Source organism: Weizmannia sp. FSL K6-3076 (assembly GCF_038007245.1).
In the GTDB taxonomy this organism is placed as follows: domain Bacteria; phylum Bacillota; class Bacilli; order Bacillales; family Bacillaceae_C; genus Weizmannia; species Weizmannia faecalis.
In genome coordinates, this window is record NZ_JBBOWU010000001.1 from 173015 (window position 1) to 230685 (window position 57671).

The window sequence follows — 57671 nt, forward strand, 5'->3', positions numbered from 1 at the left end:
GGGTCTCGGTCAAAATCCGGCCCGGCAAATGGCAGTCAGAGCCGGCATTCCGTATGAAGTGCCTGCCGTAACCGTGAATGAAGTATGCGGCTCTGGATTGAAAGCTGTGCTGCTTGCTGCCCAGATGATCCAGCTTGGTGAGGCGAAAATAATAGTTGCCGGCGGGGCGGAAAACATGTCGCGTGCGCCCTTTCTTGCAGAACAGGCACGCTGGGGCCATAAGCTTGGCAATATGGCGATGGCAGACAGCATGCTGCGCGACGGCCTGACGGATGCATTTGAAGGCATCCATATGGGTTTGACGGCGGAAAATGTGGCGACAAAATTCGGCATTTCCCGCGAGGAACAGGACCGTTTTGCGCTTCGATCCCAGCAAAAAGCCGCACAGGCACAAAAGACCGGCCGCTTCAAAGACGAAATTGTGCCGGTAAAAGTAAAACAGAGAAGAAGCGAGATGCTGTTTTCCGAGGATGAGCATGTCCGCCCCGATACGACGCTTGATGGGCTCGCGAAGCTGAAACCCGCTTTTCTCGAAAACGGTACTGTCACAGCAGGGAATGCTTCGGGGATCAATGACGGCGCAGCTGCTGTTGTTTTAATGGAAAAATCACTTGCGGATGAAAAAAAGATTCCTTATTTCGGGGTCATTAAAGGGTATGCAGAAGCAGGAGTGGACCCTTCCATCATGGGTTATGCCCCTTATTATGCAATTCAAAAGCTGCTTGAAAAGACTGGTGCATCCCTTGAAGAAGTGGATTTAATCGAGCTGAACGAAGCTTTTGCTTCCCAAAGCCTTGCCGTTATCAGGGATTTGGGGCTTGATCCGGAAAAAGTCAATGTTAACGGCGGGGCGATTGCACTGGGGCATCCGATCGGGGCATCCGGCGCAAGAATTCTCGTTTCACTTTTACATGAAATGGAAAAAAGAAATGTGCGCACCGGCCTTGCCTCGCTTTGTGTCGGCGGCGGCATCGGCATTTCGATGCTGGTCGGGCGCACCTGACACCACCGGGATTTTCCGGCTTTTTGGAAAAGTGAGGAAAAAATCTGTCAGACGCAAAACTTTTCCGCTGTTGCTCTTGCATGAAATGAAAAAAAGAAATGTGTGCACCGGCCTCGGTATTTCGAAGCTGGTTAGGCGCACGTGACATCGCCGGGATTTAGCAAGAACAGAAAAAGCCCTGCCTGATGCAGGGCTTTTTCTCTATTTTTTAGTCCGAATGAGATTTTCCCACCTGGTCAGGATAATGTAAGGACTTCATATTTGGATGCTAATTCTGCAAATTGTGCCATGCTGCTGATTTTTCCAGCTGTAAGTTTTTCGTTTAGCCCATAAAAGTCCACACAGGTTTTACAAGCAAGAACGTCCACGCCTTTTTCCTCCAATTCTTTCAATTGAAGGGAAACAAGCGAGCCTTCTGTTAACGTAAACACACCGCGGTTTACGCAAAAAACAGCGGCCGGCAGTTCTTCCTTTTGTTTCAGGATGGTAAAGAAGGTTTCCAACAATCCTTCCCCCAATTCTTGTTCTCCTTTTCCAAGCTGATCCGATGCAAGCAAAATAACTTTGTTTTTCAATGTCTCCACCTCAATGACTTTCTTTCTATTTTAGCAAATCCTGCCAGACTTTTCCCGTGCCAGATACGGCGGCTGCCACAAGCCCGGGGCGTTCAGTGCCGCGGTTTCTTTAACCATTTTTTTGGATGCCTAGCGGTTGAGGGTATATTTGAGCAAAAGCAGGTGAACAAGCTGATAGAATAACGCCAGGATGCAAAAGAGGATAGGGTACGCAATAGCAGAATACACAGGTTTCCAGCCATTGTAGTAAAACGTACCCGTCATGATGAACAAAAACTCAAAAACCATCGCCACGATCGTCCATCCTGCAATATAGAGGAACCGGGTGCGGAACCGGTTTGGAAAAAAGTTGATAAAGGTAATATTGATGGCCGGATAAATCCCAAACAAATAACAAAGGGCTTTCCAGTCGACTCCTTTTGTAAAGTATCCAAAAAGATCATACTTGAGATCCAGAAATAAATTGACGATTAATTCAAGGTACATGGCAAACAGGGTGGTGCACAGCATTTCAATGCCACTAAATTTTTTGGGCATGAGAAAAGCAAACAGATTCAGGACAATCATCAAAATGATAAGGAATACCATGCTTCAACACCCCGATTCCAGGATTGGCTTTTTCTTATCCTATCCTATTTTGGCCGGGAGATTACAAAAAATCGCACATTCCGGAAACCCGGTTAAAGGACGCTCGCCTTATTCTTTGTTATAATTTTACAAGAATAACGTAAACAAAGGGGGATGGCTCGGTTGGCGAAAAAAGTATTGGTATACAGCGAACTGTCTGGGGATTTGATTGAAAAGCTGAAGGAAACATTTGAAGTACGCTACATACCGGGGGGCAAGGATATTTCCGATCTTCTGCCTGACTTAGCGGAAGCGGACGGGCTGCTTGGTTCCTGGCTCCGGGCAGGAAAAGAATTGCTGGACCACGCACCGGCCTTGAAAATCATCAGCAATATAACGGTCGGATATGACAATCTCGATATCCCGTTGCTAACAGAGCGGGGGATTATGGCAACCAATACGCCGGGTGTGCTCGATGAAACAACAGCGGATACCATCTTTGGCTTGATGCTTGCAGCGGCGCGGCGATTTACGGAACTGGACCGGCTTGTCAAAAACGGAAATTGGAAAGCGCCTGTTTCCACTGAGCATTACGGCATTGATATTCACCATAAAACGCTTGGCATTATCGGAATGGGCAGAATCGGAAGCAAAATTGCGAAACGGGCCCATTTCGGTTTTGATATGGACATTTTATACCATAACCGTTCCCGCGACCCGGAAGCCGAGCAGCTGTATGATGCGGTATACTGTGAGCTTGATGAACTGCTGGAAAAATCGGATTTCATTTGCCTGATGGTGCCGCTTACCCCGGAAACGCACCGGTTAATCGGGGAACGGGAATTCAAAATGATGAAGAAAACGGCCGTTTTTGTCAATGGTTCAAGGGGTAAGACAGTAGATGAAGCGGCGCTTGTCAAAGCCCTTCAGGAAAAAATCATTTATGCGGCCGGCCTTGATGTATATGAACAGGAACCTGTTTCGCCGGATAACCCGCTTTTAAAAATGGATAATGTCGTCACCCTTCCGCACGTTGGCTCTGCTACACACGAAACACGCTATGCAATGGCAAAACTGGCGGTTGAAAATCTCACGAAAGGGCTGCTTGGAGAATGTCCGCCCAATTTGATTAACCGGGAAGTTTTTCGCAGCCGGGCGTAATCACGTACACTTGCTGAACGATTCCGATTCGGTCGGCATGTGCAGGAAAGTTTGAAGACACGGGCACGGGCAAAAAACCTGATGGCAATGGAACGTTTCTAATAAACATGATTGCTGTATTTTTACAATGGGCGTTCCCCGGCCGGGTTGCTTGCCGGGGAACGCCACTGTTTTTACGGCGGGAGCATCCGCTTTTTTTATTTTCCAAGGGGTATATCAATGAGTAAGCGGGGATGTAGACAAACCATTCGTTAATGTAATATAATGAGGAACAATTGTTCTTTTTTGGCAGATTTATTTTATAAAAATATCCAATGTTGGCCTGATTCGACCAAGAGAGATCCTTATAAGGAATGGAACCGTGTGTAAAACGGTTGTCAGTGTGAAAATCCCGCAAAATTTTGGTTGAAAGGTGAATCTGGAGTGGCTCTATGTTAAGAAAGGGAGCCAAATTTGTCTTGTATCTTAACATAGAAGCGCTCTACGTTAAGGAAGCAGCTGAAATTTTCCGTGTATCTTAACATAGAGAGGCTCTACGTTAAGGAAGCAAGTCAAATCTGCCGTGTATCTTAACATAGAGAGGCTCTACGTTAAGGAAGCAGCTGAAATCTGTCTTGTATCTTAACATAGAAGGGCTCTACGTTAAGGAAGCGAGCCAAACCTTCGCCGTATCTTAACATAGAGAGGCTCTACGTTAAGGAAGCAGGCGAAATCTGTCTTGTATCTTAACATAGAGTGGCTCTACGTTAAGGAAGCAGCTGAAATCCGCCGCGTATCTTAACATAGAAGCGCTCTAAGTTAAGGAAACAAGCGAAATTTTGGTTAAAAGTAAGCACAGACAGGTTATATATATATGAAGGAACAGGCCGATATTTTGCCAAAAATAAACGCGGACCGTGCTTAGTCTACGAATTCACCAAAAATTTGCCGGAAAATGAACGCAGAAGCATTTTATTCCGAAAACCCGGTGCAGTTCAAGTGCCGGATAATCGAGAATTCATTGATAAAGTCCTACGGTGTGATGTCAAGGGTTAAAAACAAGTGAATTGGAAATTTTGTTGGCTCTATGTCGTAAAAATGGCAATACTGAACTAAGCCTCCAGATAATTGGAATAATCTGGAAGTTTTCAAGTTCAGGCTATCGATGATGGTTACCTGGTTACCTCATCGCGTCACCTTCTTTTTCGGCGCATAAATTTGATCGTTGCGGAGCAGCGCATCGATCAGGCGCACCAGTTTTCTTGCCGTTAAGACGAGGGCGCGTTTGTGTGAGTGCTTATGCACCTCACGATATTTCTTTTGGTAAAAGGCGCGGTACTCAGGTTCGTGTCGCCGGACCAGATTGGCAGCCTCAACCAGGTAATACCGGAGATAACGATTGCCTGTACGCGCAAGCATTTTGTCATCAGCCTCAAAATCACCCGATTGGTGGCGGGGCCAGAACAATCCAGCAAATTTTGCGATCGCGGCTTGGTCGTCAAAGCGCTCAATGTCGCCGATTTCAGCGAGAATCCCAGCACAGCTCACCGGGCCTATTCCCGGAATGGTCTGGAGGGTATTCGGGATTCCATCAAGAACGCGGGCAATCGCCTTATCCAAATCCTTGATTTGGCGTTTAAGATGCCGGATGATCTCAATAGAACTGCCCAGGACCAAGTCAATCGAATCCTCCACACATTTAGAAAGCCGGTAAGAGGACCGGGCAGCTTTTTGGATGGATGCGGCCAAATCCTCGGGATCGCTAAAGCGGCCATGGCCTTTGGTCTGGAGATACATCGCTAAGTCCTCCAGAGGCATTTGGGCAATTTCATCGAGGCTATAGGCCTCAAGCAAAAATTCCGTTATGGCATGGCCGAAGACCGGTGTATCCACTTCAAGGTTAAAGGCACTGAATTTGAAAAACAGATGATTCAAAAATACCTGTTGTTCCCGGGTTAAACTTTGAATCAGGTGATAGCGCATCCGTGTTAACCGTTGAAGGGCAAGGTATTGTTCTGACTGAATCACGGATTTCGGCAATCTCCCGAAACGCAAGCGGTCCGCAATTACCCAGGCATCTTTGGGATCGGTCTTGTCCATCTCGGCATAAGCCTTTTTGAAATTTCTCACCAGCTTCGGATTCAGGGTAAACACCTTTGTACGACGCTGTTTCAGCTCGGGATCTTCATGGAAAAACATTGCCGGGTGCCAACTATACACAGATGTGGCCTCCATGGCGATCTGGATGGTGTCATCCGCCTCCGCATGTTGGAGGATGGCGTCTCTTAACTCAGAGGCACCGGGAAGATTGTTTGTCACCGTTTGGGTGGCCAACGTTTCCCCCATTCCATCCATCAGGCAGGCATCGAGGTTTTTGGAGCTCACGTCAATACCGACAAATAAGGGCATATGATTTCCTCCTCTCTGTATTGGGATCGATGGAATCGGACGCTTCGGGATATCCCCAGATGGCTTGCCGATCTGTCAGCCTCGCGTATGAGAACTCATCCGGGCCGTGGGCTGCCTGGAACTGCTCATTTCCAGCACGGAGATCCGGAGGAACGGCCTACGGGTTAGACGTTCAAGCAAGAACCTGGGGATGCAGACTTTTCGAGTAGTCAGGCTACAAGGAGGGGAAGCATTGACCCAAACGATCCTAAGACCATTATCCGGGAACATCGCGAAGCGTCCAAGTCCGAACTTGTATTCCGGGCGAGCCCGGAATACAAAATCTTATATTCACTTGTCAATGAGCAGCAGAATGAACTGGAAATTGACATCCACTTTGGATTTAAACTTATTATACGAGGAGAGATAAAATGATCCGGTTTGAACATGTATCGAAACAGTTTCCGAACGGGACCCTTGCTGTAAAGTCTCTGGATTTGGAAATAGAAAAAGGGGAATTTTTCGTTCTGATCGGCCCGAGCGGCTCGGGGAAGACGACAACATTAAAAATGATCAACCGCCTCATCGAACTGTCAAAAGGCTGGGTCCGAATCAACGGAAAGAAAATCAGCGATTATGACATTCATGAACTTCGCTGGGATATCGGATACGTGCTCCAACAAATTGCGCTTTTCCCGCATATGACCATCGCGGAAAACATTGCGGTTGTGCCGGAACTGAAAAACTGGGACAAAAAAAGAATCCGTACCCGTGTCGATGAACTGCTGGAAATGGTGGGCCTGGACCCGAAAGAATACCGGAACCGAAAACCCCATGAACTTTCCGGAGGGCAACAGCAAAGAGTGGGCGTTCTACGGGCTTTGGCTGCCGACCCGGAAATCATTTTGATGGATGAGCCATTCAGCGCGCTCGATCCGTTTAGCCGGGAAAAATTGCAGGATGATGTGCTTGAAATTCAACAGAGGCTGAAAAAGACAATCGTTTTTGTTACCCATGATATGCGGGAAGCATTGAAACTCGGGGACCGGATTTGTCTCATGAAAGACGGGGAAATCGTTCAGGTCGGGACGCCACATGCATTTTTAACCAACCCCGCGAACGATTTTGTACGCGAATTTGTCGGGAATAAACAGGTACCGGTCCGCCTGGAGGAACTCATGGTCCCGGTTACAGATGAACAGGCAATATTGCCCCAAACGAAAACCGTTTCTTTACAGGCTCCATTGGCAGAGGTATTCGAACAGCTGGCCTCGTTTGAACAGATTGCCGTTGAGGATGGCGGAAAAATGGTCGGGGTGATCAACCGCCCGCACGCCATGAAAGTCATGTCACAATACTTAAGGGATGGAGGCCGGATGCATGAGTAGTTTCATCACCACCTTTTCAAACCGGAGAGCCCAGCTTTTGGACGCCCTTTTACAACATATAGAGATTTCATTAATCGCGCTTTTTTTCTCATTATTGATCGCGATCCCGCTTGGTATTTATTTAACGCGGAAACAAAAAATCGCGGAAACCATTATTGGCATAACCGGCGTGCTGCAAACCATTCCTTCTTTGGCTTTGCTCGGCCTGTTAATCCCGCTTTTTGGCATAGGGACCGTCCCGGCCGTGATTGCGCTCGTCGCATATGCGCTGCTTCCGCTTTTGCGCAACACCTACACTGGCATTAAAGAAATCGACCCTTCATTATTGGAAGCAGCAAGGGCGATGGGAATGAACAGAAGAATACGGCTGATAAAAGTGGAGCTCCCTCTGGCCATGCCCGTAATCATGGCGGGGATCCGGACGGCTGCCATTTTGATTATCGGAACAGCGACGATTGCGGCGCTGATCGGGGCCGGCGGACTAGGTGACATTATCCTGCTTGGCATCGACCGGAATGATTATGCCCTTGTCATCCTCGGTGCCATTCCTGCCGCCTTGTTGGCCATTCTTTTCGATGTTTTGCTCAGGCAGCTTGAAAAAGTTTCTTTTAAGAAGATGATGGTGGCATCCGGCATTTTTATCTTGATGATCGTGTTGATCGTTGGTTCACTGGTTGCGCCAAACTTGCTTCATAAAGACGGGCAAAAAACGATTGTGATTGCCGGCAAGCTGGGGTCGGAACCGGAAATTCTGGACAATATGTACAAGTTGCTGATTGAAGAGAACACAGATTTAAAAGTGAAGTTAAAAACAGGGTTGGGCGATACAACCTTTGTTTTCAATGCGTTGCAGTCAAAGGATATCGATCTTTATCCGGAATTTTCCGGGACAGCCATCGTCAACATGCTGAAAGAGAACCCTGTCAGCACAGACGGCAAGGAAGTGTACGCGCAAGCAAAAGCAGGCATGGCCAAAAAATACAAGATGGCATTGTTACGCCCAATGAAATTTAATGACACTTATGCGATTGCAGTTCCGCAAAGTTTTGCAAAGAAATACCATTTGAAAAAGATATCGGACCTTGTAAAAGTCGAACAGGACGTAAAAGCCGGATTTACCCCCGAATTTGCCGATATCAAAGACGGATATCCCGGTTTGTCAAAAAAATACGGGTTGCATTTTCATGTGGTGACAATGGATCCGTCTGTACGGTACCATGCCATCCAACAAGGCAAAGTGAATCTAATGAACGCCTACTCCACAGATGGCGAACTGCAAAGGTATCACCTGGTCGTTCTTGAAGATGACAAGCATTTCTTCCCGCCATACCAGGGTTCGCCTTTATTGCGGCAGGAAACGGTTGACAAATATCCGGAAATTGTGCCGGCATTGAACAAGCTGGCCGGGAAGATTACAAACACCCAAATGCAGAAAATGAATTATGAAGTCGGTGTCAAAGGTAAGAAAGCGGAAGATGTTGCAAGAGCCTTTTTAGTAAAAGAAGGGCTCCTGAAAAAGTGACCGGATTATGCCGGGGCGTGCCGCGGAAACGTTACGGTGCATCGTTGAATGCGTGAACCTCTTGTTGCAAAGGTAGTCCAAAGTTTTAATCTGTGCCGGGAATTTCGCCCCGTATCGGGTGGAAATTGCCCGGCACGAAATTTGTCTGCGATATAAAATGCACAAAATATTGCAGCCTGTTGCCTGCTGTAAAATGGAGTTATCATGCAAATGGGTGCTTGAGCTTATGGTAAAAACTTAAGTTTATTTTTGCCCTCGTCCATCGACATGTTAGGTTATTCCACGATCCTGCCACAATTTTTCAATTCCCTGCCCTAGCATCAGCATATCTAGTAGTCTGCCCCTTGCCTCTTCAATCAATGCCTGAATCGTATTTTCCCACCCCATGGAACACCGGCAGCATTTTATTTCTGGGAAAAAGAAAGCGCTATTGACAAACTTGTATATACAGGATATGATGAGAATGTAAGATGTATATACAAGATTACGAGTAAATGAAAACGGTTTTGTGAAATAAAGTGAGGTGGCAATCATGTTTAAATTATTTCAAAAGAAGCCAAAGGAAGAACGTATTTTTGCTCCGGTAAGAGGGCAGGTTGTTGCCATTGAAGAAGTGCCGGACCCAACTTTTTCCGAAAAAATGATGGGGGACGGCATTGCGATAAAACCAACCGAAGGCCTCCTCGTGGCGCCATTTGACGGGGAAGTGGTGCAAGTCTTTCCGACGAAGCATGCCATCGGGCTGCGCGGCGCATCCGGGCTGGAACTTTTAATTCATATTGGGTTGGAAACGGTGACATTAAACGGGGAAGGATTTGAAACCGCTGTAAAAGCAGGCGATAAGGTGAAAAAAGGCGATACGCTCATCACCTTTGATCTGGCATTGATTCAAGAAAAAGCGGCGGATACCATCACATCCATCGTGGTGACAAACGGCGAGGCAGTTCATCTTGACAAAAAAATAAATTTGGATGCTATGCCGAAAGAAACGGTGGTCATGGTTGCCCAGTTGTAAGATCGCCAACAAGACAGGAGGAATGACAACATGGCGAAAATCAGCAATGAATCTGTAAAACAAATTGTTGAAGCAGTAGGCGGAAAAGACAATATTGCCGTGGCAACGCACTGTGTGACACGGCTGCGGTTTGCATTAAAAGATGAAGGAAAAGTAGACAAAGAAAAACTGGGGAAAATCGATCTTGTCAAAGGTTCTTTTTCAGCAAACGGACAGTACCAGGTTGTGATCGGCCAAGGGACAGTGGACAAAGTATATGACAAAATGGTTGAACTGACGGGTATCGGGCACGCTTCAAAAGAAGATGTGAAAAACGAAGCCGCAAAGAAAATGAATCCGCTTCAACGATTTGTCAAAATGCTTTCCGATATTTTCATCCCGATTTTGCCGGCAATCGTGACAGCTGGTTTGTTAATGGGATTGAACAATCTTTTGACAGGCCAGGGCATTTTTTACGCCCATAAGTCTTTTATTCAAGTTCACGAAAGCTGGGCCGGGCTTGCGGACATGATTAACATCATTGCCAATACCGCCTTCACGTTCCTGCCGATCTTAATCGGGTGGTCGGCTGTGAAACGGTTTGGCGGCAATCCGCTTCTCGGGATTGTGCTCGGCGCGATGATGATCCATCCGGACTTATTGAATGCTTATTCATACGGTGAAGCACTGAAAAGCCACTCTATCCCGGTATGGAATCTGTTTGGCTGGCATGTCAATAAAATTGGCTATCAGGGGCAGGTGCTGCCGGTCCTCGTATCGTCCTTTATTCTGGCGAAACTTGAACTATGGCTGAAAAAACGGATCCCGGATGCCATTCAGTTGCTGCTTGTCGCCCCCATTGCTTTACTTGTAACCGGATTTGTGACATTCGTGGCAGTCGGGCCGCTGACTTTTGGCATCGGGAACTGGATTACAGGCCTTGTCGTATATGTATTTAACCATGTACCGGCAATCGGCGGCCTGCTTTACGGCGGCTGCTATGCGCTCCTTGTCATTACAGGGATGCACCAGGCTTTTCTTGCGGTCGACTTCCAGTTGATCTCGAGCGCTGGCGGCACGTATTTGTGGCCGATTCTCTGCATGTCCAATATTGCACAAGGTTCGGCTGCGCTTGCCATGATGTTTTTGGCAAAGAACAAAGTGGATAAAGGGATGGCCGGCACATCTTCCGTTTCTGCTTATCTCGGTATTACGGAACCGGCGATGTTCGGTGTCAATCTCCGCTTCAAATATCCGTTTGTTTGCGCACTGATCGGCTCAGCCATTGCAGGGATTGTACTGGCAACCGGACATGTGAAAGCCCCGGCAATCGGCGTCGGCGGGATCCCTGGATTCTTGTCCATCTTCCCGCATTCGTGGGGAACGTTTTTTACCGGTATGGCGATCGTCATTGTCGTGCCGTTCGTGCTGACCTTCTTGTTCGGTAAATTAAAAAGACAAAAAGCGTAAAGGACAGGAAAGCGGACTGTACAATGGCAGGCCGCTTTCCGGCTATATAAAATTGGATCGCTTTAACATCCAAATCATATTTCGAGCCTTCATGGCATTACGACGATAGCAATTTGGGAGTGGAAAAAATGGAACAACCTTGGTGGAAAAAAGCAGTTGTCTATCAAATTTACCCTAAAAGCTTTAAAGATACAAACGGGGATGGCATTGGCGACCTTGAAGGGATTATTGAGAAACTAGATTATTTGAAAAAGCTTGGCATCGATGTCATTTGGTTGACGCCGGTTTATCCGTCCCCGCAGCGCGATAACGGGTATGACATCAGCGACTACTATGCCATTGATGAGACGTACGGTACGATGGAAATATTTGAGCAACTGCTTATAGAAGCGCATGCACGAAATATAAAAATCATGATGGACATCGTTGTCAACCATACTTCAACCGCGCACAGATGGTTTATCGAAAGCGCATCATCGAAAGACAACCCGTACAGGGATTACTACATTTGGCGGGACCCGAAAGACGGGAAAGAACCGAACAACTGGGTCTCCAAGTTCGGCGGGCCGGCATGGCAATACGATGAAAAAACCGGGCAGTACTACTTGCACCTGTTTGATGTGACACAGGCGGACTTGAACTGGGAAAACGAAAAAGTCCGGGAAGCAGTCTACACCATGATGAAGTTTTGGCTTGAAAAAGGGGTTGACGGCTTCCGCCTTGATGTCATCAATTTGATTTCCAAAAACCAGGATTTCCCCGATGATGACGGATCAGTCCCGCCGGGCGACGGGCGCAAATTTTATACGGACGGCCCGCGCATCCATGAATTTTTGCATGAAATGAACGAGAAAGTGTTTTCAAAATATAATGCGATGACTGTCGGGGAAATGTCTTCAACCACGATTGAAAACAGCATCCGCTATACGAACCCGGCTTCCCGTGAGCTGGACATGGTGTTTCAGTTTCATCATTTGAAGGTCGATTACGAAAACGGCGACAAGTGGACGGCTGCCGATTTTGATTTTCTAGCACTGAAAAAGATTCTGTCCACATGGCAGACGCGCATGCATAAAGGCGGCGGCTGGAACGCCTTATTCTGGTGCAACCACGACCAGCCGAGAATCGTATCAAGATACGGAGATGACGGCAAGTACCGGGTGGAATCGGCGAAAATGCTGGCAACGGTGATCCATATGATGCAGGGAACGCCTTATATTTACCAGGGAGAAGAAATCGGCATGACCAATGCGCATTTTGACCGGATTGAACAGTACCGGGATGTCGAGTCCCTTAATATGTACAACATTTTACAGAGCCGTGGAAAAAGCCATGCGGAAATCATGGAAATATTAATGCGGAAATCAAGGGACAATTCGCGTACGCCGATGCAATGGGACAGTACGAAAAACAGCGGGTTTACTGAAGGCACGCCATGGATTGCGGTCGCTTCCAACTACCCTGATATTAACGTAGAAAAAGCGCTGAAAGATCCAAACTCCGTTTTTTACCATTATCAAAAACTCATTCAGTTAAGAAAAACGTATGATGTCATCACAGATGGGGACTTTCAGCTATTGCTTCCGGATCATCCGCGAATCTTTGCTTATTTGCGGACAAGTGAAGACAGCAAGCTGCTGGTCGTGAATAATTTTTACGGAGAACCGGTGCAGTTTGAGCTGCCGGGGACGCTGGACGGGGCAGCTGAAATATTGATTTCCAACTATCTCGATTCTTCTCTGGATTTTCATTCTTTCACCCTGCGTCCGTATGAATCTGTTGTGTACTTTTTGACAAAATCGTAATGCCGTTTTTGCCATGGTACAATACAAGTGGTGATCCCAAATGAAAGAAAACAAGTATTACACGATTTACCATCAGCTTGCTGAAAAAATCGAAAACGGGGAGATGGAAGCAGGCAGCCTCCTGCCATCCGAGCATATTTTGGCGGAACAATTCGGGGCTTCAAGGGAGACGATCCGGAAAGCCCTCAATCTGTTATCCCAGAATGGCTATATTCAAAAAATCCGGGGAAAAGGTTCTGTTGTACTGGACGTGAAAAAATTTGATTTTCCGGTTTCGGGCCTTGTCAGCTTCCGTGAAATTGCGGAAAGCTCAGGGAAGGCATGGCGCACGAATGTCCATGAACTTGTCCTTATTAGACCTGACGATGCTCTGGCCCGGCAGTTGAAAATATCCGGAAAAGAAGAAGTATGGCAGGTAGTCCGGTCGCGGGAAATTGACCATGAGAACATCATTTTGGATAAGGATTACATCCGGAAAAAGTTTGTCCCGTCGATTACAAGAGATATTTGTGAAATCTCGCTTTACCAGTATTTTGAAAAAACGCTTGGCCTTGTGATCAGCTTTGCGAAAAAAGAAATCACGGTCGAAAAAGCAACAGAGGAAGACTACAAGTATCTGGACATGGGCGAGTACAATCATGTCGTCGTTGTCCGGAACCATGTTTATTTGGATGATGCAAGCCTTTTGCAATATACCGAATCGCGCCACAGGCTGGACAAATTCCGGTTTGTCGATTTCGCGAGGCGGGAGCACCGGTAAGCGGATTTGTTTAAAGCCAAGTGCAAAATACCCTGGCAATGTTCGCCAGGGTATTTTTGTGCATGGAGGAATCCTCCCGTGTTTTTCCTGATTATACAAACAGATTGATGATCAGGACAATAAAGAATGCTGCAAACGACAACAAGGTTTCCAATACGGTCCAGGTTTTAAACGTCTGTTTGACAGACAGCCCGAGATATTCTTTAACAAGCCAAAAACCGGCATCGTTGACATGGGAGAACATGAGTGATCCTGCACCGGTTGCAATAACCAACAGCGGAAGATTGATCCCCGTCATATGGACGACAATCGGATCGACGATGCCTGCTGCCGTGGTCAGTGCGACAGTCGCAGAACCGGTTGCGATCCGGATCAGGCCGGCTACAACAAAGGCCATGACAAGCGGGGAAAGTTGCCATTGCGTGGCAACATGGGCAATCGCATCACCGACACCGGAGGAAATCAGCACTTGTTTAAATGCCCCGCCTGCACCGATGATCATCATGATCGAGGCAAGAGGAGCGAGGGACTCCCCGGTCAGTTTATTGATCAAATTCCGCCCGATGCCCTGTCTGGTCCCAAGCAAATAATAAGCGACAAACACTGAAATCAATAATGCAATCAACGGGTTTCCGATAAAATTTAAAAAATGGGCCAATTGGGCAGGCATCCGGACGAACGGTACAATAACCGTTCCGATCATTAAGATAATTGGCAGTAAAATCGTAAAAAAGGAAACCCCGACAGACGGATAAGATGTTGCCGAAACATTTGCCGCCACTACTTTCGGTTCTGTTTCCGGTTTTACCCGTTTACTAATGTAATGAGCAAATAACGGGCCGCCAATGATACCGGCCGGCAAAGCGACAATCAATGAATAAAGCAAAACCTGCCCCACATCGGCATGAAAAATACCGATCGCTGCCATTGCTCCCGGATGGGGCGGGACGATGCCGTGTGAAATGGATAAAGCAGAAATCATCGGGATCGCAATCAGCAAAAGATTTTTCTTCGTTGTTTTTTGGATCGCAATCACAAGCGGCAGTAAAATGACAAGGCCGACTTCAAAAAATACCGGAATACTGATAATCAAGCCGGCAAAGAAAGTGGCCCATGGAAGATTCCGGTCACCGAATGCCCGGGTGAAATAATTTGAAATCTGTATACCGGCGCCTGATTCGGACATCATTTTCCCTAGAATGGTGCCCAGTGCAAGAATCCCCAGCAATGAACTGAGAATACCCCCGACACCTTGTTCATAATCTGTCACAATTTTTGTGATTGGCAGTCCGGCTGCAAGGCCAAGAGCCAAACTTGCAACCGACAGACTGATGAATGCATGCCATTTTAACCATGTGACCCCGACAATGACGAGTGCAATGGCAAGGATGGTAATCGTGATGAGATAAGCACTGCTCATGAAAATCACTGCTTTCTTTAATAATTTTAAGAGTACGATTGCTGATGAAGCGAATGGCCTCTTATCCGTTGATGCAAAACAGGAGGCCTTTCCCCCGGCCGCAACACCGCTGATGTATAAATAGGGCTTGTTTTTTGGAACCGGCTAAAAAGCATTCCCGGTTCAAACGGCGAAAATACCCGGCTAGAGCCGGCATTCATCTGCGGCTTTAAAACGCGGCTGGCGTCAGGCAATGTATGCTTCAAATCGCGGCTCATGCTTGCCTCGCATTCGTTTTAACGGATATTCAAGCCGCGGCCAATACCTGTATAAATATCGCAGTACTGTTGCCTGCTGTAAAAATAGGCATCATGCATGGGTGCTCGGGTTTGATATAAAAACTCAAATTCAGCTTATATCGTTCATTTTTCCGCGTCTGTTCCAAATTGCGATTGTTGAAAAGCAGCAATATCGTTCCATTCATCGTTCAGTTTGCGCGAAAGGCGGATGAAGATCGGGAATAGCTGCTCATAAACCGCCACGTTTTCCGGGATCGGCTGATGGCTGTGTACAGAACCAACCATTGTGGAAACGACATCCAGGCTGTCCGCTTCTCCTACCGCATACAAGCCAAGTACAGCCGCCCCCAGGCAGGAACTTTCAAAACTTTCCGGGACATTGACCGGCTGATTGAAAATATCTGCCATCATCTGGCGCCAAAGCGGTGAACGGGCAAATCCCCCGGTTGCCTGGATCCGTGCCGGTTCTCCGGTTCTTTCCTTCATGGCCAGCATGACACTGTAAAGGTTGTAAATAATGCCCTCCAACACGGCCCGGATCATATGTTGTTTTTCATGATGCAGAGTGAGGCCGAAGAAGGCGCCCCGGGCATTCGGGTTCCACAACGGTGCGCGTTCACCGCTGAAATACGGCTGAAAAATTAACCCGTCCGCACCCGGCTTCACACGCGATGCCATTCTTGTCAGCACATCATAAGGGCTGATGCCAAGCCGCTTTGCCGTTTCAACCTCGGAAGCTGCAAATTCATCCCTTGCCCATCTCAATATGCCGCCTCCGTTATTGACAGGCCCGCCTACCACCCATTTATCTTCCGTCAATTCATAGCAGAAAAGCCTGCCTTTTGGATCAGCAGCAGGATGGTCCAGTACGGTCCGGATCGCGCCGCTTGTGCCGATGGTGACCGCAACAACGCCCGGATCAATCGCGTCCACGCCGAGATTTGAAAGCACACCGTCGCTTGCGCCGAGCACAAATGGCGTATCTTTGCCCAACCCCATTTGGTCTGCATATTGGGGATCAAGCCCGCTCATGATCTGTGTGGTCGGAACAGGTTTGGATAACCGGTCCGCTGTTAATCCGGCCAGTTTTAATGCTTCTTCATCCCAGGACAAGGTGTCCATTCTCATCAGACCGGTGCAGGAGGCAATGGAATAATCGACAACGTATTGATGGAACAAACGGTAAAAAACATATTCTTTAATCGAAATAAATTTTGCTGCTTTTTGAAAGATTTCAGGCCTTTCATGCCGCAGCCACATCAGTTTTGGCAATGGGGACATCGGATGGATCGGCGTCCCCGTCCGCATATAGATTTCATGGCCACCCAATTCTTCTTTCAGTTTGCGGCACCAGCCGATGCTCCGGTTATCCGCCCAGGTGATGCAGCGCATAAGCGGTTTGCCTTCCCGGTCTACAGGGATGACACTGTGCATGGCGCAGCTGAAGCTGACAAACCGGATTGTTTCGGGGCTTTGACCGCTCTTCTCTGTAACAGCCTGAATGGCATGAAGGACAGCTTGGAAAATCTGCTCCGGATCCTGTTCTGCAGTAAATGCATCCGGCGTATACAACGGATAACCTTGATTGGCATTTGCGATGATGGTTCCATCGGTTTTGTAAAGCACAGCTTTGGTGCTGGTTGTGCCGATATCAACCCCTATCATACAGGCGTCATGCATCGTAAAAGCCTCCTTTTTAGTATGTTAAAGCGAACGTAGCAAATTCATTGAATACTTGTCGACAACTTGAATGTAATAAAAAGTGATGCCGCCGGGCCAGATTGCCGAAAAGAAATGGAAACATAAAACCCTGTGCCAGGCAGGCTGCGCCTACTCCGTTTTTCCCTCTGCCGGAAAAGATTTATCGAGTGTTCTTTTTGAGTCTTTAAAATAAGCAGAAACAGATTGTTCCACGTTTTCTTCATTTCCGGTTAAAAGGCTGTTTACGATTTTCCGGTGTTTTTCAATGACCCATGCCAGATGGTCAGGGCCGTGGGCAAAAACATCTTCCGTTGTCACGAGGAGTACGGCCATGATCAAGGACTTCATGCCATTCCAAAGATTCAAGATCCGTTTATGGCCGGCATGGCGGATGATCCGATCATGGAAAGAAAAATCGTAATAGGCGAAATCGCTGTGATTCTCGTATTTTGCTGCAATCTTCATTTTATCGATCGTCTCGTTCAGGAATTGGATCAACTGTTCCTGAGGAGCAGCAGACACTCTTTGCTGCGCAAAAATCTCAATCATTTCACGTACGTCGTACAGTTCATGAATATCTGTCAGTCCCATTCCCAGTACGCGGGCGCCCATTCTTTCCAATTGAATAAGACCGTCGTTGGCAAGGGCTTTCAATGCATCACGGACCGGCGAACGGCTCGTCCCGTATTTCCGGGCAATCTGGTTTTCGGAAATGATGTCACCAGGCTTGATTTCATTTGTAAGGATCAGCAGGCGCAATTCATTTGCGATCTGCTCGCCAAGAGAAGCATTTTTCATCCATTGTTCAGGGAACTGCAGCATATTCAAAACTCCCGTTCGTGTAAATTTGATCCCGAAAAGCCTGTCTCCGTTTCAGGCGGCTTACTGGCCGGACCGGGTCACTGCATGTCCGCCAAATTCATTCCGGAGTGCGGCAACGACTTTGCCGGTAAAAGTATCTTTTTCAAGGGAACGGTACCGGTTCATTAAGGATAAGGCAATGACCGGTATGGATGCTTGCAAATCAAGTGCGGTTTCAACCGTCCATTTGCCTTCGCCGGATGATGCCATGACACCACTGATTTCATCGAGATGGGCGTCTTTTGAAAATGCATCTTCCAATAGTTCAACAAGCCAGCTGCGAATGACGGATCCGTTGTTCCACACTTTTGCAACAGCCTGGTTGTCGTAGTCATACGGGCTTTTCTCGAGAATTTCAAATCCTTCAGCCAATGCTTCCATCATGCCGTATTCAATACCGTTATGCACCATTTTGAGGAAATGGCCGCTTCCCGGTTTTCCGGTGTATAAATACCCGTCTTTTTCTGAAATTTTTTCAAAAAGGGGCTCCAACTGATCAAATACCGGCTTGTCTCCCCCGATCATCAGGCAGGCGCCATTCCGGGCTCCGCTGATCCCGCCGGACGTGCCGACATCAAGAAAATGGATGCCTTTGTTTTGAAGCAAAGTATAATGCCTGCATGAATCGGTATAATGAGAGTTGCCGCCGTCAATTACAATATCGCCGGCGCTGAGCAAGTTGCTGAGCTTGTGAATGGTTTCGTTTGTCGGTTCCCCGGACGGCACCATCACCCAAACTTTTCTCGGGACTTCAAGATTTTGGACCAGCGCTTCCAATGAAGGAAAGCATTTTGCCCGTGAATCAAGGGATGACAACTGTGCGGTTGCATCTCTGGAAGTGTCATACGCCTTTACATCCACTTGATGATCCAGCATATTGAGTGATAAATTCAACCCCATTTTTCCAAGTCCAACGATCCCGATTTCCATAAGAGATCCTCCTCTTCATAAGATTGTAAGATTAGTATACTTGTCGACAAGTTGAATCGTGAGCGCTTTCTTTTTTATGAAAAAGTAAAATGTTTTCGTTTTCAAATCCATCATAGTTGATCGAACAGGGGTTGTCAAGGAAGAGAATGTATTCCTATTTTTTCCACTTATCTGCATACAAGCGTTCCATCGATCCGGAATGGGAAGTTTCAGGTGGTATAAAACTGGATCGGATCTCCCCAGACGCTCCAAGAGCTTTACCTCCGTTAAGTGTGGAGCCTCAAAACGGCTAGAGGTCTAAAGAAAGGCTCTTAAGCTGTTTCGAGGCTTTTTACTCTTTGATTCTTTCTTAATTGTACTCATATTGAGTAGAAGCTTATTATGCCAACAACCCAAAGGAACAATAGTATTCCAATAATTGTAAACAACATAATTTTTGTACTTTTTTTCATGACCCGGCCCCCTTTTTATTAACACTTTTTACCAATCCGCGTAATGCCTGTCCATCTTTTTCCATCACATTTTTACCAATTCTTCATCTATCATTATTAATCAAACAATAAGGAAATTCCTTTAAAAAATGGCCATTTTGTTGCGGGAAAGTAAAATATTTTCGATTTCAACTTTTTCATAGTCTGAGAGATATGCCCGCCGGTCCGCATGGAAATTTTCAGTTGGTATCTAAACTTGATGCAGATCAAATGCAGATTTTCACAATTGATATAGAATAAAGGGAGGGGGAATTCAACAGATCGGAGTGAAAAAAGATGAAAACGATCATTGTGTATTCAACCATGACAGGTACAACCGAATTTATGGCAGAACAAATTGCGGCAGCCCTGACAGAAGCGGGTTATGCCGTTGATATAGCAGAATCAACCAATACAAGCGCGCATGAACTTACCGGTTATGATCTGATTCTGATCGGCGCAAATACATGGGACGAGGGCGATCTTTGGGATGAGATGATCGATTTTTATGAGGAACTTCCGGAAGTCGATTTAACCGGCAAAAAAGGTGCGGTGTTTGGCGCCGGCGACTCTTTTTACGAGCATTTCGCCACCGCGGTGGATACGATGGAGGAAGCATTGAAAAAGCAGGGGTGCGAGCTGCTTTTGGACGGGTTAAAAGTGGATGTCGTCCCGGATGAGGAAATCGAAACCGCCTGCAAAGATTTTGCCCGGAAACTTGATTTGCGCTGCCGCGAGCTGGGGCTTGTGCAGCAATGAACACCGTCATCCTGCACAAGCTTTCCCTTTTGCCAGAAGAGCCGGGATGCTATTTGATGAAAAGCCGGGAAGGGGAAATCATTTATGTTGGAAAGGCAAAAAAGCTGAAAAACCGGGTACGCTCTTACTTTACCGGTTCCCATGATGAAAAAACAACCCAGCTTGTCGGAGAGATTTTTGATCTGGAATGGATCGTCACAGCGACCAACACGGAGGCTTTGGTGCTGGAAATGAATCTGATTAAGCAGTACCGGCCGAAATACAATATTATGCTAAAAGATGATAAAAGCTACCCCTTTATCAAAATTACGGATGAACGGCACCCTCAGCTCATTTTAACGCGCGAAGCAGGCCGTGATAAAGGGAAATATTTCGGCCCGTTTCCGAATGCCCGGGCGGCAGCGGAGACAAAAAAAGTACTGGACAGGCTTTATCCGCTCAGGCGTTGTCCGGAATCAAGCACCCGCCCCTGCCTGTATTACCAGCTTGGACTGTGCATTGGCACCTGTGCAAGGGAAGTGGGTGAAGAAGAATACAAGGAACAAATCCGCAAAATTGTCCATTTTTTCCACGGCGGTTACCGAGCAGTTTTAAAAGACATGAAAAAAGAAATGCTGCAGGCAGCAAAAAAGCTTGATTTTGAAAAAGCGGAACAACTGAAGGAACAAATCATGCAAATTGAAGTGACCATGGAAGATCAAAATATCGTGCTGAACGACCCTGTAAGCCGGGATATATTCGGCTTTGCTGTTCAAGACGGGTTCATGTGTGTCCACGTTTTTTATATGCGGGACGGCAGGATTATAGAGCGGGAGGTTATTTTCAGACCAATTGGAAGTAAGGAACCGAAAAGGGCATTTCTTGACTTTTTACAGCATTTTTATGGCGAGAGTGGCAATACGTTGCCAAAGGAAATGCTCATTCCGGCAGCAGTTGGGAAGGAAGCGGCCGAAATATGCGTTTCCGCCCGTATCGTACAGCCGAAACGCGGGCAGAAAAAAGAAATGGTGCAGCTGGCAACTAAAAATGCGCGTATTGCGCTGGAAGAAAAGGTTTCGTTAATGGAGCTTGAAACGGTGTAGACTGCCGCATATTTCACGGCAATATCGGCAAAAGAATGCGTACTGCAGTGCCTTTGCCAGGTTCGCTTTTTACATTGATAGAGCCCCCGTGAAGTTCCACGAGCTGTTTCGTAATCGCCATACCGAGGCCGGGATCACTTGTCTGTAAAGCGTTTTCCGGGTAAAATGGCATGAGAAGCTAAGCCATCATCATATGACATAAGAGCTTGGGCAAAACTAAATTTTTTTTAGGGGGCTCATCACATGGAGTGCCATCATCATATCCATGGTTCCCATCCCGGGCATGGTTGTAAAAGCCATGCGGGATGCATACGGCTCGTGCCTATTTTCAACCATCTGGAAGAAGAACAGATGGCGAAAATCGGGGCGTCTGTTGAAACGCTGGCATTACAAAAGGGGGAAATACTTTTCCGGGCAGGGGAAAGAGATGATACGCTGTATATTATCCATACCGGAAAAGTGAGAATTTACCGGTTGGCAGATTCGGGAAAGGAGCAGCTTGTCCGCATATTAAATCCGGGTGATTTTACCGGCGAGCTGGCTGTTTTTCAACCGGGGGAAATTCATGAGAATTACGCAGAGGCCCTGCAGGATTCGACTATCTGCAGGATGAAACAGAAGGACCTTCAAGCCTATTTGCTGGCATATCCCCAAATCGCTTTAAAAATCTTAACGGAAATCACAAAGCGTTTGGAAGAATCGGAAAAACAAACGGCCCGGGTAGCGGTCGAAAATGTGGAATCCAGAATCATCTCCTTTTTAGCCAGTTGTGTGGAACAAAGCGGCACGAATGATACAGTGATTGCCTTGCCAATGTCTAAAAAAGATTTGGCTTCTTATCTTGGAACAACCCCCGAAACCATCAGCCGAAAGTTTACAAATCTGGAAAAACAGGGATTAATAGAGCAGTTGCCAAATAAGAAAATCAAAATTCCTGACTTGGACGAGCTGTTATTGTATGCAGATGAGGCAACGTCAGCCGGCGGCCACCACTGAAAAAGTGCTGAAAAAAATAAACAAGCGGCGGGAAACCACTAATAATGGTGACCCGCCGCTTTTTGTGTGTGCAAAATTTTGCCTGCGCATTTTTTCAATGGACCCGTCCTGCGGTGTATTTTTAAATTAAAAAATCTTGACAAGGGTCAATGATGAAAGCAAGGGGCTCTTTTAAAATAATCGTATAACAGGTGAGGGGGAGTTCCAATGTTAGAACAAATCCATCAACATAAGCATCATCTGGCATGGATCGCCGGCATTTTAATCGTTCTTGGTTTATGGATGAAATGGATGGGCTTTTACGCCTGGAGGGACGGTTTTTTGATGGCGGCAACCGTTGCTGCTGTCCTTCCCATCGCCATCAAAGCCTGGCAAGCGGCGAGGATGAAAACGTTCAGTATTGAGTTGCTCGTTACGGTGGCGGTTGCAGGTGCCTTGCTAATCCACGAATATATGGAATCCGCAGCTGTCACTTTTCTGTTTTTGTTTGGCGATTATTTAGAAGCCAGGACATTAAAGAAAACCCGTTCGTCTTTAAAGCAATTGGCAGATATGGCCCCGCAGGAAGCGATCTTGCTTCAAGAAGACGGAACCCGAAAAAAAACGGCCGCAGATCGCGTCCGGGCAGGGAACAAGCTGGTTGTCCTCCCGGGCGGCAAAATTCCGGTTGACGGGATCATTACAAACGGCCGGGCATTCGTGGATGAATCAGCGGTTACCGGGGAACCGGCACCCGTCATGAAAAAAGAAAACGATCCTGTTTTTAGCGGCTCGATTTTAGATACCGGCTATATCGAAATGATCGCTGAAAAGATCGGGAATGACACAACCTTTGCAAAGATGATTGAACTGGTGGAAGAAGCACAGGATGCAAAATCGAAAACCGAACGTTTCCTCGACCGGTTTGCAAACTATTACACACCGGCGATTGTCATCCTTGCACTCGCCGTGTTTGTTTTTACCCGTGATTTTCACAAAGCGATTACCTTCCTGGTCATTGCCTGCCCAGGTGCGCTCGTGATTGGCGCTCCCGTGTCAAACGTAGCGGGAATTGGAAACGGCGCGAAACACGGTGCGCTGATCAAAGGCGGGGATGTGATGGAAAAACTGTCAAAAGTGGATACGCTCGTATTTGATAAAACCGGCACGCTGACAAAAGGGAAGTCGGAAGTCACGGATTTGCACCTGCTTGGCACAAGGCGCGAAGAGGAAGTGCTCGGGCTTGTGGCCAAGGCGGAAACCGTTTCTGAACACCCGCTCGGCCAAACGATTGTGAAAGAAGCAGAAGCAAGGGGCATCCCGTTTAACCGGTATCACTTGCAGGAAGGTGAAGCGATAAAAGGGAAAGGCATGACGGCAACCATTGATGGCATAGCCATTACTGTGGGGAACCGCAAATTGATGGAAGCACAAGGCATCACCATTTCTCCATCAGCGGGCAGTTACGCAACCGATCGTGAAAAAATGGGGAATACTGCTATTTTTATTGCGGTCAATGGAAAGTTGGAAGCCATTCTGTCCATCGCCGACCAAATCCGTGAAGATGCCCGGGCTGCCTTGGAGGACATGCGCGCTGCCGGGATCAAAAGGATCGTCATGTTAACAGGCGATAACCGCCATACCGCCCGAGCCGTCGCCAACCAATTGGGTATTGATGCCTTTCATGCAGAGCTGCTTCCGGATGAAAAAGTGGACTATGTGAAGAAACTGAAAGAGGAAGGAGCTGTTGTGGCGATGGCAGGAGACGGCATGAATGATGCCCCTGCGATTGCAACGGCAGATATCGGGCTTGCCATGGGGAAAGGCGGAACGGATATCTCTATCGAAACGGCTGATATCGTTTTGATGGCAGACAAGCTTTCCCAATATGCCCATGCCTTTGCCCTGTCGAAAAAAACGATGCGGAATATGAAACAGAATATAGCAATTGCACTTTCGGTCGTCGTATTTTTGCTTGTTGGTGTTCTTCGGGGACAAGTAGACCTTGCAGCCGGGATGTTTGTCCATGAAGGAAGCGTTTTAGCTGTTATTCTAAATGCAATGCGGTTGATCGGATTTGCACCAAAGGGCGGACGGCAGAAGTTCAAGATCAGCAAAATCGGCCAACTTGATGGAGATCAATTACGGAAACCAGTGCGGCATGTAAAATAAAAACAAAAGGAGGGAAACGGAATGAAAAAAGCCGTGATGCAATTAGAAACGTTAACCTGTCCGTCTTGTATGAAAAAAATAGAAGGCGCGCTGGACAAAGTGGAAGGTGTGGAAAATGTGAAAGTACTTTTCAACGCCAGCAAAGCAAAAGTGGATTTTGACGAGGCAAAGGTTTCGGCAGATGAATTGAAAGAAATCGTTGAAAAAACAGGCTATCAAGTTCAAGCAGTGAAGACGAATTAAAAAAGGATAAGGTTGAGGCCAGTTGTTGGTCCCAACCTTTTCTTTTTTTGCAACCTGAAAGACGTATACGAATCAGCCCAGAAAGGTCGCGGTTGTTGGATCAACTTTTTCATTTTTGCAACTGCTGCTTGAAAGGGGCGGGAATAACGGGCTAATCGGGATTGCCTCTATAACGTAGACAGGTTCTATGTGAAGGAAGGCCTCCGTTTTTTTCAAGCTTCCTTAACAGGAAGATCTTCGTTATTTCGTGCTTCCTTAACGTAGCTGGGCTCTATGTGAAGGAAGGCCGTCGTTTTTGCATGCTTTCTTAACGTAGCCGGGTTCTATGTGAAGGAAGGCCGTCGTTTTTGCATGCTTTCTTAACGTAGCCGGTTCTACGTGAAGGAAGGCCGTCAATTTTGCAAGCTTCCTTAACATAGCCGGGTTCTATGTGAAGGAAGGCCGTCAATTTTGCAAGCTTTCTTAACGTAGCCGGGCTCTATGTGAAGGAAGGCCGTCATTTTTTCAAGCTTTCTTAACGTAGCCGCACTCTATGTAAAGGAAGGCCGTCAATTTTCCGTGTTTCCTTAACGTAGCCGCCCTCTATGTAAAGGAAGACCTCCGTTTTTTCAAGCTTCCTTAACATAGCCGCGCCCTATGTGAAGGAAGATCTTCATTTTTCCGTTCTTCCTTAACGTAGATGGGCTCTATGTTAAGAAAGCCCTTCATTTTTCCACGCTTTCTTAACATAGCCGGGCTCTATGTGAAGAAAGACCTTCGTTTTTCCATGCTCCCTTAACGTAGCCGGGTTCTATGTGAAGGCAGCAGCCCACATTTTCACCAGTGCTTTACGAAGAGCGCCCCTATGAGAAGGAAACGCTTAAAATTTTTGCCATTGTGCTTCTGGTTTTTTGCAATGTCATGTGTGGGGGAGAAATTTAATGGGTAAAGTCAAACCGATGTATTGTACCTGCTCCCTCAATCGTCTAAAATGGATAACGGACTGTGAAAATCCATTCCTTAAGGAAAAAGGCGAAGAAGGCTGCTCCGTATTCGGCATCTTTTTACGGACAAACTTGAAACATATTCAACGTAACTGAGGATTGATATCTTTTGTCGAATATGGTAGGATAACAACATATAGAAATTCTAAAACAAAAAAATACTAAATATAGTATGCGAGTATTGGTGGCTTTGAGATGCCTGAAAAGGGAATCCGGTGGGAAACCGGAGCTGCCCCCGCAACTGTCAGTGTGGACGAAAGAGCAAACCACTGTACCGGCTGCTTTTTTTGGCGGCGGTATGGGAAGGGCTTCATTAGAATGAAACACAAGCCAGGAGACCTGCCAATACTTGAAGTTTCTATTCTTCGGGGTGCGGGAACGGGAAACGGTAAAACAGATGATCACGGATGCTGTTTTTCTGCCGTTTTTGCCGTTCATCCCCCTGAAATGAACGGTTTTTTTGCGTTCAAAAAAGGGAGGAGAAAACGTGATATCTATTCAACTGGAATCAAAAGAAATGATTTTGCAGCTCATTGATCAAATGTCTGCAGGCCTGGAGATTGAAACCGGCGCTTATAAGGAAAAGATTTTAAAGTTATGGGACCAGGATGCCTCTTTGGTGGAAAAAACAGATCTACTTATTAAACATGCCCTTGAAAATATCGATGAAGCAGGTGCGGCCTGGACATTCTTTGCAGCGAGAATTTACTTACATAAGCTTTATGCCGAAGCCGCCAAAAACCGGCATTATGATCCAACCCTCAAGTACGGGTCTTTCTATGATTTGATCAGGCAGCTGGTAGAAAAAGGCATTTATTCTCCAAAACTGCTTGACAAATATACAAAGCAGGAAATAGAAACGCTCGGCCGCCTAATCGACCCGGAGAAGGATTTGCTTTTTACGTATCCCGGCCTCTATACGCTCGTAACCCGTTATCTGGCAAGTGATTTTGAAAAGCATGTCTATGAACTGCCGCAAGAGCGCTGGATGGTGATTGCGATGTACCTGATGCAGGATGAACAGCAGGAAACCCGGATGGAACATGTGAAGGAAGCGTACTGGGCACTCAGCAATCTGTACATGACGGTCGCAACCCCGACGCTCGCGAATGCGGGCAAAACGCATGGCCAGCTCTCGAGTTGTTTCATTGATACAGTGGCGGACAGCCTGCAATCAATCTATGACAGTAACACCGACATCGCCCAGCTTTCGAAAAACGGCGGCGGGATCGGTGTGTATATGGGAAAAATCCGTGGACGGGGAAGCGCGATTAAAGGTTTCCCGGGCATGTCGAGTGGTGTGGTGCCGTGGATCAAACAACTGAACAACACGGCAGTGAGCGTTGACCAGCTCGGGACAAGAAAAGGCGCCATTACCGTCTACCTCGATGTGTGGCACCGCGACATTGAAGATTTTCTCGATTTGAAGTTAAATAACGGCGATGACCGGCTCCGTGCCCGCGATATTTATACAGGCGTGTGCATCCCAGATTATTTTATGGAACAGGTGGAAAAGCGCGGGGACTGGTATGTTTTTGATCCGCATGAAGTAAAAGAAGTCATGGGGTTTGCTCTTGAAGATTTTTACGATGAAGAGAAGGGAAAAGGGAGCTGGCGTGAAAAATATGAGGCGTGCATCCATGCCGATCTCCGTTCGAAAAGGAAAGTTCCGGCGATCGAGATTATGAAGCGCATCATGAGATCGCAACTTGAAACAGGAGCGCCGTTTATGTTTTACCGCGATGAAGTGAACCGGCAAAACCCGAACAGCCACAAAGGGATCATTTACTGCTCCAATTTATGCACGGAAATTGCCCAGAACCAGTCCCCGACTGAGCTGATTGAAGAATGGATCAAAGAAGAAAATGTGATCGTAAAGAAATACCGTTCCGGGGATTATGTCGTCTGTAACTTGAGTTCCATCAATCTTGGGAAAGCTGTCCCGGACGGGGTGCTCGAACGGCTTATCCGCATCCAGGTCCGCATGCTCGATCATGTGATTGATGTCAATACGTTGCCCATTAAACAAGTGCAAATCACGAACAAAAAGTACCGTGCGGTCGGGCTTGGCACATTTGGCTGGCATCATTTGCTGGCACTTGAGGGAATTGAATGGGAAACGGAAGCAGCCGTCGAATATGCGGATAAACTGTACGAAAACATTGCCTACTATGCGATTAAAAGCAGCATGGAATTAGCCAGGGAAAAAGGCAGCTATCCGGCATTTCCAGGCAGCAAGTGGAGCACCGGCGCTTATTTTACCGGTAAAGGCTACACAAGTGAACGCTGGTTGGCGCTTGCTGAAGAAGTGAAAAAATACGGCTTGCGGAACGGATATTTAATGGCGGTTGCACCGAATGCGACCACTTCGATTATTGCCGGCTCGACAGCAAGCATTGACCCGGTTTTCCAGCCTTATTATATGGAAGAAAAAAAGGATTACAGATTTCCGGTTACAGCGCCTGATTTAGACCACCGGACGTACAACATTTACCGCCGTTCGGCTTATAAACTTGACCAAAGATGGTCCGTCCGGCAGAATGCGGCAAGGCAAAAACATATTGACCAGAGCATCTCTTTCAATTTTTATGTGCCGTACAATATCCGCGCGCAAGTGTTGCTTGATCTCCATCTGCAAGCTTGGAAGTCCGGCTTGAAAACGACCTATTATGTGCGCTCGACCTCCAATGAAGTGGAAGAATGCGAGTGGTGCCAAAGTTGAAAGTGCTGATTGCGTACTTATCCTATAGTGGCAATACAAAAGAAACGGCGGAACTGCTGGCATCCTGGTGCAGGGCGCGCGGGATGGCGGTGGACATGCACGAAATCGGCATTTCCCCGCCGTTTTCGCCGCGCGACTATGATTTGATCCTGGTCGGAACTTTCACATGGGAACGGGGCGCCACGCCTGAAGAAGTGAAGGATTTTGTTCTGGAAATTGGCTGGAAACCTCCCAATGTCGCTGTGTTTGGAACGGGGGAAACGCAATTTGGCGGTGATGATTTATTCTGCCTGGCCGCCCGCAAACTTGCAAAATTTTATAATAGCCCATGGGAACCGTTAAAAATTGAACAGTCTCCGAGGGGAAGCCAGGAAAAAGAAGTGGAAAAATGGATAGAAGGAGTGCTGGAAGATGTCAAACGCTTTGCTGGAAAAAGCGAAAACGTTGGATCCGGTTCACCCGAATAAAGCGACTGCCTTATTCGGAGGAAAGTCAAGCGGAATTTTAAACTGGAATGATCTTGCTTATCCGCACTGGTATAAGACGTATAAACGATTGTTGGGGAATTACTGGCAGTCGGATGAAGTGAATATGTCAACAGATGTGAAACAATTCCCGCTGTTATCGGAAAAAGAGCAGGAAACGTTTTTGAAAATCATCAGCCTGCTGGCAACGCTCGATTCTTCACAAACGAGGACGATTTTGCTTGCTTCACTGTATGCGACCGATCCGTCCATCCAATCGATTTTGGCGGTGATTGCCCAGCAGGAAGCTGTCCACAATGAGAGTTATTCTTATATTTTATCGTCCGTCGTGTCCCTTGATAAACAAAATGAAGCGTTTGAAATCGGGCGGAAAGATCCGGTGCTGCTAAAGCGAAACAAAAAACTGATGGAGCAATACAATGCGTTTGCCCAGCAGCCGGATGTGGAAGATATTGTGAAAACGCTCGTGTATTCGACACTGCTGGAAGGGTTGTTCTTTTATTCCGGTTTTGCTTTCTTTTATAATCTGGCGCGGCAGAACAAAATGGTCGGCACATCGACGATGATCAGTTATATTAACCGCGATGAGCTGGAACACGGGCGCTTTATTTCGGAACTGATCCGCGCGGTGCTTTCCGAACATCCGGAATTGAACACGCCGGCCTTTTCCGATTGGGTATATGCCCGGTTCCGCGAGTCCGTTGACTTGGAAACCGAGTGGTCGGAATACGTGCTCCAGGACGTGGAAGGGATCGATCTTGAGGAAATGGCAGGTTTTATTAAATACCGTGCCAATAAAATGCTGCGCATGATCGGATTAAGCGAGCTGTACCCGGAACATGTTGAAAATCCGATGAAATGGATTCGCGCCTATGCTGATAATTTCGATGCAACCAAAACGGATTTCTTTGAACAAAAGTCCCGTTCTTATACAAAAGTGAGCGATTTGAACGGATTTGATGAGCTGTAATCTGTCTAGAACACAGTTTGCAGCACGGTGAAAAAATATTTTCGGAAAGAAAACGGCAAAAAAAGATCTGATGGATGGCACTAGCAAAAAAGCGGGAGTGATTCCCGCTTTTTGCATGCCAACTAGGGCTTGCTGAATAAGCAAAATTTCTAGATTTGGCAAGGATGCTGACGGATTTGGCAAAAATTTAAATGCAAGGGGTTTACAACCAATTTAGGGAAAAACTTGCATTCAAAAGCCAATACAAACGAGATATTTTTAGACAGCGTTTACGGACAAATAGGGTGCAAACTCAGAATTGGATTCGTTCAGCAAGCCCCAATTACGTGGTGAAATGCTTTTCCTTTTTCAAACGCATGAGCGCTTTTTTATTTTTCCACAGCAGGATGATGAAGTTGCCCAGCCAGATCCATAAGAGAAAACGAGGATATTTTTGAAAAATGAGAAAGAGGGATAGCAGCAGGAATCCGGTTGTCGTTTGCAGGCTGTCTTCACTGCTGGTTGTTTTTTTGCCTTTTTTCACCACCTTTGCTAGGACATAAAAGCATGCAAGAATAACGGCATAAGTGAGGGATATGCGAAATTTGGTCAATGCGCTCCATACGCCGAAGCTTACGGCAAGGCCTTTTCCACCGTTTCCCTTTAAAAAAGGGGAAAAGGCATGCCCGGCAATCGGTGCCAGGGCAATGGGAATCAACGCCTTGTGCGATGGGACCGCCCCCGATTTTATGATCAGCCAAACTGGAAGAAAACCTTTGCCGAAGTCACCCGCAATGCCAAGCAGCCCAAATTTGTAACCGGCTTTTTTCCAAAGGTTTGCTGCACCAGGGTTTCCGTCCCCGGTTTTGCGAATATTGACGTTTAATAACAAGCCGATCCAGTAAGAAAACATCAGCGAACCGGAAAGAAAACAAAGTGCTGATAATAAAAAAGTCATTTGTTTTGCCCCCTTCCCACATCAATGTATCTGCCTTTCCAAAGCACTTTTTTACGAAAATGGGACTGATAAAGGGAATACAGGATGACAACCAGGAAAAAAATCATCGATAAAAAGTGAAATAAAGGATGCAGGATGCCAAAGTTTCCCGTATGCCGGTTAAAATAATAGATTTGGGCGGCATACAGCAAATACCCCGCAACAAAGTAAGGGATGCCGGAGAAGCAGCCGAGCTCGGATATGAGCAGACCGAGAATCCAGAAAACTACAGCCGCAATTGTAAAAGGATGAATGGCTGATGTGCTTAACACCGCCCCTTTTGCAAATCCTTGCAGCTCATGGCTGAAACCGCCGGGATACATGTGGAAGAAGACGAGCCCGCTTCCGGTAAAATTGGTGACCGGAATGCCAGCCTGTTGAAAACGGGCGCCTAAGTTCAGGTCGTCCAGCATTTCAGCGCGGATATTCCCGTGCCCGCCAATTTTGTCATAATCTTCTCTTGATACACAAATACAGGCACCATAAAGCCCTTTTTGTCGGTTTAGGCGCTCAAACGGCGAGGTGAATGAGAAAATCCCGAGCAGGTTCAGAACCATTGCCAGTTTCTCATAAAATTTTTCAGTAAGATGGTATGGAACGACAGAGATGGCGCCTCCCTGCTGTTTTTGTGCTGTAACAAGAGAGCTGATGGCGTGTTCAGCAAGGCGGATGTCGGCATCGAGAAAGATAAGCAGATCCCCGGTGGATTTCACGTAACCGTTCCAGACGGCCCACGTTTTTCCGGTCCATCCATCCGGAAGATCAGGCGCAGAAACGACGGTGACACCGAATTTTTCTGCTGTTTCTTTTGTTTTGTCTTCGGAATGGTCGTCCACCACAATGATTTCACCGGGTTTGGTTGTTTGCTTGTTTAAAGAATCCAACAGGGCAGGCAGGGTGTTTTCTTCATTTCTTGCCGGAATAATAACGGATATCTTTTCCCGCCCGGCTGTGCCGTGTGCTTGCGGTAAAGGGCGCTTACGGAAAAGGACGAATCCCGTCAGCAGGCCGCATAAAATAAACCAGAATAAAATGGCAGACATGTTCACCACTTCCTGTTCTGCTGTATAGAGTGAACGTAGGGTAAATTTGTATGGCAAAGCAGTTAAGATGAATTTTGTATCTCTATTTTACATCAGGGCTTCCCGGAAGGAAAAAGTTAGCATGCAGATAGAATGATGGTTTTGCGTCTGCCCCTCCTGTTCTGAGGGCATGGCAGATGAAATTTGAAAAAATAGTGTGCCCACCACTTGAAAAACGAACGTTTGTCCTTTATAATAAAACTGAAAAATAAGAAAAGGAGTGCTGCCTTTGGAACTTGTAATGGAAAAACATGCCGGTTATCACGTGCATGATCGTTTTTTTAAGGAGCTGATCCAAAACTTTTTTCAGGAGTTTATGGAGGCGTTTTTCCCGGATCTTTCAGCGGATCTCGACTACCGCCGGGTGCGGTTTTTGTCGCAGGAACAGTTTACGGACTTTCCGGGCGGTGAGCAAAAACGGGTTGACATCCTTGCCGAAACGAAGGTAAAAGGCAAAGATACCGTGATTCTCATCCATGTAGAGCCGCAGTCGTATTACGAGAAACCTTTTCCTGAACGCATGTTTCGTTACTACATGATGATCAGTCTCCGGCACCGGAAACCGGTATTGCCGATTGCCGTTTTTAGTTACGAGGAGAAAACAGAAACCCCTGATACGTACACCTTTGCGTTCCACAACATTGAAATTCTTCGTTTTCACTATTTATCCATTCATCTGATGAAACAAAATTGGAGAAATTATATCCGGAGCAACAACCCTGTTGCCGCGGCATTATTAAGCAAAATGGGGTATACAGAAAAAGAACGGGTGCAGGTCAAACTGGAGTTTCTGCGGATGCTGGCCCGGATGGAACTTGACCCTGCAAAAATGAGGCTGTTACACGGTTTCTTTGATTATTATTTAAAATTGAACGAAAAAGAGGAGGCGGAAGTAATGGAAAACATTAAAATGCTGGATCCAGACGAAGCAGAGCAAGTATTGAAGCTGCCGAATTCCTATTTTGACCGCGGGTATAAGAAGGGGAAAGAGGAAGGCAGAGAAGAAGGAAGGGAAGAAGAAAGAAAAGAATTGCTACAAACGATTCCAATTGCCATCAAAATGTTGCAGGAGGGTATGAAGCTTCAATTAATTGTGGAAAAAACTGGCCTGAGCCAGAGAGAAGTGGAAAAAATAAAACAACAATTGGAGCATTCATAAGATGGAAGTCAGGCTGCCTGGTGTGGATGGAAAAGAAGTTGTCCTGGACTTGCCAAATTCTTACTTTGACCGCGGGTATAAGAAGGGGAAAGAGGAAGGCAGAGAAAAAGAAAGAGAACGATTGATTATCAATTTTCTAAAAAATCAAGTGGATGTGAAGGTCATTGCCCAGGGATCCGGCTTGAGTGAAGACGAGATCATGAAGATCAAAAGGCAGATAGAAGGGGAAAAGCCTTGAACCCGAGTTATGACGAGGCAGAGCAAGTATTGAAGCTGCCGAATTCCTATTTTGACCGCGGGTATAAGAAGGGGAAAGAGGAAGGAATTGAAATAGGAGTAGAGAAGGGAAGAGAAGAAGAGAGAAAAGAAATGTTACAAACGATTCCAATTGCCATCAAAATGTTGCAAGAGGGTATGGAGCTTCAATTAATTGTGGAAAAAACTGGCCTGAGCCAGAGAGAAGTGGAAAAAATAAAACAGCAACTGGAAAATTTATAAGTAAAAAAAGATTTTCACCGGACATCTGTTTGCCGGTGCTTTTTATATGGCCAAACTTTCTAAAAATACAGCTGTTAAAATTTCGTGCAAAATGTATTATAATTTTAAATAGAATAAAAAAGGGGTGAGGAAATGGAGGAAAGTGTTACAAAGGCAGTTCAGGATTACTATCCCGATTCATTTGCAACTTGTTACGGCTGCGGGCGGCTGAATGAAAAAGGCCATCATTTTCGCACGGGCTGGCTGGGGGACAAAACCATCACGATTTATACGCCGCTTCCTGAATATATGGGGGGGATCCCGGGGTTTGCCTACGGAGGGATCGTAGCATCGCTGATTGACTGCCATAGCGCCGGTTCCGCATCGCTGTATGTGCTCCGGAAAAACGGCAACGAACTTGGCGACGGGACAGAGCCGCCGCGGTTTGTAACCGGCACATTAAAAGTGGAATATAAACACCCTACCCCGCTTGGTGTGCCGCTTAAGGCAATAGGAACCGTTACCGAGATCCATCCCAAAAAGTACCGGATCAACACAGAAGTATTTGCGGAAGATAAAGTGGTCGTAACAGGGGAAGTTATCATGGTGATGATGCCGGAAAAATTCAGGGAGAAAGTAAAACAGCAGTAAAGCCTAGCGCGGCATCGGTCCTTGAAAGATGCGCCGGGTAAAAACAATCAAGCAGCATGGAAAGCATCTTCCGGGCAACCGGCACGGATGCGGACCGCCATTTCCACAAGACAGCCAAACAGAATAGAAAGATGGGGAATAGATTGGAAAAAGTTGTCCAGCAGCTTGCAACAGAAGCGCATACACTACGAGCGAAAGGAATCGCGCTTGTTTTATCAGGCGCGGTACTATGGGGTGTATCCGGTACGATTGCGCAATATTTGTTCCAGCATTTGCAAATGGATATGCAATGGCTCACGGTCATGCGGCTGCTTGTATCCGGCCTGCTTTTGCTCGGATTTTGTTACGGAAGAGAAAGAAATCGTGTCACAGGGGTATGGAAAGACCCGGCTTCACGGAGAGATCTGATTTTTTTTGCGGTTTTCGGCATGCTCGGCGTCCAGTACACCTATTTTGCCGCTATCCGGTACGGCAATGCAGCAACAGCAACCATTTTGCAAAGCCTCGAGTGTGTCATTGTGCCGTGTTTTCTGGCCGCCCGATTCAGGAGAATGCCTGGCCGGCGTACGTTATTTGCCGTCTTTCTTGCAGTTGCCGGAACATTTTTGCTTGTCACACACGGCAGTTTTACGACGCTATCCATTTCGGGAAAAGCGCTTTTCTGGGGTATTTTAACGGCTTTTACCGCTGCTTTTTACACACTCCAGCCGATAAAGCTCCTTCACCAATGGGGTGCGGACGTAACCGTCGGCTGGGGGATGCTAATTGGGGGCGCGGTCTTAAGTTTCATTCATCCGCCGTGGCATGCAGCTGGGAACTTTTCTCCGGCCGCGGTGCCGGGGATTACTTTTGTCATTTTATTTGGAACGCTGGTTGCCTTTCTTTGCTATTTGGAAGGGCTGAAATATTTAAGTGCATCAGAAACAACCGTACTTGCCACAGCAGAGCCGCTTTCCGCCGCATTTTTAACTGTGGTGTGGCTCCATGTTCCGCTCGGTTTTTTTGACTGGGCCGGTGCGCTGATGATTATCAGCACCATTTTCATTTTGGCGTTAAAAGGAAAACATGCATAACACCGCGTGGCGGTCATGATACCAGCTTCAGCCCGACCGCTGCGCCTAAAATCATCGTGATAAAAACAATTCTCCGCCAGTCTCTTGATTCTCCAAAAAATAACATGCCGACAATTGCGCCCCCTGCTGCACCGATTCCTGTCCAGACGGCGTAGGCCGTGCCCATCGGCAATGTCCGCATCGCAAACGACATAAACAAAAAACTTCCGCCGAAAGCAAGCACCATGAGCAGCACAGACTGCAGATTGCGGCGGCGGTTTACCATATTCATGGCGGCCACGCCGAGCATTTCACATAACCCTGCAATGAGTAGAGAAGCCCAAGCCATCAAGAATCCGCCTCCCCGCTGCTTTTTTCATTTTCCGCAATCCTTAAGCCGATAATGCCCGCCAGCAGAATGAAAATCAAAACAATTTTTATGAAACTGAACGGCTCGCCGAAAAATACGATTCCGGAAAAAACCGTTCCGGCTGTGCCGAGCCCGACAAAAACGGCATACACCGTTCCGACCGGCAAATCCTTGCTTGCCGCAATGAGTGCGTAAAAGCTTGCAGTAATGGCAACCAGCGTGCCCGCCCATTCTAACAAATTATCCGCATGCTTTAGCCCGATGACCCAAAAGACTTCGAAAAAAGCACCAACAAGAACAATGAGCCAGGACTTGTTCATTTCAAACACCTCCATAAAAAATCCCGGCGAGCTGCGCAAAAAGCATCCCCCGGGTTTTGATCCCTCTGTACCATGGCAAAAACGTGATCCTTCATCTTTGTCAGCCGAAAAGAAACGCATGTACATAATCATATGTATTTTTCGCCAGCAGCAAAAATGTGACGGCAATGAACAGGGCGCGCACATAGCTGCTCCCCTTTTTAATCGCAAACCGCGAGCCGATGATGGAACCGGCGATTTGCCCGAGGCCCATCGGAATCCCATAGGCATAATGGACCTGCCCTAAAAAGATAAACATAAGGAGGGCCGAAATATTGCTGCCAAAATTTAAAAACTTCGCGTTCCCGGCTGCTTTTAAAAAGTCAAACCCGATCATGAGGTAGGCAAACATTAAAAAGGAACCGGTGCCCGGGCCGAGAAATCCGTCGTAAAAACCGATCAGAAAAATGAGCGCTGTAAACAAAATCAGCCGGCTGGCGGATAACTTTTTATACGCCATGATTTTTCCCCAGTCTTTCTTCGTCACCGTATAGATGCCGACTGCGGCAAGCATGATCAGCATCAATGGTTTTAATACATCCGGATCAATCAGATGGACGGTGTACGCGCCGAGCATCGAACCGAAAAACGTGAGCGGAAACATTTTATAAATGGAAGATAGATCCAGTTTTCCGGAACGATAAAATACAAATGTGCTTGTAAATGATCCCATTGTTCCCGCAAGTTTGTTGGTGGCAACCGCTGCAGACGGCGAAAGCCCGGTAAACAGCAGGGCAGGCAGGGCAATCAGGCCGCCCCCGCCGACAACAGAATCAATAAAAGCTGCACAAAACCCAAAACCGACCAACAGTGCCAACATGGATGGATCAAGCCCGAATATCATTAAATCAGCCTTCCTTTTTTATCACTGTTGTTATCGTAGCGAAAAATTTAAAAATTGTAAATATCTTTCCACCCCGGGCATGTGCAAATTTTGCCAATGGATGGAATAAGGGGGCTTCCATGTTGCCTTACGATTATGCTGTCCGCATCAACAGAAAAATAAAATACGGTGCGCCGAGGATTGAAATGACAATCCCGACCGGCAGTTCCATTGAAGGCATCACGACTCTCCCGACTGTATCGGCCAGCAGCAAAATGTTTGCGCCAATCAGCGCCGTTAAAGGCAGGGAAAATTCATGCTTTGTCCCCATGATCCCGCGGGCAATGTGGGGCGCGATCAGGCCGAGAAACGTAATGCCGCCCCCGACCGCTACACAGCACCCGGCCAGCCCGACCGCGGTCCCGAGAAGTTTCAGCCTTTCTTTTTCAAGCGGCACCCCGAGCCCTGTGATTACCGGCTCATCCAGGCGCATAATATTCAAGTAACGGGCTTTGTATACCGCAAATGGAAGCAGAACAACCATCCAGGCCAAAGTGACAAGGACATAATCCCAGTTTGTCGCCCAAATGCTTCCAGATATCCAGGTCAGCGTTTTTGTGAAATCCTGGGGGTCCATTTTCATTTGCAGGACTGTTGTTGCCGCATTAAAAGCCGCATTTAAACCAATCCCTGTCAGGACAAGACGAGCGGGCGCCACGCTTCCGCCTTTTTTGGCAAGCAAATAGACAAGGACCGCCGAAAAAAAGGCGCCGGTTAATGCAAAAAACGGCATGACAAAAACAGAAACTACCCCGGAAAGAAAGGCCGTGCCTTTAAAAAAGAATGTATATAATACTACGGAAAAGCTTGCCCCTGCATTCACGCCGATTATGCCGGGATCTGCAAGCGGGTTTCTGGAAATGCTCTGGAGAATGCCGCCTGAAACGGCAATTCCGGCGCCAATTAGCATCGCGAGCACGATCCGGGGCAGACGGAATTCAAACAGGGTCATCCGCTGGTTGCCAACATCACTGCCGAAAAAGGCAGACCATATTTGCGGGAACGGAATATTCATTGTGCCTGTCCGGATGCTGGCAAAAAAGAGGACGGCCAGCAAAACAAGCAGGACAGCGCAAAGCATGCTGAATTTCCGTTTGCCGGTTGAAAGGTTTCCCACTATAATCCGCCCCCTTCTTTTCGTGCCAAATAGAGAAAGAACGGGACGCCGATGATTGCAGTCACTGCGCCTACCGGTGTTTCAAAAGGGGCGTTGATCATTTTTGCGGCATCATCGGCAATGATCAACAAAAGGGCGCCGAGAATCGCCGAACAAGGGATGATCAGGCTGTAATCCGACCCGACAAGGAAGCGGGTAATGTGCGGGATGACCAATCCGACAAACCCGATCATCCCGGCAATGGATACGGCCGCCCCTGTCAGCAAAAGAACTGCCACAATGCCTGCTATATAAACAAATACCGTGTTCTGGCCGAGCCCTTTTGCGATTTCTTCCCCGAGGCTTAAAATGGTGACGGCGCGCGAGATGGCAACGGCGATGATGATGCCAGCAATGATGGCCGGAATGACATATTTGAGCTGGCTGGATTGCACACCGCTCACGCCGCCTGCATACCAGTAGCTCAAATCTTTTGATATGTTGAAACGAAGCCCGATCGCCGTAGATAAGGCGCTAAGCAGAGAAGCAACAGCCGATCCGGCAAGCGCCAGCTTCACAGTGGTGTTCCCGCCCCTGGATAAAGCTGTGATTGAAAAAACGAGTGCCGCCCCCAAACCGGCTCCGGCAAAAGATACGAAAACCAGGCTCCGGTAAGAAATGCCCGGAAAAAAAGCATAGGCAACCGCCATGAGAAAAAGGGATCCCGAGGTTACCCCCAAAATAGACGGGGATGCGAGCGGATTTCGCGTCATTCCCTGCATGACCGAACCGGAAACAGCCAGCCCGGCACCGACGCACAGAGCGGCAATGGCACGCGGCAGCCGCAATTCATGGATAATGACATGGGCCGGGTTGTTTGCATCATAAAAAAACAAACTTTTCCATACCGTTGTATAGTTGATATTCGATGCACCCAATTGAATGGAACCTGCGACGGCAAGAATGATAAAAATCCACCCGAAGCCGAGGATAAAATAAGCCAGTCGTTTTTTATACGGTTGATCCTGCCCGCGGTGTGCCGCTTTACTTGTGTGCGGTTTTGCCATCCCAGACTTCCTTCCTTCTCTTTCGATACGGTTAAAAAATTTTTTGTTCAAAAAGAAAAAAGATTGACAGAATGAAAAATTTTCGTTTTAATTGATGTTGATAATCATTATCATTTATCTGTCTACAATATTTTATCATAATGCCAGGGGGATGAAAATGTCTTACAATCTAAAATTAAAAAAGATTTTCCAAATATGCGGGATTGTCTTTCTGTCCGTTGCCCTCGCTGCCTGCGGGAACGGCCAGGCCGGAAATGGGAACGGAAACAAGCCTGCCGGCGGGGCGAAAACCCGGACGGTAACAGACGCAGTGGGGCATCAAGTAAAAGTGCCGGCCCATCCGAAACGCGTCATTGCGACTTATTTGGAAGACCATCTTGTTGCGCTCGGGGTGAAGCCTGTCGCACAATGGAGTGTCAGCAACGGCATTCAGGAATATTTGCAGGACGATTTACTGAAAGGGGTACCGACGATTTCTTACGACCTGCCCTATGAACAAGTGCAAAAATTCAAGCCGGATTTAATCCTGATTGATGATGCCGGCATGGTGGAAGGCGGGAAGTATGAACAATACAGCAAAATCGCTCCAACCTTTGTCGTGAGCAAAAAGCAAAACAGTGACTGGAGAAAAGAACTGCTTACTGTCGGGAAAGTGTTGAACAAAGAAGCAAAGGCAAAACAAGTGCTCGCAGATTATGAAAAGACAGCCAAGAAAGCAAAAGAACAACTGGCGAAAAACGGAAAATCTCCTTCTGCCGCTGCAATCTGGCTTGTGAACAATAAATTTTTTATCGTATCGAAAAATGTATCAAGCGGGGACGTCCTGTACAATGATTTGGGCTTGAAGGTGCCGGCTGTTGTAAATGAAATCTCTGCAAAAGCAACCAGTAACTGGAATGCCATCTCGCTTGAAAAATTAACCGAGCTGGATGCAGACTATATTTTCCTGATTAACAGCGATAAAACCCGCGCAACAGAGCTGGACAATGCATTATGGAAAAGCATTCCTGCCGTCAAGAAACACCATGTGGCTGAGTTTTCCGCTGATACCGGCTGGCTTTACTCCGGCGCGATTGCAAACAGAGAGATGATCCAGGATGTGTTAAAAACGATCAAATAATTATTTTCACGGCCTGCCGTCCATGTTGCATGGACGGCTTTGGCTGCGGGAAGAACATATTGATGTTTCCAAACCCGGCATCATGCGGATACGGGGGAAGAACACCCTTATTCCAACTGGAAAGGCCCAAAAAAGGAGAGCCTTTCCTCCGAAAAAATTTGCAAAATTTCAAAAGTACAGGAAGGTCAGCAGGAAATGCTTAAATTGCGGAAAAACCTGGAGATTGCCGGTGAAAAATCGATTTGACACCTATTTGAAAACCTTATAGAATGAAATTGATATTAAGAATCATTTTCATTTAATGCCAGATTCATAGGAGGAACTGAGATGCCAAAGCTTTGTGCAGAAAATTTAAAAGTTGCCTATGGAGATCATGAAATTATTAAAAACTTAAATTTAAATATACCAGCCGGAAAAATGACGGCGATCATCGGCCCGAACGGATGCGGCAAATCCACTTTGCTGAAGGCATTGGCGCGCATTCTCTTTCCGAAAAACGGGTCCGTTTATTTGGATGGAAAAGAACTGGCAAGACAATCAACAAAGAAAATTGCGCAAAAGCTTGCGATTTTGCCCCAGTCTCCGAGTGTGCCGGAAGGACTGACGGTTTCGGAACTTGTATCTTATGGCAGGTACCCGCACCAAAAAAGGTTTGGAAAGCTGAATCGTGAAGATTGGAAAGCCATTCACCGGGCCCTTGAAATGACCGGGACGGAAGAATTGAAAGACCGCCCTGTGGATGCGCTTTCGGGCGGGCAACGGCAGCGGGTCTGGATTGCGCTCGCACTTGCGCAGGATACCGAAATGATTTTACTGGATGAGCCGACAACCTATCTGGACCTGTCCCATCAGCTGGAAGTGTTGGAACTCTTGCAGGAGCTGAACAGAATGGAGCACCGCACGATCGTGATGGTGCTGCACGATTTAAACCAGGCCGCCCGTTTTGCGGACCATATCGTTGCCATGAAAGATGGCGAAATCCTTTACGAGGGCAGCCCCGAAGCTGTGGTGACAGCGGAAATGATGCGGGAATGTTTCGGATTGGATGCCCAAATTGCGCTTGATCCGAGGTGCAAAAAACCGGTTTGCCTTTCCTATGATTTGATTAAACCGTATAAAGAAGTACGCGCACAAATGGCGTAGCCACTTTTTTTATGAGCGGGATTGGAGGATCTTGGCATTGGACCATGAAATCTACGATGTAACCATTATTGGCGGCGGGCCGATTGGCTTGTTTACGGCGTTTTACAGCGGCATGCGGAAATTAAAGACGAAAGTGCTGGAGTCTAGCGGCCAGCTGGGCGGAAAAATCTCGATGTTTTATCCGGAAAAAACATTGCGGGATATTGGCGGGATCCGGAAAATAACAGGCGGGGATCTTGTGAAGGAACTGATCCGGCAGGCGGAAACTTTTTCGCCAACGATCCTTTTTCATCAGCATGTATCCGGTTTAAAGCGGCGCCCGGACGGCATCTTGATGTTAAGCACGGAAAACGGCGGCCTTCACCTGACAAAAACGGTTATCCTCACCGTCGGGGCGGGCATTTTTAAACCGATTAAGCTTGATATTCCGGGGGCAGAACGCTATGAATCCGGCAATCTCCATTATGCCGTCGACGACTTAAATCGCTTCCGCAACAAGCGGGTGCTGATTTCCGGCGGCGGAAATGCGGCAGTTGACTGGGCAAACGAACTGGCCGGGATCGCCGAAAGCATTACGATCGTCCACAGGCGGGAAGCATTCAGCGGGCATGAATACGATGTGTCCGAAATGGTGAAAAATGCACGCCTTTTTATCCCTTACTGCATTTCAGCCCTGCACGGGACTGGCAACAGGATCGAACGCGTTGCGGTGAAACACGCCGGGACGGGCGAAGAAATATGGCTTGAAGCCGATGAAGTTGTCGTGAACCACGGCATTCAGGGCGATTATGGCGGCATTTTAAACTGGGGCCTTAAAATGAAAGACGAGCGGATCGAGGTCAATGGCGCGATGGAAACGAATATACCCGGGATCTTCGCGGCAGGGGATGCGGCAACCTACCCGCACAAATTAAAATTGATTGCCGGGGGGTTTGCGGAAGGCCCGGTTGCTTTAAACAGCGCCGTCCGCTATATGTGCCCGGATGCAGAACCGATGGCCATGTATTCCACGCACCACGAAGATTTTGCAGATGAAAACGGCCGCGAAAAAGAAACACAGGCACGCTGAAAAAGGCCAAACAAATCATAAGGACGTTGGGTTGTGCCTCAACGTCTTTTTTGTATGCACTGAAAAGCAAAATGTGCATCCGCTCCTTTCTGTCCGCACATGGCGGTAATTGAATAGGGAAACGGCGGATATCATGACCCGCCGTCTGTTCATGCGCTGCGCTTGTTATTTTTAAATTCGCACCGCACCACTAAAAGGGTTGCGTAAGATTGTATTTCCTTTTTGTGTTTTCTCAGGTCTTCAAAGTCATGAAGCGGAGGGGCCGGGGCAGAATCATCTTTTGAAAAACCAATGGCTCCTAAAATCTTTTTGCCGCTTGCCGATTCCGCGCTGTCAACGCCGCTCAGGGAAAACGCGTTGATGTCTTTATCCCCTGCTTGCGGGAAAGTTTTAAATGTGCTGAAAGTGGTATTGCCTTTCCCTGTATAAATGCCTTCGATGATCTTATAACGTTTGCTGTTTTCGCTTACCGGAGAGGCTGTGAACATAATTGTCCCTTTCTTTCCCGCTTCCCCTTCTAGTTCAAAAAGATCGCCATTCACCAATTTTCCGTACTTGTATTCTTCCAGCCAGATTCTAACGGATTTATATTTGTGAGGATCAACACGGTATTGATAAAGAAAAGAGTTGTCCGTTGAAGCGTGTAAAATGGCTTCTTCATTTGCCGTTAGTTTTGCCGGTTTAAATGTGTTGGCATTGGCAGGCTTCCCGCTTTTCCCAAGCAGATTCCATCCGGTGAGAACACAGAGCAACAGCAGGGCCAAGCATGCAAACAAAACTTTTTTCATAAAACACCTCCCTAGCTTATTTTATCATTAAAATTGAAATGTTTTAAATACTTTTTGGAAAGGAAAACGCCGCTCATACGGATGTTTTTACGATCAGGCGGTTTGCCGGCTATATAAGTTGAACTTAACATTACTACTCCTTATGCGTTGCCAAAAGCCATATCTAACCTTGAATTTTGACGAGAAAAATCTATGTACGGTTTGCTGAATAAGCAAAATTCATAGATGTGGGCAAGGATGCTGACAGCTTAGGAAAAAATTTAAATGCAAGGGTTTTATGAAAGACCCATGAAAAAGTTGATCCAACGTATAGAGAAGACAGAATCGCATTTTCGCAGATGGATTCTTCTAGATCTTGCTGACAAATTGGGTACAAACGCAGAATCGGATTCGTTCAGCAAACCCTATGTTCATTTTATAGAGGATGAAATGGAAAAAGAAAGGGTATCCTATTTTTGGAAAAGAACAGAACGGGGTGGAAAGGTGAAACGCATCATCATTATACTGCTCAGTACCGGCATGATGTTGCTTTTGGCCGGGCTTATGGTCTATTTTATTATAAAGCATGATACATTGCGGTGGGGAATTGCGGCCGGCGGGATTGTGTTAAGTACGCTGCCGCTCGGCTTATTATTTTTAAAACATAACCGAATCAATACGCCCTCGATTATTGGCTGGTATATTTTCGTGATTTGCTCCATCTGCCTCGGTTCGATCGCCGGATTTTACGGGCGTTTTTCGTGGTGGGACACGTCCGTTCACTTTTATAAGGGCATTTTTACAGCTTGTATCGGCGTTACGCTGTATAAAATACTGGTTCCGGAGGCGGCAAGGCGGGGCATGTCGCGCTTGATTCCCGCATTGTTTGCCCTCGGGCTTGCGATAACAGGGAGCGTTCTTTGGGAGATGTATGAATTTTTGGGGGATGTAATTGCCTCCCATACGATGCAGCGTGGCGGCAATACCGATACGATGGTGGACTTGCTGGCCGGATTTTTTGGCGGGGTGCTGATTGCGATATATACTGGATTCAGGAAACAAAATGTATAAGAAAGAAAGTGGAAATATGGACCGGAAAATTGTGTTTGGAATCAGCTTGGTTTATGTACTGTGGATGGCCGTTTTATGCGCCATGCAATATACGGCCGGCGCGTCCTGGAAGGCTGCGGTCGCTGCGGGCGGGGTGATCTCGGGCGCAATTCCGCTTATCCTTTCGTGGGTTCCGCGCCTTCGGTTCCACCTGCCCCTTGTCATTTCTTATTTTCTTTTTTTAACCGGCTCCCAATATTTCGGATCGATCCGTGGCTGGTACGGCTTAGGCTGGTGGGACACCTTCCTGCATTTCGTGAGTGGCCTTCTTCTTGGATTTGCCGCGATCGCACTTTATGAACGGCTTGTGCACCGGGATGCGGGCAAGGCGATCTCCGCATGGTTTGTATTTTTATTTGTGCTTGGGTTTGCCGCGCTTGGCGGTGTAATGTGGGAGATCTATGAGTTTTCGGGTGACCAATTTTTTGGCACTACTTTGCAGGGCGGCGGAAACAAGGATACGATGACCGATTTGATTGCAGATGTGCTCGGCGGCCTGGTTGTGGCAACAGGGTCCGGGATACGAACGAAACGAAAGTGAGAAACAAAAACCAGCATGCCGCATGCGTGTGGAGCCCTGTGTTTCTGGACCTTTAAGAATGGTGGAATTTTAAAAAAATCTGCGGTTTTCAAGAAACCGGCGAAATAGAAATGGCTTGAGGAAATAAAGCGGAACCAAAAATCAATGGAAAGCGGATCTGAAAAACCAGCCATTTTCCAAAAACCAATGAAAAATGGCAAAACTGCGGAAAGATCATCCGGGACACCGGCGAAAAGGAAGAAAAAATTGGCACATCATGAATCCCGGCTATCCAACCGGGATGTTTTTTCAATTATTTTCCCCCACCGGAAAGCTTTTGGTGTATAATTCAACAATGGGCAAGTACGGAAGCATTCGAATTTTTGTTGAAAGTGAGTGATCCCCGTGGGACGCAAATGGAATAATATAAAAGATAAAAAAGCAGCAAGGGATGCCAATACGAGCCGCATTTATGCGAAATTCGGCCGCGAAATCTATGTTGCTGCGAAACAGGGTGTGCCGGATCCGGTGGCAAACAGCGCATTAAAAATGGTGCTCGAGCGTGCCAAAACATACAGCGTGCCGAAAGCGATCATTGACCGCGCGATTGAAAAAGCAAAAGGCGGCGCTGATGAAAACTATGACGAGCTGCGTTATGAAGGCTTCGGCCCGGGCGGCTCGATGATCATTGTCGATACGTTAACGAACAATGTCAACCGGACCGCCTCCGAAGTGCGCGCCGCTTTCGGGAAAAACGGCGGCAATATGGGGGTGAGCGGTTCAGTCGCGTATATGTTTGATAAAACGGCAGTCTTTGGCATTGAAGGGAAAACAGCGGATGAAGTGCTGGAACTTTTGCTTGAAGCTGATATTGATGTCCGCGATGTCTTTGAAGAAGACGGTGCCGTTATTGTTTACGCGGAACCGGACCAGTTTCATGCGGTTCAGGAAGCTTTTGAAAATGCCGGCATTACGGAATTTACCGTTGCCGAACTGACAATGTTGCCGCAAAACGAAGTCACATTACCGGATGAGGACCGGGAGAAATTCGAAAAACTGATTGATGTGCTGGAAGACCTGGAAGATGTCCAGCAAATTTACCATAATGTCAATTTAGATGATTAATTAAGATGGACGGCGGGGTGATCCCGCCTTTTTTTCGTATAAGCAAATTTCTTTGAAAGTAAGGCCCTGGTGTGTGAGCACATTTTCCTGCAAGCACGCGAATTTTGTCACATTACAAAACTCGTATCAATAGACGCAAGAAAACTGAACCGGTATAATAAGAATACAATTTATTGTACATAATAGAGGGGATATTCTGTGAGCGAACATCCGAATATACATGTGGGCGGTCTTCAATTTGAATGGGAATTGGAAAAAGGAAGATTCATTTTCGAAGGGGAGGATGCAGTCCTTTTCTGGATTCCAACCGCGATGCGCGATCTGTTTACTACAATTGAAGAAATATCCGGGGAAGAAGCATCCAATGTTGTCTTTGAAACAGCGGGTTTCCGTCAAGGATTGCTCGTTGCCAACTATTTTAATAGAATCAAAGATTTCGATGTGAAAAAGGCGTCTGAACTCATTACCACTACTTACGCATCAGCGGGCTGGGGAAGAGCCGTGATGAAAGACATGAACTTTGATCAGAAGACATTGACGATTGAGCTGAAAGACAGCTGGGAGCATAAAATCAATGTGGCCCAGGGAAAGAAAACGGGCAGCAATTTTCTGCCTGCCCACTACGCTGGTATTTTTACCGGACTGTTCCATACAAATATATGGTATAAAGTCGTCCGGTATCAGATCGAAGGCCACGACTCCACGATCATTGAGTATTTCCCGTCGGATATCACGGTGTCACATAATATTCACCAGCTGGCGCGGAAAAAAGAAGCTGAGCAGATTATTCAGCTGGAGGCGCTCGTCGAAGATAAGACGCGGGAGCTGAAAGAACTCATCAAGCAGCTGTCCTCACCGATTATTCCGATTTTAGACGGCATTGTCGTCGTGCCTTTAATCGGGAAATATGACGATGAACGTGCCGAAGAGCTGGTAGAAAAAACATTGAAAAATTTGCCGCAGTACAAAGCAAAGTATTTGGTGCTTGATTTAACGGCACTCGATGTGGAAGACGATCCGCACAGCATCCAGTTTATTGAAAATATCGGAAAAGCATCTTCCTTAATCGGCACGCAAACGATCCTTGTCGGTATATCGCCGTCCATGAGCATGACCATTTCTTCTTCCGGGCTTGATTTCAGCCAGTTTGACTGCTTCCAGACGTTGCAGCACAGCATCCACTATGCGCTCGGACAATTGGGGAGGAAAATACTCTGATTGGCAAGGCCTGAAAAATCTGTTTCAAAAAGCGGGAGATTTGTTTCCCGCTTTTTTTATTTTTTACCGGGAAGATTCAACACAAATCGAGGAAATTCGGCTTATTTTTTTATTGAAATTTTCGAATGATTGTTTATAATGAAATTAACATACTAACCGGTTAGTCAACGGGGAGGGGATGAATCATATGGATTTTGATTACTCACCAAAAGTGAAGGCACTGATTTCAAAGCTTGAGCGTTTTATGGAAGAAAACGTCTATCCGGGTGAAAAGATCTTTGAGGAACAACTGAATGCACAGGAAACACGGTGGGCTGCTGTTCCGCCGATTATGGAAGAATTGAAGGCAAAAGCAAAGCAGGAAGGGCTTTGGAATTTGTTTTTGCCGGACAATGAATACGGGGCCGGGCTTTCGAACCTCGAGTATGCCCCGCTTTGTGAAATCATGGGAAGATCCATCATCGCCCCCGAAGTATTCAACTGCAATGCACCCGATACCGGAAATATGGAAGTGCTTGCCCGGTACGGAAGTGATGAGCAGAAAGAAAAATGGCTAAAACCGCTTTTAAACGGCGAGATCCGTTCGTGTTTTTCTATGACAGAGCCGGATACTGCTTCAAGTGATGCGACCAATATTTCATGCAGCATTGTACGTGACGGTGATGAATATATTGTGAACGGGCGGAAATGGTGGTCATCAGGCGCCGGCGACCCGAGGTGCAAAATTGCGATTGTCATGGGAAAAACCAATCCGGATGCACCGCGGCACGAACAGCAGTCTATGATTCTCGTACCGCTCGATACACCAGGCGTGAAGATTGAGCGGATGCTCCCGGTTTTCGGTTATGATGATGCACCGCACGGCCATGCGGAAATTACATACGAAAACGTGCGGGTGCCGGCTGAAAATATCATTTGGGGGGAAGGAAAAGGGTTTGCGATTGCGCAAGGGCGGCTTGGGCCGGGCAGAATCCATCACTGTATGCGGCTGATTGGAGCTGCGGAGCGTGCACTTGAACTTTTATGCAAGCGCATACAAAACCGTGCGCCGTTTGGTAAGCCGCTCGCGGAACAGGGCGTCATCCGCCAGTGGGTGGCCGAGTCGCGTATTGAAATCGAGCAGGCACGACTTCTCACATTGAAAGCAGCGTATAGGATGGACACGGTCGGCAATAAAGTGGCGAGAAAGGAAATTGCAATGATTAAAGCAGTGGCACCGCGGATGGCGCTTGCTGTTATCGACCGCACCATCCAAGCGTTCGGCGGCGCCGGCGTTTCGGACGATTTTCCGCTCGCCCGGCTGTGGGCCAACGCGCGCACATTGCGGCTTGCAGACGGCCCGGATGAAGTCCACCTCGACCAGATTGCAAGGCTTGAGATAAAACCATACCAGGAAAGGGGATCAGCCGATGAACGTGTTAGAACTGTTTAGTTTAAAAGGAAAAACCGCCATCGTGACAGGCGGCGGCAGGGGGCTCGGTGAACAAATCGCGCGGGCATTTGCGGAAGTGGGGGCGGATGTCGTGCTTTGCTCCAGAAAAAAAGCGGCATGCGAAGAAGCGGCTGCACGCATCGAATCTCTCGGAGTGAAAACGCTTGTAATGGAGTGTGACATTACAAATCGTGCCCAGGTTGATGAAGTAGTCGCGGAAACCGTGAAGCAGTTTGGCAAAATTGACATCCTCGTCAATAATTCCGGCGCGACTTGGGGGGCGCCTGCCGAAGATATGCCGATTGAGGCGTGGGAAAAAGTGATCAGCACGAATGTGACCGGCACTTTCCATATGAGCCAGGCAGCCGGAAAAGTCATGATCAAACAGGGGCGCGGCAAGATTATCAATATTGCCTCCATTGCCGGGCTTGGCGGCGTCGATCCGCGCATCATGGACACGATCGGTTACAACACAAGTAAAGGTGCGGTCATCACGTTTACAAAAGATCTCGCTGCCAAATGGGGCAGATACGGCATCAATGTGAATGCGATTGCGCCGGGCTTTTTCCCGACAAAAATGGCCAAAGTCATCATTGAACGCGGCAAAAATCCGATATTGGAAGCAACGCCGCTCGGCCGATTCGGAAATGATCAGGATTTAAAAGGTGCAGCTGTTTTTCTAGCATCCCAAGCTTCGGACTATGTGACAGGGGATGTGCTGCTCGTCGATGGCGGCATGCATGTGCTTTAAAAACCGACATGCCGGGCGGTAATCGGTGCCTTATTAAGCCTAGGGAAACAGTCCATTTGGCAATGAAAAACAAGGGGGATTTGGAATGGAAAACAAAGTATGGCATGCTGTCTATACCGATGATATTCCGAAAGAAATTGAAGTGCCGGATACGCCGCTGTACCAAATACTTGTTACTGCAGCCGAAAAGCACCCGGACCGCACTGCCCTCTCTTTTTACGGCAGAAAGACGACCTATGCGGAACTTTACAAAGCATCGCTTGCCTTTGCTTCCGTCCTTCAGAAAAGAGGCGTGCAAAAAGGCAGCAGAGTGGCGATCACGCTGCCGAACTGCCCGCAGTATGTCGTGTCCTATTACGGTGTGCTAATGGCAGGTGCTGTGATTGTCCAGATCAATCCGATGCTCGTCGAACCGGAGATCAGGCATATATTAAATGACTCAGGCGCAGAAACCATCATTGTCCTGGATGATTTGTACCCGAAAGTGCAGGCCGTCCGCCCGGAAACATCCTTGAAAAATGTTGTCACAGCCAGTTTTAAGCCGGCAGCCGGCCCTTTGGATGATGCTGAACCCTTTGATGCCTTTTTACAGGCAGGCACGGATTACAACCCTCCTGCGCTCGACCCCCGGGAGGATATTGCCGTACTCCAGTATACGGGCGGCACCACTGGCCGGTCAAAGGGTGCGAGGCTGACCCACCGAAACCTTCTTGCCAATCTGGTGCAAACCTATGCATTTTTCAAACCGGTCATGGGGCCGGGAGAAGAACGGATTTTGACCGTTATTCCGCTTTTCCACGTGTTTGGCATGACATGTGCCATGAACTATGTAATCTACACCGGTTCGGAATCGATCATGCTGCCGCGTTTTGATCTTGAAGAAGTTCTCCAGACCATCAAGGAAACGCAGCCAACCTATTTTCCGGGTGTCCCGACGATGTATGTTGCCATCACGAACCACCCGAAAGCGATGGAGTACGGGCTGGATTCCATTAAGACCTGCAACAGCGGGAGTGCACCGATGCCGCTCGGACTTTTGCGCCAGTTTGAAGAAAAAACGGGGGGGCGTCATTGTCGAGGGGTATGGCCTTTCGGAAGCTTCCCCGGTTACACACTGCAATCCGGTTTTCGGAAAACGCAAGCCGGGCAGCATTGGGATCGCGATACCATCAACAGATTATAAAATCGTCGATGTTGCAACCGGCACGGAGGAACTGAAACCGGGCGAAGTGGGCGAACTGATTGTAAAAGGCCCGCAAGTGATGAAAGGGTATTGGAACATGCCGGAAGAAACGGCGGAAGCACTTCGGGATGGCTGGCTGTACACCGGCGATATCGCGAAAATGGATGAGGAAGGGTACGCTTATATTGTTGACCGCAAAAAAGATATGATCATTGCAAGCGGCTATAACGTGTACCCGCGCGATGTCGAGGAGGTGCTGTATGCGCATCCCGCCGTCCAGGAAGCAGTGGTGATCGGTGTGCCGGATCCATACCGGGGGGAGACCGTTAAGGCATTTGTCGTGTTAAAAGAAGGGCAGAAGATGACGGAAGAAGCACTGAGCGAATATTGCAGCGCCCATCTCGCCCCGTATAAACGCCCGAAGATCATAGAGTTCCGTGATGCGTTACCGAAAACAAATGTCGGGAAAATTTTGCGCCGCAAGCTGCGCGAAGAAGAAAAGAAAGTGCGCGAGTAAGAGCAGAAACGTGAAGCCGGGCATGTGATATAATTTTCTTAATATAGTAATAGATGGAGAGGACCGGCATGAAAGCGAAGATTACGGAACACAGCATACGCTTGTTTGAACAAAAAGGCTTCACGGAGACATCCATTCAGGACATCGTCGACAGCATCGGCGCGACAAAAGGCACGTTTTACTATTATTTTTCCAGCAAAGAACAACTTTTGATGGACATTCATATGGACTATATTACGAAACTTTTGGAAAAACAGAAGGCCATTCTCTCGGAAAACGCATCGTGCAAGGCAAAACTGCATGCGCTTGTCCTGATGCTGCTTGAAAGCATCAAAACGGAAAAAGCAAAAGCCCTGATCTTTTTCCGGGAGATCAAAAATTTAAGCGGTGAAAAGCTCGAACTGATTTTACAAAAACGCGAAGCTTTCCGCCTCGGGGTTGAAAAGCTGATCCGGGAAGGCATTGAGATCGGCGAGTTTGCGGAGCATCTGGACGCGAATCTTACTTCCTTTGCCATTCTCGGCATGGTGAACTGGAGCTACCAGTGGTTTAACCCGGAAGGTCGGAAATCGGCGGCAGAAGTGGCAGAACTGTTCATGGATATCGTCCTGCACGGGATTGAAAAAGCATAGAACCATGCAGCTGTCGTAATGGTGTTGTTTTGAGATCGAGCAAGCGGGCTGAACGGATTGAAAAAGCACATTACGTTACGGCGGCTGTATTTGAGAATGGCTTTGAGAAATAGAGGTTTAGTATCGGAATTATTCATAGCCAGGATCCTGGGATGTGCATCACCTACAGCTTCCGCAATGAGTTTGTATTGAGCGAGCTGCATGGGATGAAAAAGCGCATCACGTTATCGCAGCTGACAGAAAATGGCCTTGTGAAAAGAAGGGATTGCAGCAGCGGATCAATCATGGCCAGGACTTGGAAGGTGCAACACCCTACAGCTTTCGCAATGAGTTTGTATTGAGCGAGCTGCATGGGATGAAAAAGCGCATCACGTTACCGCAGCTGACAGAAAATGGCCTTGTGAAAAGAAGGGGTTACAGCAGCGGATCAATCATGGCCAGGACCTTGCAAGGTTGTAAAACCGTACAACTGCTGTAATGAGATTGTATTGCGGGACTGCACGAAATCGAAAAAGTGCATTACAATGCGGCAGCTGGAATTGGGGACGGCCTTGTGATGAGCAGACTGCACGGGATGAAAAAGCGCATCACATTGCGGCAGCTGTGACAAGAAATGGTCTTGGGAAAAAAAGGGATTGTAGCAACGGATCAATCATGGTCAGGACCTTGCAAGGTTGTAAATCTACAGCTACCGTAATGGTGTTCAAGCAAAAGGGAGGGATTTTTTTGCATGAATTGAAATTACGGACACGCTTTTGCGAAACAGATGCTATCGGACATATTAACAACACCAGTTACTTCATCTACTTGGAAGATGCCCGTTTGAAATTTTTTGAAAGCATTGGTGCAAGCGTAGAAATAAAAGATTTCAATATTATTTTAGCTTCAGTAAAATGCGATTTTGTCAGCCAGGCGTTTTATAATGAAGAACTCACGATCAGGACCGGTGTGGCAAAGCTCGGCAATACGAGCTGTGAACTGGCTCATGAAATTCTGGATGCAGAAACCGGCCGCTTGATCGCAAGGGGGAAAGCGGTTGTCGTTTTTTTTGACTTTGATAAGCAGCAATCCCGCCCGATTCCAGATGACATAAGGGGCATCCTGGAAAAGCATTTGCAGACGGCGATGTGAAAAACGATCTGCCTATTACGGGATACAAGGGGGAGAGGAAAAATGCATTCAGACACAATTCCGGTCCGCAAAGGGGAAGAACTGGACTTAACCAGGCTGCAGGAATACCTGCAGAAGAAGTTTCCGCAAATGCCGAATGTACCGCTTGGAATCGCACAATTTTCAGCAGGCCGTTCGAATTTGACCTATCAATTAAAAGCAGGTTCGTGGGAAGCAGTGCTCAGGCGCCCGCCGCTTGGCCCGGTTGCCCCGAAAGCGCATGACATGGGGCGCGAATTTCGCGTGCTGAAGGCGCTCCGGCCATTTTTCACACCGGCGCCGGAAGTGTTGCTTTTCGAGGAGGACCCGTCTGTGATCGGCGCTCCGTTTTTTCTCATGGAAAGAAAGCATGGTATTGTGCTTGACACCGCTTTTCCGCCGGGAGTGGAGCCGACAAAGGAGACGTGCCGGCGGATTTCCGGTATCATGGTTGACCGGCTTGTGGAACTGCATGCGATCCCATATGAAAAGACAGAGCTCCTTTCCATGTCAAAGCCGGATGGTTTTCTCGAACGCCAGGTGAACGGCTGGATTGAGCGCTACCTGCGTGCGAAGACGGATGAAATTCCGGAAGCAGAGCCGCTCATCCATTATTTGCGTGATCATATTCCGCCGCAACAAGGTGCAGCCGTGATTCATTATGATTATAAGCTGAATAACGCCATGTTTAACGAAGATTTTTCGGAAATGACTGGCCTGTTTGACTGGGAAATGGCGACCATCGGCGACCCGCTCGCAGATCTTGGCGCTGCGCTCAGCTACTGGACGGAAAAAGATGACCCGGATTTGATCAAAAATGGGCTCGGTGAACCGTCCGTCACGACGCTGGACGGCTTTATGACACGCCGCGAGTTTGTCGAAGCCTATGCGAAAAAAAGCGGGCGCGACGTCTCGAACATCGATTATTACTTGATTTTCGGTTACTTTAAGCTCGCCGGCATTTGCCAGCAAATCTACTACCGCTACAAACGCGGCCAGACACAAGACCAGCGTTTCGCCCATTTCGGCAACGTCGTCCGCAGCCTGATCCGTCACGCGGTGGAAGTGGCGGAAAGGGTGTGATTGGGGATTTTTCTTATAATGGGTGAAGGTGGATTCACGTTGTAGTTAAGACTTCCGGATCTGATTCTTTCCCGCAGTTAACTTTTGTTTGATTGGCATTTGGATTGTGCGTAACAAGGGCTTTGTATGAGCTTCTGTTACGTTTTTTTATGACCTGATTGTCGCTCCATTAAATTTTTGTCAACTGACAGGGTCAGCTTATCGTATGAAACATTTCAGCATGCTTCCTGACATCAAAATTATGTAAAAATGAGTAAGTCAGAGGTATTCTTTTTTAATTACAAAATCAAGAATACTCATGTCGGCGAAACAAATTTTGCAATCATAAAACGAGAAAAATCATCTGAAAAATCGTAAACTATTACTCGAAGGGAGATGGAGCTATGGAAGACTACTTGATGTACTTGAATGGTGAGTGGACAGGGGAAGGACTGCCAAAAATTAAAGTGGACAACCCTGCGTCCGGCGAAGTGATTGCGACGATTCCAAAAGGCGGAGAAAAGGAAGCCAGGCTTGCTGTGGATGCGGCGCATACGGCTTTTCCGGCGTGGGCGGCGCTTTCTGCCTATGAACGAAGTGCTTACCTCCGCACGTGGTTTGAACTGATCCGCGAAAATGAAAATGAGCTTGCCAGGACGATGACCATTGAACAGGGCAAGCCGCTAAAGGAAGCACTCGGTGAAATGCGTTACGCAAATGGCTTTATCGAGTGGTTTGCCGAAGAAGGAAAGCGTGTGTATGGCGAAACGATTCCGGCATCCACCACCAATAAACGCCTGTTTGTCCATAAACAGCCGGTCGGCGTTGTCGCGGCCATTACCCCGTGGAATTTCCCGGCTGCCATGATTACCCGCAAAGTTGCGCCTGCGCTTGCTGCCGGCTGCACCGTTGTCATCAAGCCGGCAAAACAGACACCACTTACTGCTTTGAAGCTTGCTGAGCTTGCTGCAAAAGCCGGCATTCCGAAAGGCGTCATCAATGTAATAACCGGGAGTGCGAAGGAAATCGGGGACACTTGGCTTGCCGATGAACGCGTCCGCAAACTTACTTTTACCGGATCGACCGAAATCGGGAAAGAGCTGATGCGCGGCTCAGCTGACACAGTGAAAAAAGTGTCGCTTGAACTTGGTGGGCATGCACCGGTGATCATCACAAAACATGCGGACCTCGATAAAGCTGTAGAGGGCACGGTTGCAGCAAAATTCCGCAACGCCGGTCAGACTTGTGTGTGCTCGAACCGCATTTATGTACAGGAAGAAGTGTATGAAGCTTTTACCAAGAAATTTACAGAAAAAGTGAAAGCACTCCGTGTTGGGGACGGCCTTGCAGAAGGAACGGATATCGGTCCGCTGATTGACCGGAATGCGGTTGAAAAAGTAGAACATCACGTCAAAGATGCAGTGGAAAAAGGGGCTACCGTGGAAACAGGCGGCAGCGCGAAAGATGGGTTGTTCTTTGAGCCGACAGTCATTTCCAATGTTACCGATGATATGATATGCATGAATGAAGAAACATTCGGGCCGCTTGCACCGGTAACGAAATTTACGGATATTGATGAAGCAATTCGGCGTGCCAATGATTCCATTTACGGTCTTGCTGCGTATGTGTTCACGGAAAATATTTCAGAAGGCATTCAAATTGCAGAGGGGCTGGAATATGGCATTGTCGGGCTGAACGACGGGCTTCCGTCCACGCCGCAGGCCCCATTCGGCGGTTTCAAGCAGAGTGGTCTCGGCAGGGAAGGCGGCCGTTACGGCATCGAAGAATTTTTGGAAGTCAAATATATTTCGCTCGGTTTATAAGTACCTGGATCGGCCTGCAGGAAAAAAGTGGGATCTCTAAAAATGGGGATCCCACTTTTTTGATCCTAAACCAGTTGCGGTACTTGGCTCGAATGTTTTTGAGGCAGATCCGGGGAAGTGGTCCAAAGGTCTTTTACAGGCTTTCAAAAAGACAAAAAGGGATCAGGCCAGAGCTCAAAATGTCCCCTAGAAGCCGTCAAAAAGACAAAAAGGAATGGGATCCGCCCCCAAATGTCTTTTTAAGACGTTTAAAAAGACAAAAAGGATCTGGGCAGTGGTCCAAGTGTCCTTTAGAGGCCTTCTAAAAGACAAAAGGAAATGATTCCCACCCTGAAATGTCCCCTAGAACACTTCAAAAAGACAAAAAGGAGGTGGGACCGAGTCCAAATGTCTTTTTAAAACGTTCAAAAAGACAAAAAAGGATCCGGGCGGAGGTCCAAATGTCCTTTAGAGACCTTCAAAAAGACAAAAGGCAATGATTCTCGCCCCAAGATGTCCCCTAGACGCCTTCAAAAAGACAAAAAGGAGTGGGGATCGAGCCCAAATGTCTTTTTAAGATGCTCAAAAAGACAAAAAGGATCTGGGTAGTGGTCCAAGTGTCCTTTAGAAGCCTTCAAAAAGACAAAACGGGGGTGGGACTGAGTCAAAATGTCTTTTTAAAACGTTCAAAAAGACAAAAAAGGATCCGTACGATGGTCCCAATGTTTTTTAGAGGTCTTTAAAAAGACAAAAGGCAACAAATTTCCCGGGAAAGCGTCCTTTATGGTGAAAGGAAAATAACACAATTGGTCGGGAAAAGTATTCGCAACTTAATGAGAGAAAAATTGCGATAACATTACTGGCACGAGTGCTATGAAAGACATGTCACAACAAATTTCCGGGCATTGGCATCAAGGAAGACAAAATGTCTTTTACTCGAGAAGGGGCGCAAAGTCGGCAAAAACTTTGTATAGAAATGTCTTTCCACGCCCGCATTCATGACAAAAGACACCAAGTTTCCCCGGGAAATGATCTTCAAACGATGATGAAAAGGAAGGATCCAGGGCTTGCTGAATCAGCAAAATCTCGGACGGGCAAGGATCCCAAGGGTTTTGCCGAACTTTAAATGCAAGGGTTTCAAAAAGATGTAGAAAAAACTTTGCACTCGAAAGCCATTTCATCCCCTTTTTTGCAGATATCGCTTCTATTGGTGGCAAACATGAAGGCTGGACTTGCAGGGTGAATCGGATAAGAAGCTATTATCCGATTCATTCGGCAAGTCTTGCTTAGATTCTCTCTTTATTTATGAACAATCCAAGCATTACAGCAGTACGCATTTGTCTTTGCCCCTGATCCGTTTTGCATTTTGAAACCCGCTGATTTCTACATTTTTCAAAATAACATTTTTTGCGCGGTACTGGATGGCGACAACAGGATTTCCCTTGAAATCATAATCCGGGTCGCCAAGCGCAGTCAGCCCGTTAATTACAACGTTTCGGTAAGCGGAAACAACGAGGCTGCGCGGCGTTGAACCTTCATATAAATCCGTAAACACCGGTGCGACAGAAACTAGATTGGCCGCCACAATATGGTTCGCGCTTTTCGAATCGGCATCTTTGCCTTTATGGTGGCCGATATGCCGGAAGTTAAAAGAGCGGTTGTCGCGGACAGAAAGATGGCCATACAAATGCACATGAGAAGCAGCCGATGCATTGTGGTGGGCTTTGATTTCAACACCTCCGAAACAGCCGCTTGATGCATTATTGCAAAGCCATACATGGCGCGAGCCGTCATCAATCTCAATGCCATTGGAGTTGGAAAACCCTTTTTTGTGGGCCCTTCCACTTGGGTTGTAACAGAAAGAATTTGAAATAAAACAATAGTCGCTATGGTGGGTGGTAATCCCGTCATCACCGAATCCGCTTGCCGTGAGCCCGTCCAGCCAGATATAGCGGCTCCTTCCTGGGGCGAGAAAGCCGTCTCCCAAATAATGATAACGGGCAGAGGATACATCAAAACCGTGCAGTCCGGCCCCCGCCGCCTCCACATTTTTCACCCAGCCGAACGTGACGTGCGCAAAAGTCAGACAGCTTGAACGGTTATTTCCTGCTGCCGTTCTTTCCTCTTGCCCGAGCCTTTCGACATTCCAATCGAGCGTGAGCCCCTCCACCGATATATGGTGATTGCCACGATGAAAATGGGCATTTTGGATGAGACGCGTTTTTTTCGGTGCATG

The 57671-nt window shown here is 47.3% G+C and carries 53 protein-coding genes, 1 pseudogene and 1 riboswitch (2 of these 55 running past the window's edge); of the genes and pseudogenes, 37 read left to right on the forward strand and 17 right to left on the reverse strand.

What is annotated here, in order from left to right:
- Nucleotides 1–1003, forward strand: the 3' portion of a protein-coding gene (locus NSS95_RS00895; protein ID WP_014096414.1) for an acetyl-CoA C-acetyltransferase. The gene continues 176 nt to the left of window position 1, outside the view; the window shows 1003 of its 1179 coding nt (coding positions 177–1179); its start codon lies beyond the left edge, outside the window; its stop codon occupies nucleotides 1001–1003.
- Nucleotides 1004–1239: 236 nt separating this feature from the next.
- Here NSS95_RS00895 and NSS95_RS00900 read toward each other — a convergent pair whose 3' ends face one another.
- Together NSS95_RS00900 and NSS95_RS00905 are read right to left on the reverse strand one after the other, a co-directional pair.
- Nucleotides 1240–1578, reverse strand: a complete 339-nt coding sequence (locus NSS95_RS00900; protein ID WP_014096413.1) for a DsrE family protein — start codon at nucleotides 1576–1578, stop codon at nucleotides 1240–1242.
- Between the two features lie 129 nt (nucleotides 1579–1707).
- The gene (locus tag NSS95_RS00905) at nucleotides 1708–2166 is read right to left on the reverse strand and encodes a CBO0543 family protein (protein WP_014096412.1); all 459 of its coding nucleotides are present in this window, start codon (nucleotides 2164–2166) and stop codon (nucleotides 1708–1710) included.
- A 162-nt stretch (nucleotides 2167–2328) separates the two neighbouring features.
- Between NSS95_RS00905 and NSS95_RS00910 the strand changes: the two genes are divergently transcribed.
- Nucleotides 2329–3306 carry a 2-hydroxyacid dehydrogenase gene (locus tag NSS95_RS00910; protein ID WP_014096411.1) on the forward strand — a complete coding sequence of 326 codons (978 nt, stop codon included), beginning with the start codon at nucleotides 2329–2331 and terminating at the stop codon, nucleotides 3304–3306.
- A gap of 1164 nt (nucleotides 3307–4470) precedes the next feature.
- On the opposite strand, the gene NSS95_RS00915 is transcribed toward NSS95_RS00910, so the two are convergent.
- The gene (locus NSS95_RS00915) at nucleotides 4471–5694 is read right to left on the reverse strand and encodes an IS110 family transposase (RefSeq protein ID WP_013858393.1); all 1224 of its coding nucleotides are present in this window, start codon (nucleotides 5692–5694) and stop codon (nucleotides 4471–4473) included.
- Between the two features lie 410 nt (nucleotides 5695–6104).
- On the opposite strand from NSS95_RS00915, the gene opuFA reads away from it, so the two are divergent.
- The 6 genes from opuFA to treR all read left to right on the forward strand — a co-directional run bounded on the left by opuFA (nucleotide 6105) and on the right by treR (nucleotide 13612).
- On the forward strand, nucleotides 6105–7061 hold the full coding sequence (gene opuFA / locus NSS95_RS00920; RefSeq protein ID WP_014096409.1) for an osmoprotectant update ABC transporter ATP-binding subunit OpuFA: 957 nt from the start codon (nucleotides 6105–6107) through the stop codon (nucleotides 7059–7061).
- Nucleotides 7054–8583: an osmoprotectant update ABC transporter permease/substrate-binding subunit OpuFB gene (gene opuFB / locus NSS95_RS00925; protein ID WP_014096408.1), complete on the forward strand. Its 1530-nt coding sequence runs from the start codon at nucleotides 7054–7056 to the stop codon at nucleotides 8581–8583. Before opuFA ends, opuFB begins: the two co-directional genes overlap by 8 nt.
- Before the next feature lie 532 nt (nucleotides 8584–9115).
- Nucleotides 9116–9598 (forward strand): PTS sugar transporter subunit IIA, encoded by a 483-nt coding sequence (locus tag NSS95_RS00930; protein WP_014096407.1) that lies wholly within the window; start codon nucleotides 9116–9118, stop codon nucleotides 9596–9598.
- A gap of 30 nt (nucleotides 9599–9628) precedes the next feature.
- Nucleotides 9629–11047 (forward strand): PTS system trehalose-specific EIIBC component, encoded by a 1419-nt coding sequence (treP, locus tag NSS95_RS00935; RefSeq protein WP_014096406.1) that lies wholly within the window; start codon nucleotides 9629–9631, stop codon nucleotides 11045–11047.
- Between the two features lie 128 nt (nucleotides 11048–11175).
- Complete coding sequence (gene treC / locus NSS95_RS00940) at nucleotides 11176–12852, forward strand: alpha,alpha-phosphotrehalase (protein ID WP_340713727.1); 1677 nt, start codon at nucleotides 11176–11178, stop codon at nucleotides 12850–12852.
- 40 nt (nucleotides 12853–12892) lie between these two features.
- Nucleotides 12893–13612 (forward strand): trehalose operon repressor, encoded by a 720-nt coding sequence (gene treR, locus NSS95_RS00945; RefSeq protein WP_014096404.1) that lies wholly within the window; start codon nucleotides 12893–12895, stop codon nucleotides 13610–13612.
- Between the two features lie 91 nt (nucleotides 13613–13703).
- Here treR and NSS95_RS00950 read toward each other — a convergent pair whose 3' ends face one another.
- From NSS95_RS00950 to gnd, 4 genes are all read right to left on the reverse strand, one after another.
- Entirely contained in the window at nucleotides 13704–15032 is a 1329-nt protein-coding gene (locus tag NSS95_RS00950) for a GntT/GntP/DsdX family permease (protein WP_251460216.1), read from the reverse strand.
- Between the two features lie 401 nt (nucleotides 15033–15433).
- The gene (gntK, locus tag NSS95_RS00955) at nucleotides 15434–16990 is read right to left on the reverse strand and encodes a gluconokinase (protein ID WP_014096401.1); all 1557 of its coding nucleotides are present in this window, start codon (nucleotides 16988–16990) and stop codon (nucleotides 15434–15436) included.
- 150 nt (nucleotides 16991–17140) lie between these two features.
- Nucleotides 17141–17833 (reverse strand): GntR family transcriptional regulator, encoded by a 693-nt coding sequence (locus NSS95_RS00960; RefSeq protein ID WP_017550602.1) that lies wholly within the window; start codon nucleotides 17831–17833, stop codon nucleotides 17141–17143.
- 60 nt (nucleotides 17834–17893) lie between these two features.
- Nucleotides 17894–18802, reverse strand: a complete 909-nt coding sequence (gene gnd / locus NSS95_RS00965) for a phosphogluconate dehydrogenase (NAD(+)-dependent, decarboxylating) (protein WP_014096399.1) — start codon at nucleotides 18800–18802, stop codon at nucleotides 17894–17896.
- Nucleotides 18803–19569: 767 nt separating this feature from the next.
- Here gnd and NSS95_RS00970 point away from each other — a divergent pair.
- Nucleotides 19570–20031, forward strand: coding sequence for a flavodoxin (locus NSS95_RS00970; RefSeq protein WP_014096398.1), 462 nt, complete (start codon nucleotides 19570–19572; stop codon nucleotides 20029–20031).
- Nucleotides 20028–21113, forward strand: coding sequence for an excinuclease ABC subunit UvrC (gene uvrC / locus NSS95_RS00975; protein WP_014096397.1), 1086 nt, complete (start codon nucleotides 20028–20030; stop codon nucleotides 21111–21113). The genes NSS95_RS00970 and uvrC overlap by 4 nt, the downstream gene beginning before the upstream one ends.
- A 13-nt stretch (nucleotides 21114–21126) precedes the next feature.
- Here uvrC and NSS95_RS00980 read toward each other — a convergent pair whose 3' ends face one another.
- Nucleotides 21127–21285: an ATP-binding protein gene (locus NSS95_RS00980; protein ID WP_017550597.1), complete on the reverse strand. Its 159-nt coding sequence runs from the start codon at nucleotides 21283–21285 to the stop codon at nucleotides 21127–21129.
- A gap of 71 nt (nucleotides 21286–21356) precedes the next feature.
- Between NSS95_RS00980 and NSS95_RS00985 the strand changes: the two genes are divergently transcribed.
- The 7 genes from NSS95_RS00985 to NSS95_RS01015 all read left to right on the forward strand — a co-directional run bounded on the left by NSS95_RS00985 (nucleotide 21357) and on the right by NSS95_RS01015 (nucleotide 29663).
- The gene (locus NSS95_RS00985) at nucleotides 21357–22109 is read left to right on the forward strand and encodes a Crp/Fnr family transcriptional regulator (RefSeq protein WP_014096396.1); all 753 of its coding nucleotides are present in this window, start codon (nucleotides 21357–21359) and stop codon (nucleotides 22107–22109) included.
- A 207-nt stretch (nucleotides 22110–22316) separates the two neighbouring features.
- Nucleotides 22317–24260: a heavy metal translocating P-type ATPase gene (locus NSS95_RS00990; protein ID WP_014096395.1), complete on the forward strand. Its 1944-nt coding sequence runs from the start codon at nucleotides 22317–22319 to the stop codon at nucleotides 24258–24260.
- 21 nt (nucleotides 24261–24281) lie between these two features.
- Nucleotides 24282–24503, forward strand: a complete 222-nt coding sequence (locus NSS95_RS00995; RefSeq protein ID WP_014096394.1) for a heavy-metal-associated domain-containing protein — start codon at nucleotides 24282–24284, stop codon at nucleotides 24501–24503.
- A gap of 1148 nt (nucleotides 24504–25651) precedes the next feature.
- A riboswitch (cobalamin riboswitch) is annotated at nucleotides 25652–25847 on the forward strand.
- A complete protein-coding gene (locus NSS95_RS01000) occupies nucleotides 25805–26023 on the forward strand; it encodes a hypothetical protein (protein WP_158657222.1) in 219 nt (72 codons plus the stop codon). Its footprint overlaps the riboswitch before it by 43 nt.
- Nucleotides 25974–28208 carry a ribonucleoside-diphosphate reductase subunit alpha gene (locus NSS95_RS01005; protein WP_014096391.1) on the forward strand — a complete coding sequence of 745 codons (2235 nt, stop codon included), beginning with the start codon at nucleotides 25974–25976 and terminating at the stop codon, nucleotides 28206–28208. The genes NSS95_RS01000 and NSS95_RS01005 overlap by 50 nt, the downstream gene beginning before the upstream one ends.
- Nucleotides 28193–28675 (forward strand): flavodoxin, encoded by a 483-nt coding sequence (locus tag NSS95_RS01010; RefSeq protein ID WP_014096390.1) that lies wholly within the window; start codon nucleotides 28193–28195, stop codon nucleotides 28673–28675. The genes NSS95_RS01005 and NSS95_RS01010 overlap by 16 nt, the downstream gene beginning before the upstream one ends.
- Complete coding sequence (locus NSS95_RS01015; protein WP_014096389.1) at nucleotides 28620–29663, forward strand: ribonucleotide-diphosphate reductase subunit beta; 1044 nt, start codon at nucleotides 28620–28622, stop codon at nucleotides 29661–29663. Before NSS95_RS01010 ends, NSS95_RS01015 begins: the two co-directional genes overlap by 56 nt.
- Before the next feature lie 322 nt (nucleotides 29664–29985).
- On the opposite strand, the gene NSS95_RS01020 is transcribed toward NSS95_RS01015, so the two are convergent.
- Both NSS95_RS01020 and NSS95_RS01025 read right to left on the reverse strand, forming a co-directional pair.
- On the reverse strand, nucleotides 29986–30600 hold the full coding sequence (locus NSS95_RS01020) for a glycerol-3-phosphate acyltransferase (RefSeq protein WP_014096388.1): 615 nt from the start codon (nucleotides 30598–30600) through the stop codon (nucleotides 29986–29988).
- Nucleotides 30597–31682, reverse strand: coding sequence for a glycosyltransferase (locus NSS95_RS01025; RefSeq protein ID WP_014096387.1), 1086 nt, complete (start codon nucleotides 31680–31682; stop codon nucleotides 30597–30599). The genes NSS95_RS01020 and NSS95_RS01025 overlap by 4 nt, the downstream gene beginning before the upstream one ends.
- 268 nt (nucleotides 31683–31950) lie before the next feature.
- On the opposite strand from NSS95_RS01025, the gene NSS95_RS01030 reads away from it, so the two are divergent.
- The 5 genes from NSS95_RS01030 to NSS95_RS01050 all read left to right on the forward strand — a co-directional run bounded on the left by NSS95_RS01030 (nucleotide 31951) and on the right by NSS95_RS01050 (nucleotide 35081).
- Nucleotides 31951–32880, forward strand: a complete 930-nt coding sequence (locus tag NSS95_RS01030) for an Rpn family recombination-promoting nuclease/putative transposase (protein WP_014096386.1) — start codon at nucleotides 31951–31953, stop codon at nucleotides 32878–32880.
- A 1-nt stretch (nucleotide 32881) separates the two neighbouring features.
- On the forward strand, nucleotides 32882–33118 hold the full coding sequence (locus NSS95_RS01035; protein WP_014096385.1) for a hypothetical protein: 237 nt from the start codon (nucleotides 32882–32884) through the stop codon (nucleotides 33116–33118).
- Nucleotides 33115–33378, forward strand: coding sequence for a hypothetical protein (locus NSS95_RS01040; RefSeq protein WP_014096384.1), 264 nt, complete (start codon nucleotides 33115–33117; stop codon nucleotides 33376–33378). The genes NSS95_RS01035 and NSS95_RS01040 overlap by 4 nt, the downstream gene beginning before the upstream one ends.
- Nucleotides 33379–33510: 132 nt before the next feature.
- Nucleotides 33511–34008, forward strand: coding sequence for a PaaI family thioesterase (locus NSS95_RS01045; protein ID WP_014096383.1), 498 nt, complete (start codon nucleotides 33511–33513; stop codon nucleotides 34006–34008).
- Nucleotides 34009–34139: 131 nt separating this feature from the next.
- A complete protein-coding gene (locus NSS95_RS01050; protein ID WP_340713728.1) occupies nucleotides 34140–35081 on the forward strand; it encodes a DMT family transporter in 942 nt (313 codons plus the stop codon).
- Between the two features lie 13 nt (nucleotides 35082–35094).
- Here the strand turns inward: NSS95_RS01050 and NSS95_RS01055 are convergent, their stop codons facing one another.
- The 5 genes from NSS95_RS01055 to NSS95_RS01075 form a co-directional block, all read right to left on the reverse strand.
- Entirely contained in the window at nucleotides 35095–35409 is a 315-nt protein-coding gene (locus NSS95_RS01055) for a DMT family transporter (protein ID WP_014096381.1), read from the reverse strand.
- Complete coding sequence (locus tag NSS95_RS01060) at nucleotides 35409–35750, reverse strand: DMT family transporter (RefSeq protein WP_014096380.1); 342 nt, start codon at nucleotides 35748–35750, stop codon at nucleotides 35409–35411. Before NSS95_RS01060 ends, NSS95_RS01055 begins: the two co-directional genes overlap by 1 nt.
- Before the next feature lie 100 nt (nucleotides 35751–35850).
- Nucleotides 35851–36633: a TSUP family transporter gene (locus NSS95_RS01065; protein WP_017554321.1), complete on the reverse strand. Its 783-nt coding sequence runs from the start codon at nucleotides 36631–36633 to the stop codon at nucleotides 35851–35853.
- 133 nt (nucleotides 36634–36766) lie between these two features.
- Nucleotides 36767–37789 (reverse strand): FecCD family ABC transporter permease, encoded by a 1023-nt coding sequence (locus tag NSS95_RS01070; RefSeq protein WP_340702195.1) that lies wholly within the window; start codon nucleotides 37787–37789, stop codon nucleotides 36767–36769.
- On the reverse strand, nucleotides 37789–38835 hold the full coding sequence (locus tag NSS95_RS01075; RefSeq protein WP_061574565.1) for a FecCD family ABC transporter permease: 1047 nt from the start codon (nucleotides 38833–38835) through the stop codon (nucleotides 37789–37791). Before NSS95_RS01075 ends, NSS95_RS01070 begins: the two co-directional genes overlap by 1 nt.
- Before the next feature lie 157 nt (nucleotides 38836–38992).
- Here NSS95_RS01075 and NSS95_RS01080 point away from each other — a divergent pair, with 157 nt between their 5' ends.
- From NSS95_RS01080 to NSS95_RS01090, 3 genes are all read left to right on the forward strand, one after another.
- Nucleotides 38993–39955, forward strand: coding sequence for an ABC transporter substrate-binding protein (locus tag NSS95_RS01080; RefSeq protein WP_340713729.1), 963 nt, complete (start codon nucleotides 38993–38995; stop codon nucleotides 39953–39955).
- Nucleotides 39956–40282: 327 nt separating this feature from the next.
- Nucleotides 40283–41098 (forward strand): ABC transporter ATP-binding protein, encoded by an 816-nt coding sequence (locus NSS95_RS01085; protein ID WP_014096376.1) that lies wholly within the window; start codon nucleotides 40283–40285, stop codon nucleotides 41096–41098.
- Between the two features lie 31 nt (nucleotides 41099–41129).
- Complete coding sequence (locus NSS95_RS01090; RefSeq protein WP_029142570.1) at nucleotides 41130–42167, forward strand: NAD(P)/FAD-dependent oxidoreductase; 1038 nt, start codon at nucleotides 41130–41132, stop codon at nucleotides 42165–42167.
- A 149-nt stretch (nucleotides 42168–42316) separates the two neighbouring features.
- Here NSS95_RS01090 and NSS95_RS01095 read toward each other — a convergent pair whose 3' ends face one another.
- On the reverse strand, nucleotides 42317–42955 hold the full coding sequence (locus NSS95_RS01095) for a hypothetical protein (protein ID WP_315957892.1): 639 nt from the start codon (nucleotides 42953–42955) through the stop codon (nucleotides 42317–42319).
- Between the two features lie 483 nt (nucleotides 42956–43438).
- On the opposite strand from NSS95_RS01095, the gene NSS95_RS01100 reads away from it, so the two are divergent.
- The 12 genes and pseudogenes from NSS95_RS01100 to NSS95_RS01155 all read left to right on the forward strand — a co-directional run bounded on the left by NSS95_RS01100 (nucleotide 43439) and on the right by NSS95_RS01155 (nucleotide 55456).
- On the forward strand, nucleotides 43439–44005 hold the full coding sequence (locus NSS95_RS01100; protein ID WP_230951711.1) for a membrane-spanning protein: 567 nt from the start codon (nucleotides 43439–43441) through the stop codon (nucleotides 44003–44005).
- Nucleotides 43998–44585 carry a hypothetical protein gene (locus tag NSS95_RS01105; RefSeq protein WP_014096372.1) on the forward strand — a complete coding sequence of 196 codons (588 nt, stop codon included), beginning with the start codon at nucleotides 43998–44000 and terminating at the stop codon, nucleotides 44583–44585. The genes NSS95_RS01100 and NSS95_RS01105 overlap by 8 nt, the downstream gene beginning before the upstream one ends.
- A 384-nt stretch (nucleotides 44586–44969) precedes the next feature.
- Entirely contained in the window at nucleotides 44970–45689 is a 720-nt protein-coding gene (locus tag NSS95_RS01110) for a YebC/PmpR family DNA-binding transcriptional regulator (protein WP_014096371.1), read from the forward strand.
- A 198-nt stretch (nucleotides 45690–45887) separates the two neighbouring features.
- A complete protein-coding gene (locus NSS95_RS01115; protein WP_071452296.1) occupies nucleotides 45888–46907 on the forward strand; it encodes an STAS domain-containing protein in 1020 nt (339 codons plus the stop codon).
- Between the two features lie 187 nt (nucleotides 46908–47094).
- Nucleotides 47095–48339: an acyl-CoA dehydrogenase gene (locus NSS95_RS01120; protein WP_017550723.1), complete on the forward strand. Its 1245-nt coding sequence runs from the start codon at nucleotides 47095–47097 to the stop codon at nucleotides 48337–48339.
- Nucleotides 48317–49090, forward strand: a complete 774-nt coding sequence (locus NSS95_RS01125) for an SDR family oxidoreductase (RefSeq protein WP_104851102.1) — start codon at nucleotides 48317–48319, stop codon at nucleotides 49088–49090. Before NSS95_RS01120 ends, NSS95_RS01125 begins: the two co-directional genes overlap by 23 nt.
- 85 nt (nucleotides 49091–49175) lie before the next feature.
- Nucleotides 49176–50790: pseudogene (locus NSS95_RS01130) on the forward strand (long-chain-fatty-acid--CoA ligase).
- A gap of 68 nt (nucleotides 50791–50858) precedes the next feature.
- Nucleotides 50859–51422 (forward strand): TetR/AcrR family transcriptional regulator, encoded by a 564-nt coding sequence (locus NSS95_RS01135; protein WP_017550721.1) that lies wholly within the window; start codon nucleotides 50859–50861, stop codon nucleotides 51420–51422.
- A gap of 265 nt (nucleotides 51423–51687) precedes the next feature.
- Entirely contained in the window at nucleotides 51688–51900 is a 213-nt protein-coding gene (locus tag NSS95_RS01140; RefSeq protein WP_017550720.1) for a hypothetical protein, read from the forward strand.
- A 248-nt stretch (nucleotides 51901–52148) separates the two neighbouring features.
- Nucleotides 52149–52553: an acyl-CoA thioesterase gene (locus NSS95_RS01145; RefSeq protein WP_017550719.1), complete on the forward strand. Its 405-nt coding sequence runs from the start codon at nucleotides 52149–52151 to the stop codon at nucleotides 52551–52553.
- A 42-nt stretch (nucleotides 52554–52595) separates the two neighbouring features.
- Nucleotides 52596–53654: a phosphotransferase family protein gene (locus NSS95_RS01150; RefSeq protein WP_017550718.1), complete on the forward strand. Its 1059-nt coding sequence runs from the start codon at nucleotides 52596–52598 to the stop codon at nucleotides 53652–53654.
- 383 nt (nucleotides 53655–54037) lie between these two features.
- Complete coding sequence (locus NSS95_RS01155) at nucleotides 54038–55456, forward strand: NAD-dependent succinate-semialdehyde dehydrogenase (RefSeq protein ID WP_017550717.1); 1419 nt, start codon at nucleotides 54038–54040, stop codon at nucleotides 55454–55456.
- A gap of 1300 nt (nucleotides 55457–56756) precedes the next feature.
- On the opposite strand, the gene NSS95_RS01160 is transcribed toward NSS95_RS01155, so the two are convergent.
- Nucleotides 56757–57671: the 3' portion of a glycosyl hydrolase family 28-related protein gene (locus tag NSS95_RS01160; protein ID WP_061565040.1), read on the reverse strand. 489 nt of this gene lie beyond the right edge of the window; the window shows 915 of its 1404 coding nt (coding positions 490–1404); its start codon lies off the right edge, out of view; its stop codon occupies nucleotides 56757–56759.

Coding starts and splice junctions, on each gene's coding strand:
- NSS95_RS01075 (WP_061574565.1), bottom strand. CDS start 38,835: ATGGCAAAACCGCACACAAGTAAAGCGGCACACCGCGGGCAGGATCAA.
- NSS95_RS00950 (WP_251460216.1), bottom strand. CDS start 15,032: ATGAGCAGTGCTTATCTCATCACGATTACCATCCTTGCCATTGCACTC.
- treC (WP_340713727.1), top strand. CDS start 11,176: ATGGAACAACCTTGGTGGAAAAAAGCAGTTGTCTATCAAATTTACCCT.
- gntK (WP_014096401.1), bottom strand. CDS start 16,990: ATGCATGACGCCTGTATGATAGGGGTTGATATCGGCACAACCAGCACC.
- NSS95_RS01095 (WP_315957892.1), bottom strand. CDS start 42,955: ATGAAAAAAGTTTTGTTTGCATGCTTGGCCCTGCTGTTGCTCTGTGTT.
- NSS95_RS00995 (WP_014096394.1), top strand. CDS start 24,282: ATGAAAAAAGCCGTGATGCAATTAGAAACGTTAACCTGTCCGTCTTGT.
- gnd (WP_014096399.1), bottom strand. CDS start 18,802: ATGGAAATCGGGATCGTTGGACTTGGAAAAATGGGGTTGAATTTATCA.
- NSS95_RS01150 (WP_017550718.1), top strand. CDS start 52,596: ATGCATTCAGACACAATTCCGGTCCGCAAAGGGGAAGAACTGGACTTA.
- uvrC (WP_014096397.1), top strand. CDS start 20,028: ATGAACACCGTCATCCTGCACAAGCTTTCCCTTTTGCCAGAAGAGCCG.
- NSS95_RS01045 (WP_014096383.1), top strand. CDS start 33,511: ATGGAGGAAAGTGTTACAAAGGCAGTTCAGGATTACTATCCCGATTCA.
- NSS95_RS01015 (WP_014096389.1), top strand. CDS start 28,620: ATGTCAAACGCTTTGCTGGAAAAAGCGAAAACGTTGGATCCGGTTCAC.
- NSS95_RS01080 (WP_340713729.1), top strand. CDS start 38,993: ATGTCTTACAATCTAAAATTAAAAAAGATTTTCCAAATATGCGGGATT.
- NSS95_RS01060 (WP_014096380.1), bottom strand. CDS start 35,750: ATGAACAAGTCCTGGCTCATTGTTCTTGTTGGTGCTTTTTTCGAAGTC.
- NSS95_RS01000 (WP_158657222.1), top strand. CDS start 25,805: ATGAAACACAAGCCAGGAGACCTGCCAATACTTGAAGTTTCTATTCTT.
- NSS95_RS00905 (WP_014096412.1), bottom strand. CDS start 2,166: ATGGTATTCCTTATCATTTTGATGATTGTCCTGAATCTGTTTGCTTTT.
- treP (WP_014096406.1), top strand. CDS start 9,629: ATGGCGAAAATCAGCAATGAATCTGTAAAACAAATTGTTGAAGCAGTA.
- NSS95_RS00970 (WP_014096398.1), top strand. CDS start 19,570: ATGAAAACGATCATTGTGTATTCAACCATGACAGGTACAACCGAATTT.
- NSS95_RS01065 (WP_017554321.1), bottom strand. CDS start 36,633: ATGATATTCGGGCTTGATCCATCCATGTTGGCACTGTTGGTCGGTTTT.
- NSS95_RS01120 (WP_017550723.1), top strand. CDS start 47,095: ATGGATTTTGATTACTCACCAAAAGTGAAGGCACTGATTTCAAAGCTT.
- treR (WP_014096404.1), top strand. CDS start 12,893: ATGAAAGAAAACAAGTATTACACGATTTACCATCAGCTTGCTGAAAAA.
- NSS95_RS00960 (WP_017550602.1), bottom strand. CDS start 17,833: ATGCTGCAGTTCCCTGAACAATGGATGAAAAATGCTTCTCTTGGCGAG.
- NSS95_RS00990 (WP_014096395.1), top strand. CDS start 22,317: ATGTTAGAACAAATCCATCAACATAAGCATCATCTGGCATGGATCGCC.
- opuFA (WP_014096409.1), top strand. CDS start 6,105: ATGATCCGGTTTGAACATGTATCGAAACAGTTTCCGAACGGGACCCTT.
- NSS95_RS01135 (WP_017550721.1), top strand. CDS start 50,859: ATGAAAGCGAAGATTACGGAACACAGCATACGCTTGTTTGAACAAAAA.
- NSS95_RS01025 (WP_014096387.1), bottom strand. CDS start 31,682: ATGTCTGCCATTTTATTCTGGTTTATTTTATGCGGCCTGCTGACGGGA.
- NSS95_RS00915 (WP_013858393.1), bottom strand. CDS start 5,694: ATGCCCTTATTTGTCGGTATTGACGTGAGCTCCAAAAACCTCGATGCC.
- NSS95_RS01105 (WP_014096372.1), top strand. CDS start 43,998: ATGTATAAGAAAGAAAGTGGAAATATGGACCGGAAAATTGTGTTTGGA.
- NSS95_RS01085 (WP_014096376.1), top strand. CDS start 40,283: ATGCCAAAGCTTTGTGCAGAAAATTTAAAAGTTGCCTATGGAGATCAT.
- NSS95_RS01050 (WP_340713728.1), top strand. CDS start 34,140: ATGGGGAATAGATTGGAAAAAGTTGTCCAGCAGCTTGCAACAGAAGCG.
- NSS95_RS01055 (WP_014096381.1), bottom strand. CDS start 35,409: ATGGCTTGGGCTTCTCTACTCATTGCAGGGTTATGTGAAATGCTCGGC.
- opuFB (WP_014096408.1), top strand. CDS start 7,054: ATGAGTAGTTTCATCACCACCTTTTCAAACCGGAGAGCCCAGCTTTTG.
- NSS95_RS01020 (WP_014096388.1), bottom strand. CDS start 30,600: ATGACTTTTTTATTATCAGCACTTTGTTTTCTTTCCGGTTCGCTGATG.
- NSS95_RS01155 (WP_017550717.1), top strand. CDS start 54,038: ATGGAAGACTACTTGATGTACTTGAATGGTGAGTGGACAGGGGAAGGA.
- NSS95_RS00980 (WP_017550597.1), bottom strand. CDS start 21,285: ATGCCATTTTACCCGGAAAACGCTTTACAGACAAGTGATCCCGGCCTC.
- NSS95_RS00930 (WP_014096407.1), top strand. CDS start 9,116: ATGTTTAAATTATTTCAAAAGAAGCCAAAGGAAGAACGTATTTTTGCT.
- NSS95_RS00985 (WP_014096396.1), top strand. CDS start 21,357: ATGGAGTGCCATCATCATATCCATGGTTCCCATCCCGGGCATGGTTGT.
- NSS95_RS01125 (WP_104851102.1), top strand. CDS start 48,317: ATGAACGTGTTAGAACTGTTTAGTTTAAAAGGAAAAACCGCCATCGTG.
- NSS95_RS01035 (WP_014096385.1), top strand. CDS start 32,882: ATGGAAGTCAGGCTGCCTGGTGTGGATGGAAAAGAAGTTGTCCTGGAC.